This is a genomic window from Aliidiomarina maris (assembly GCF_003987335.1).
Taxonomy (GTDB): domain Bacteria; phylum Pseudomonadota; class Gammaproteobacteria; order Enterobacterales; family Alteromonadaceae; genus Aliidiomarina; species Aliidiomarina maris.
This window is the reverse complement of sequence record NZ_PIPK01000017.1, coordinates 1-53,848: the sequence shown is the minus strand read 5'-3', so window position 1 is coordinate 53,848 and position 53,848 is coordinate 1. Positions and strand designations below refer to the sequence as shown.

The 53,848-nt window shown below is 47.1% G+C and carries 45 protein-coding genes, 1 tRNA gene and 1 pseudogene; 35 read left to right on the top strand and 12 right to left on the bottom strand.

What is annotated here, in order from left to right:
• Positions 1-197: 197 nt before the first annotated feature.
• The 28 genes and pseudogenes from CWE07_RS13285 (at position 198) to CWE07_RS13150 (ending at position 33,707) form a co-directional block, all read left to right on the top strand.
• Positions 198-632 (top strand): hypothetical protein, encoded by a 435-nt coding sequence (locus CWE07_RS13285; RefSeq protein WP_111570390.1) that lies wholly within the window; start codon positions 198-200, stop codon positions 630-632.
• Positions 633-1,323: 691 nt separating this feature from the next.
• On the top strand, positions 1,324-2,304 hold the full coding sequence (locus CWE07_RS13280) for a Wzz/FepE/Etk N-terminal domain-containing protein (RefSeq protein ID WP_111570389.1): 981 nt from the start codon (positions 1,324-1,326) through the stop codon (positions 2,302-2,304).
• 3 nt (positions 2,305-2,307) lie between these two features.
• Positions 2,308-3,408, top strand: a complete 1,101-nt coding sequence (gene rfbB, locus CWE07_RS13275; protein ID WP_111570388.1) for a dTDP-glucose 4,6-dehydratase — start codon at positions 2,308-2,310, stop codon at positions 3,406-3,408.
• Positions 3,405-4,286: a glucose-1-phosphate thymidylyltransferase RfbA gene (gene rfbA, locus CWE07_RS13270; protein WP_111570387.1), complete on the top strand. Its 882-nt coding sequence runs from the start codon at positions 3,405-3,407 to the stop codon at positions 4,284-4,286. Before rfbB ends, rfbA begins: the two co-directional genes overlap by 4 nt.
• Before the next feature lie 11 nt (positions 4,287-4,297).
• Positions 4,298-5,347 (top strand): TDP-N-acetylfucosamine:lipid II N-acetylfucosaminyltransferase family protein, encoded by a 1,050-nt coding sequence (locus CWE07_RS13265; protein ID WP_157983278.1) that lies wholly within the window; start codon positions 4,298-4,300, stop codon positions 5,345-5,347.
• A gap of 1 nt (position 5,348) precedes the next feature.
• Positions 5,349-5,912, top strand: coding sequence for an acyltransferase (locus CWE07_RS13260; protein WP_111570385.1), 564 nt, complete (start codon positions 5,349-5,351; stop codon positions 5,910-5,912).
• The gene (gene rffA / locus CWE07_RS13255) at positions 5,909-7,039 is read left to right on the top strand and encodes a dTDP-4-amino-4,6-dideoxygalactose transaminase (RefSeq protein ID WP_111570384.1); all 1,131 of its coding nucleotides are present in this window, start codon (positions 5,909-5,911) and stop codon (positions 7,037-7,039) included. The genes CWE07_RS13260 and rffA overlap by 4 nt, the downstream gene beginning before the upstream one ends.
• Positions 7,036-8,445, top strand: coding sequence for an oligosaccharide flippase family protein (locus CWE07_RS13250; RefSeq protein ID WP_111570383.1), 1,410 nt, complete (start codon positions 7,036-7,038; stop codon positions 8,443-8,445). The genes rffA and CWE07_RS13250 overlap by 4 nt, the downstream gene beginning before the upstream one ends.
• Before the next feature lie 202 nt (positions 8,446-8,647).
• Positions 8,648-8,998 (top strand): hypothetical protein, encoded by a 351-nt coding sequence (locus CWE07_RS13245; RefSeq protein WP_111570382.1) that lies wholly within the window; start codon positions 8,648-8,650, stop codon positions 8,996-8,998.
• A 103-nt stretch (positions 8,999-9,101) separates the two neighbouring features.
• Positions 9,102-10,472 (top strand): annotated as a pseudogene (locus CWE07_RS13240) (transposase).
• Between the two features lie 236 nt (positions 10,473-10,708).
• Positions 10,709-12,004 carry a nucleotide sugar dehydrogenase gene (locus CWE07_RS13235; protein ID WP_241974148.1) on the top strand — a complete coding sequence of 432 codons (1,296 nt, stop codon included), beginning with the start codon at positions 10,709-10,711 and terminating at the stop codon, positions 12,002-12,004.
• Positions 11,979-12,950: a glycosyltransferase family 2 protein gene (locus CWE07_RS13230; protein ID WP_126819018.1), complete on the top strand. Its 972-nt coding sequence runs from the start codon at positions 11,979-11,981 to the stop codon at positions 12,948-12,950. Before CWE07_RS13235 ends, CWE07_RS13230 begins: the two co-directional genes overlap by 26 nt.
• A gap of 1 nt (position 12,951) precedes the next feature.
• Complete coding sequence (locus tag CWE07_RS13225) at positions 12,952-14,196, top strand: O-antigen ligase family protein (protein ID WP_111570380.1); 1,245 nt, start codon at positions 12,952-12,954, stop codon at positions 14,194-14,196.
• Positions 14,180-15,274 carry a glycosyltransferase family 4 protein gene (locus CWE07_RS13220; protein ID WP_111570379.1) on the top strand — a complete coding sequence of 365 codons (1,095 nt, stop codon included), beginning with the start codon at positions 14,180-14,182 and terminating at the stop codon, positions 15,272-15,274. Before CWE07_RS13225 ends, CWE07_RS13220 begins: the two co-directional genes overlap by 17 nt.
• Positions 15,268-16,323 (top strand): Gfo/Idh/MocA family protein, encoded by a 1,056-nt coding sequence (locus CWE07_RS13215; protein ID WP_111570378.1) that lies wholly within the window; start codon positions 15,268-15,270, stop codon positions 16,321-16,323. Before CWE07_RS13220 ends, CWE07_RS13215 begins: the two co-directional genes overlap by 7 nt.
• 3 nt (positions 16,324-16,326) lie before the next feature.
• Complete coding sequence (locus CWE07_RS13210; RefSeq protein WP_111570377.1) at positions 16,327-16,788, top strand: acyltransferase; 462 nt, start codon at positions 16,327-16,329, stop codon at positions 16,786-16,788.
• A 3-nt stretch (positions 16,789-16,791) separates the two neighbouring features.
• Positions 16,792-17,895 (top strand): DegT/DnrJ/EryC1/StrS family aminotransferase, encoded by a 1,104-nt coding sequence (locus CWE07_RS13205; protein WP_111570376.1) that lies wholly within the window; start codon positions 16,792-16,794, stop codon positions 17,893-17,895.
• On the top strand, positions 17,892-19,025 hold the full coding sequence (locus CWE07_RS13200) for a glycosyltransferase (protein WP_111570375.1): 1,134 nt from the start codon (positions 17,892-17,894) through the stop codon (positions 19,023-19,025). Before CWE07_RS13205 ends, CWE07_RS13200 begins: the two co-directional genes overlap by 4 nt.
• A gap of 3 nt (positions 19,026-19,028) precedes the next feature.
• Entirely contained in the window at positions 19,029-19,976 is a 948-nt protein-coding gene (locus CWE07_RS13195; RefSeq protein ID WP_111570374.1) for an NAD-dependent epimerase/dehydratase family protein, read from the top strand.
• Positions 19,976-20,524 (top strand): sugar transferase, encoded by a 549-nt coding sequence (locus tag CWE07_RS13190; protein ID WP_111570373.1) that lies wholly within the window; start codon positions 19,976-19,978, stop codon positions 20,522-20,524. Before CWE07_RS13195 ends, CWE07_RS13190 begins: the two co-directional genes overlap by 1 nt.
• The gene (locus CWE07_RS13185) at positions 20,508-22,481 is read left to right on the top strand and encodes a polysaccharide biosynthesis protein (RefSeq protein WP_241974147.1); all 1,974 of its coding nucleotides are present in this window, start codon (positions 20,508-20,510) and stop codon (positions 22,479-22,481) included. Before CWE07_RS13190 ends, CWE07_RS13185 begins: the two co-directional genes overlap by 17 nt.
• An 86-nt stretch (positions 22,482-22,567) precedes the next feature.
• Positions 22,568-24,055 carry a Fic family protein gene (locus CWE07_RS13180; protein ID WP_111570372.1) on the top strand — a complete coding sequence of 496 codons (1,488 nt, stop codon included), beginning with the start codon at positions 22,568-22,570 and terminating at the stop codon, positions 24,053-24,055.
• 24 nt (positions 24,056-24,079) lie between these two features.
• The gene (locus tag CWE07_RS13175) at positions 24,080-25,252 is read left to right on the top strand and encodes a nucleotide sugar dehydrogenase (protein ID WP_111570371.1); all 1,173 of its coding nucleotides are present in this window, start codon (positions 24,080-24,082) and stop codon (positions 25,250-25,252) included.
• 57 nt (positions 25,253-25,309) lie between these two features.
• A complete protein-coding gene (locus tag CWE07_RS13170; protein ID WP_241974146.1) occupies positions 25,310-28,075 on the top strand; it encodes an SLBB domain-containing protein in 2,766 nt (921 codons plus the stop codon).
• Positions 28,075-29,490, top strand: a complete 1,416-nt coding sequence (locus tag CWE07_RS13165; RefSeq protein ID WP_111570369.1) for a capsule assembly Wzi family protein — start codon at positions 28,075-28,077, stop codon at positions 29,488-29,490. Before CWE07_RS13170 ends, CWE07_RS13165 begins: the two co-directional genes overlap by 1 nt.
• Before the next feature lie 149 nt (positions 29,491-29,639).
• On the top strand, positions 29,640-29,945 hold the full coding sequence (locus CWE07_RS13160) for a hypothetical protein (RefSeq protein ID WP_181452303.1): 306 nt from the start codon (positions 29,640-29,642) through the stop codon (positions 29,943-29,945).
• A gap of 119 nt (positions 29,946-30,064) precedes the next feature.
• Positions 30,065-30,784, top strand: a complete 720-nt coding sequence (locus tag CWE07_RS13155; RefSeq protein WP_111570368.1) for a YjbF family lipoprotein — start codon at positions 30,065-30,067, stop codon at positions 30,782-30,784.
• Position 30,785: 1 nt separating this feature from the next.
• Positions 30,786-33,707 carry a YjbH domain-containing protein gene (locus tag CWE07_RS13150; protein WP_181452302.1) on the top strand — a complete coding sequence of 974 codons (2,922 nt, stop codon included), beginning with the start codon at positions 30,786-30,788 and terminating at the stop codon, positions 33,705-33,707.
• A gap of 26 nt (positions 33,708-33,733) precedes the next feature.
• On the opposite strand, the gene CWE07_RS13145 is transcribed toward CWE07_RS13150, so the two are convergent.
• Complete coding sequence (locus CWE07_RS13145) at positions 33,734-34,390, bottom strand: hypothetical protein (RefSeq protein WP_111570366.1); 657 nt, start codon at positions 34,388-34,390, stop codon at positions 33,734-33,736.
• Positions 34,391-34,695: 305 nt separating this feature from the next.
• Here CWE07_RS13145 and CWE07_RS13140 point away from each other — a divergent pair, with 305 nt between their 5' ends.
• Both CWE07_RS13140 and CWE07_RS13135 read left to right on the top strand, forming a co-directional pair.
• Complete coding sequence (locus CWE07_RS13140) at positions 34,696-36,984, top strand: S8 family serine peptidase (RefSeq protein ID WP_111570365.1); 2,289 nt, start codon at positions 34,696-34,698, stop codon at positions 36,982-36,984.
• Positions 36,985-37,001: 17 nt separating this feature from the next.
• Entirely contained in the window at positions 37,002-37,505 is a 504-nt protein-coding gene (locus CWE07_RS13135) for a hypothetical protein (protein WP_111570364.1), read from the top strand.
• Between the two features lie 62 nt (positions 37,506-37,567).
• Here CWE07_RS13135 and CWE07_RS13130 read toward each other — a convergent pair whose 3' ends face one another.
• The 9 genes from CWE07_RS13130 to abiEi form a co-directional block, all read right to left on the bottom strand.
• Positions 37,568-39,319: a hypothetical protein gene (locus tag CWE07_RS13130; RefSeq protein WP_126819016.1), complete on the bottom strand. Its 1,752-nt coding sequence runs from the start codon at positions 39,317-39,319 to the stop codon at positions 37,568-37,570.
• A gap of 207 nt (positions 39,320-39,526) precedes the next feature.
• Positions 39,527-40,015 carry a ribosomal protein S18-alanine N-acetyltransferase gene (gene rimI / locus CWE07_RS13125; protein ID WP_111570363.1) on the bottom strand — a complete coding sequence of 163 codons (489 nt, stop codon included), beginning with the start codon at positions 40,013-40,015 and terminating at the stop codon, positions 39,527-39,529.
• On the bottom strand, positions 39,996-41,267 hold the full coding sequence (locus tag CWE07_RS13120) for an EAL and HDOD domain-containing protein (RefSeq protein WP_111570362.1): 1,272 nt from the start codon (positions 41,265-41,267) through the stop codon (positions 39,996-39,998). Before CWE07_RS13120 ends, rimI begins: the two co-directional genes overlap by 20 nt.
• Before the next feature lie 102 nt (positions 41,268-41,369).
• Positions 41,370-41,753: a hypothetical protein gene (locus tag CWE07_RS13115; protein WP_111570361.1), complete on the bottom strand. Its 384-nt coding sequence runs from the start codon at positions 41,751-41,753 to the stop codon at positions 41,370-41,372.
• A 114-nt stretch (positions 41,754-41,867) separates the two neighbouring features.
• Positions 41,868-41,944: transfer RNA gene (locus CWE07_RS13110), tRNA-Trp, on the bottom strand.
• A gap of 143 nt (positions 41,945-42,087) precedes the next feature.
• Entirely contained in the window at positions 42,088-42,843 is a 756-nt protein-coding gene (locus CWE07_RS13105; protein ID WP_157983277.1) for a 3',5'-cyclic-nucleotide phosphodiesterase, read from the bottom strand.
• A 74-nt stretch (positions 42,844-42,917) separates the two neighbouring features.
• Positions 42,918-43,754 (bottom strand): thiol:disulfide interchange protein DsbG, encoded by an 837-nt coding sequence (dsbG, locus tag CWE07_RS13100; protein ID WP_111570359.1) that lies wholly within the window; start codon positions 43,752-43,754, stop codon positions 42,918-42,920.
• 179 nt (positions 43,755-43,933) lie between these two features.
• Positions 43,934-44,854: a nucleotidyl transferase AbiEii/AbiGii toxin family protein gene (locus tag CWE07_RS13095; protein WP_111570358.1), complete on the bottom strand. Its 921-nt coding sequence runs from the start codon at positions 44,852-44,854 to the stop codon at positions 43,934-43,936.
• Positions 44,844-45,380 (bottom strand): type IV toxin-antitoxin system AbiEi family antitoxin, encoded by a 537-nt coding sequence (gene abiEi, locus CWE07_RS13090; RefSeq protein WP_111570357.1) that lies wholly within the window; start codon positions 45,378-45,380, stop codon positions 44,844-44,846. Before abiEi ends, CWE07_RS13095 begins: the two co-directional genes overlap by 11 nt.
• 538 nt (positions 45,381-45,918) lie before the next feature.
• Here abiEi and CWE07_RS13085 point away from each other — a divergent pair.
• The 4 genes from CWE07_RS13085 (at position 45,919) to tnpB (ending at position 48,360) form a co-directional block, all read left to right on the top strand.
• Positions 45,919-46,239, top strand: a complete 321-nt coding sequence (locus tag CWE07_RS13085) for a helix-turn-helix domain-containing protein (RefSeq protein WP_000122829.1) — start codon at positions 45,919-45,921, stop codon at positions 46,237-46,239.
• The gene (locus CWE07_RS13080) at positions 46,232-47,446 is read left to right on the top strand and encodes a type II toxin-antitoxin system HipA family toxin (RefSeq protein ID WP_111570356.1); all 1,215 of its coding nucleotides are present in this window, start codon (positions 46,232-46,234) and stop codon (positions 47,444-47,446) included. Before CWE07_RS13085 ends, CWE07_RS13080 begins: the two co-directional genes overlap by 8 nt.
• Before the next feature lie 258 nt (positions 47,447-47,704).
• Positions 47,705-48,007, top strand: coding sequence for an IS66 family insertion sequence element accessory protein TnpA (gene tnpA / locus CWE07_RS13075; RefSeq protein WP_111570355.1), 303 nt, complete (start codon positions 47,705-47,707; stop codon positions 48,005-48,007).
• Positions 48,004-48,360 carry an IS66 family insertion sequence element accessory protein TnpB gene (tnpB, locus tag CWE07_RS13070; protein ID WP_111570354.1) on the top strand — a complete coding sequence of 119 codons (357 nt, stop codon included), beginning with the start codon at positions 48,004-48,006 and terminating at the stop codon, positions 48,358-48,360. Before tnpA ends, tnpB begins: the two co-directional genes overlap by 4 nt.
• Before the next feature lie 419 nt (positions 48,361-48,779).
• On the opposite strand, the gene CWE07_RS13065 is transcribed toward tnpB, so the two are convergent.
• Positions 48,780-49,625 carry an oxidoreductase gene (locus CWE07_RS13065; protein WP_111570353.1) on the bottom strand — a complete coding sequence of 282 codons (846 nt, stop codon included), beginning with the start codon at positions 49,623-49,625 and terminating at the stop codon, positions 48,780-48,782.
• A gap of 361 nt (positions 49,626-49,986) precedes the next feature.
• On the opposite strand from CWE07_RS13065, the gene CWE07_RS13060 reads away from it, so the two are divergent.
• Positions 49,987-52,689 carry a M14 family metallopeptidase gene (locus CWE07_RS13060; RefSeq protein WP_111570352.1) on the top strand — a complete coding sequence of 901 codons (2,703 nt, stop codon included), beginning with the start codon at positions 49,987-49,989 and terminating at the stop codon, positions 52,687-52,689.
• Between the two features lie 85 nt (positions 52,690-52,774).
• Here the strand turns inward: CWE07_RS13060 and CWE07_RS14650 are convergent, their stop codons facing one another.
• Complete coding sequence (locus tag CWE07_RS14650; protein WP_111570351.1) at positions 52,775-53,005, bottom strand: TonB-dependent receptor; 231 nt, start codon at positions 53,003-53,005, stop codon at positions 52,775-52,777.
• Positions 53,006-53,848: the final 843 nt, after the last annotated feature.

Genomic DNA, 53,848 nt, shown 5'->3' with positions numbered 1-53,848 from the left:
GGTTATGTACGGGTCGCCGTACTTAATAAATTAACACGCCTTGGGATGCCTGTGAGCGAAATGGTGCGCTAACCCCAGGTGGGAAAGGGGCAATTTTACCCTCGGTACGGATTTGATCAACAAGGCCGGTTTTAATTGTTTTTATATTTTCTGTGAATGAGCTGACGCGTAAAGAGCAAGCTTCCTCCGGTAAACTAATGAAAGAAGCATTATTTCAGCTTTCAAGACCGATAAAAACAATACAGTTCCCAGTGCTGATTTTATTAATAGTCACACTCTTCAAATTTGACGTGCTTACGCTGAGGTTCTTCGCCGAGCGTACTCTCATAGCAACAGGTTTCGCCACAGAGCGAATGGATTCAGAGAGGTATAGGCAGGGGGTGTGGACTGAGGAGCGACTTGGCAGTGCATTACATCAGCTAAGCTATGAAGAGCAAAGGCTGTATGAATCTGAAAAGTGGCGGATCTTTTTCAAAGGCACCAATCAAACCTTAGTTCGGGTAAAGAAAGGCAAAGTTATCCAAACCTTCGAACTACCAACTAGCTCGCCCTTGCTCAGGTATTACTACGCAGCAGAAATTGCTGAAGACAACAACGAAAACACGCAAAATGAGGACAAAAGCGGTAGCTAAACCGCTCGTTAAACAACTTTAGTTGTTTTGCTGAGCTCGATACCTCAGCAGGTGCCCCGTCTTTATTTGTGCTTACAACAAAGATGAAGCGCCAGTGTGTCAGCAAAGCTAGCGGAGCAACTGGGAGTTTTGATGACAGCGCTTCAGCATCGTTTGCTGGAAGCTAAGCACGAGCGCGAAAGCGATAAAATACACCAAGCGTCAAGCAACGTCACTTAACGTCAATAGCGCAAGCTGCGTAACCAATGAGCGAAAAGCCAGCAACAACGTTAAGTTTTCATAAAACCGCATTGTCTGATTACAGGCTATAGGTGTAGAATAGGTCGCTTGGTTAAGGTAGGGGTAGGCCAAGTGCCAGCCTTTACCCAAGTGGTCACTGTAAAGCCAGGTGCTTTGCTAACAATATGATAAGCCGCAGATAACGCACAGCGAATAGTGCGGGGCAAATAAGTCAACCACGCACCAAAGAATTATTAATTACGCAAAATCTATTCGAAAGAGGCAGGAGTGCCGCTCTATGCCATTTTTGTCACGCCTGGAGCTTTGGGACCCAACAACCCAAGGGCGGTAGCGTACCTAAAGCCCAGCAACGGCGTCGCAAAAAACGTAGGGCATGCTAAGCATGCCGAAACAATAAACTTAAATTCAACGCCATTACAAACCCAAACAAAACCCAAAAGCGAAACCACCCATGACCGACCCGAATACACCCCAGCAACGCCAAGTCGCAGACGACGAAATAGACCTGCGCGAGCTCTTCAGCATTCTGTGGAAAGGCAAATGGATTATCATTGCCGTGACGTTTGTGTTTGCTGTCGGCTCGGTTATTTATGCCTTAAGCCTACCCAATATTTACGCCGCAGAAGCCAAACTAGCACCCACCAAAGAAGCGCAGGGAAGTGGCTTGGGTAATATGGGCGGACAATTGGGCGGTTTAGCATCCTTAGCAGGCATTAACATGCCCCAAGGGCAGGTCGACAATGCCCGTTTGGCGCAGGAGATTTTGCGTTCACGAGCTTTCATTACTAACTTCGTGCAAGAGCGCGAGGTTTTACCAGATTTAATGGCCGTGGAGAGCTGGCATCCGATAAGTGGTGAAGTGACCTACGACTATGAAATTTATAATCCAGAAACGCAAACTTGGGTACGAGAAGTAGAGCCGCCAAAACAGCCAAAGCCAACTGCGTGGGAATTCGTTGACGAGTTTCGCGATATCATGAACCTGACAGAAGACACCACAACCGGTGTACTCACTTTAAGAATCGAGCACTTGTCGCCAGTTATTGCAAAGCAGTGGGTAGACTGGCTAATTGAAGACATCAATAACGAAATGCGCCGTCGCGACATCGAAGAGGCACAACGCAGCATAAGTTACATAGAGCGTGAGTTGGAAAATGCCCGCTTAGCGAATACCCAACAAGTCTATTCGTCGTTACTCGAGCAGCAAACCCAAACTATTATGCTTGCCAATGTGCGCCCTGAATACGTCTACCGAGTTATTGACCCCGCGGTAGTGCCAGAGCAAAGAGCTAAGCCGTCACGGGCATTAATCGCCATTGTGGGGACCTTCTTGGGTGGGTTCCTGTCACTATTTATCGTGCTACTGCTGAATGTCATACGCAAAGGCAATGAAGATTCTCCGGCTAAGCTAACAGCAAAGGAGAGCAACTAAAGGATGAAGATTTTAGTAACAGGCGGAGCTGGGTTCATCGGTTCAGCCGTTATCCGCCACTTAATAAACGATACAAAGCATGCGGTAGTTAACGTTGATAAGCTCACGTATGCAGGCAATTTAGAGTCGTTATCTGCTATCAGCGATAGCGAGCGCTACGCCTTCGAACAGGTTGATATCTGTAACGCGCACGAGCTTAAGCGTGTATTCAATCAGCATCAGCCCGACATCGTGATGCACCTAGCGGCGGAATCTCATGTTGACCGCTCAATTGATGGCCCCGGCGAATTTATTCAAACGAATATAGTAGGTACCTATACACTGCTTGAGCAAGCTCGCGCTTATTGGCAGCAGTTAGATAGTAAGCGGCACGCAAGTTTTCGTTTTCATCATATTTCTACTGACGAGGTGTATGGCGATTTACCGCACCCTGACGATGTGCAGAGCGAAAGTGAAGCTGAGGCACTGCCATTATTCACAGAAACAACAGCCTACGCGCCCAGTTCACCCTACAGTGCGTCGAAAGCCAGTAGCGACCACTTGGTACGAGCTTGGCAGCGTACCTATGGCTTCCCCACTATTATCACCAACTGCTCAAACAACTACGGCCCTTACCACTTTCCTGAAAAGCTCATTCCGCTAATGATTTTAAACGCTTTAGAAGGGAAGCCCTTGCCAGTATATGGCACAGGCAACCAGATTCGTGATTGGCTTTATGTAGAGGACCATGCGCGCGCTTTAGTGAAGGTAGCCACTGAAGGCAAGATTGGTGAAACCTACAACATTGGTGGCCATAACGAAAAGCAAAACATCGATGTGGTGAGAACCATCTGCAATGTACTGGATGAGTTAAAGCCTGCATCGAACACCATTGATAAAGAAACCTACGCGGATTTAATTACCCATGTGCAAGATAGGCCAGGTCACGATATGCGCTATGCCATAGATGCCAGCAAAATTAAAAATGATCTCGGCTGGGTGCCACAAGAAACATTTGAATCCGGCATTCGAAAAACCGTTCAGTGGTACCTAGATAATCAAGACTGGTGCACACGAGTGCAAGACGGCAGCTATAAACGTGAACGACTAGGACATAAATCATGAAAGGTATTGTATTAGCGGGTGGCTCAGGTACAAGGTTGTACCCCATAACACTCGGCACCTCCAAACAACTCCTGCCGGTGTATGATAAACCCATGATCTACTACCCGCTCTCTGTACTCATGCTGGCGGGCATCCGGGACATCCTCATCATCACCACCCCAGAAGATCAGGCTGGCTTCAAGCGAGCGCTTGGCACGGGTGAACAATTCGGCATTAACCTCAGCTACGAAATCCAGCCAAGCCCGGACGGCCTCGCTCAGGCCTTTATCATCGGCGAAGAATTCATCGGTGACGACAGCGTGTGCCTGGTACTGGGCGACAACATCTTTTACGGCCAGGGTTTCGTTCCCAAACTCCGCGAAGCCGTGAAGCAGGTTGATGAAAAGGGCGGGGCAACAGTTTTCGGGTACCAGGTAAAAGACCCGGAGCGTTTCGGCGTAGTGGAATTCGATAATGCGCAAAAGGTTATTTCAATCGAGGAAAAGCCAGTTCAGCCAAAATCACATTTTGCGGTAACCGGTCTCTACTTCTACGACAACAAAGTCGTTGATGTAGCCAAAGCGGTTCAGCCATCCAGCCGTGGCGAACTGGAAATTACCGATGTGAACCGGGCATATCTGGAAAAAGGCGATTTAAACGTAAACCTGCTGGGTCGAGGCTTTGCATGGCTGGACACCGGCACCCACGAAAGTTTGTTGGAAGCCGCGCAGTTTGTAGAAACCATCGAAAAGCGTCAGGGTTATAAGATCGCTTGCCTTGAGGAAATTGGTTACAACCAGGGTTGGTTGAGTAAGCAAAGGGTAGAACAGCAAGCGCAGGAATTACGCAAAAACAGCTATGGCGAGTACCTCAGCGCTTTAGTCCGTGGTGAGCTCTGAAAGGTAATGTTGTGATATTACATGTAGCGGGGCTCGATAAGTTTATCCCACCGTTCGTCAAGCTCATAAAAGAAGAGTTTGAGGAAGAAAAACACCAGTTCTGGTTGACGGGGTCGGTCGAAAAATACCCGGTAGAGCAGAGTGAAAGCGTGCATGTGTGTGGAGGTGCCATTTGGCGTAAGCTTGCGGGCTACGCAGAGCTGGTTAAGCAACTCCACAGTGCCCGAAAAGTGATGCTTCACGGGCTCTTCAATATCCGGGTTGTTCTTGTTCTGGCGCTGTGTCCATGGGTACTGCCGAAGTGTTACTGGGTCATCTGGGGGGGCGACCTTTACCAGTTCAGAAAAGCCGACAATACGTGGCAGTCTCATATAAAGGAGGCGTTGCGCCGATTTGTCATCCGCAGAGTGGGCCATTTGGTTACATACATTGAAGGGGACGTTGAGTTGGCCCGCCAATGGTACGGAGCCAAGGGTATTTACCACGAATGCATCATGTATCTGAGCAATGTGGTCGATCCCAAAATGACCGCAGAGTCAGCCCCTGCCTCTGATCACGATGGCTTGAACATACTCCTCGGCAACTCTGCAGACCCAAGCAATAACCACATCGAAGCGCTCGAACGCCTGCTACCGTTCAAAGATCAAGCCATAAAAATATACGCGCCTTTGTCTTATGGCGACCAGAACCACGCCAAGAAAGTAATCAGTCAGGGCAGAGCGTGGTTCGGAGATAAATTTGTACCCATGACGGATTTCATGCCGTTTGAGCAGTACCTGGAGTTTTTGAAAAGTCTTGATATCGCGATCTTTAATCATCAACGACAACAGGCCATGGGCAACACCATTACGCTTTTAGGTATGGGGAAAACGGTGTTTATGCGGAGTGACGTGAGCCAATGGCGTTTTCTGAAAGGCTTAGGAATTAAACTGAACGACGTTGAAAAACTAGAGCCCTGTCGGATAGCGCGTGATGAGGCCGACGAAAATGCTCGTGTGGTTCAGTCATATTTTTCAAAGGCAACGCTGATTAAGCAACTTGCGGATATTTTCGAGGGATAGGATGGCTTATCTGACCAAAGAGCAGCTTCAAACGATGGGGTTCAAATCTGTCGGTGAGAACGTAAAAGTCAGCGATAGAGCGAGCATCTACAGCCCCGAATCTATTGTGTTGGGGGACCATTCTCGGATTGATGACTTCTGTGTTGTATCGGGAAAGGTCTCAATCGGTAAATATTGTCACATTACCCCAATGTGTTTGGTGGCCGGCGGGACCCCAGGCATAACATTGTCTGACTTCTGCACTTTAGCCTACGGCGTTAAAGTTTTTGCTCAGTCTGATGATTACAGCGGCAGCACAATGGTGAATTCTTTAGTGCCAAAGAAATTCAAAGACGAATATCTGGCTGAAGTAATCCTTGAAAGACAAGTGATTGTCGGCGCAGGGGCGATCATCTTTCCCGGAGTAAAAATTCGAGAAGGATGCTCCGTCGGTGCCATGACTCTAGTGAACAAAAGCACCCACCCCTGGGGCATCTATGCAGGCAACCCCGCCCGAAGAATAAAAGACCGAAAGAAGGATTTGTTAGAACTTGAAGCGCAATTTTTGAAAGAGCAGCAAGAATGATCCCGTTTAATAAACCGCCTGTTACTGGTGCTGAAGAGCAATACATCAAACAGGCGCTGCAGAGTAACAAACTCTCCGGCGACGGCCCTTTCGGCAAAAAATGCCAGAACTGGTTTGAAGCCAATCTGCCAGCCAAGAAAACACTGCTGACGCCTTCCTGCACCGCTGCGCTGGAATTGGCTGCCGTCTTGATCGATATACAGCCCGGCGATGAGGTCATCATGCCGAGCTACACCTTCGTGAGCACGGCAAATGCCTTTGTACTCCGTGGCGCAAAGATCGTCTTCGTGGATATCCGGCCCGATACCATGAATATCGATGAACGACTGATCGAGGCAGTAATCACTCCCAAAACCCGAGCCATTGTGCCGGTGCACTACGCCGGCGTTGCCTGCGAAATGGACACCATCATGGACATTGCCGAGCGCCATAACCTTTACGTAGTTGAAGATGCAGCTCAAGGCATGATGAGCAGCTATAAAGGACGTGCGCTGGGAACCATCGGCCATCTGGGGGCGTTCAGTTTCCACGAAACCAAGAACTACACCAGCGGCGGTGAAGGTGGCCTGCTGATCATAAACGATGAAAAGTTTAGGCAACGGGCCGAGATAATTAGAGAGAAAGGCACTAACCGTAGCCAATTTTTTAGAGGCATGGTTGATAAATATCAATGGGTTGATATTGGAAGTAGTTTTCTTCCTAGTGAACTACAGGCGGCTTATTTATGGGCGCAATTAGAAGGCGCCGAGTTAATTAACGATGCACGTTTAGCCGCGTGGAAATACTATGCAGAGAAGCTTCAACCACTTGCGGATATGGGACACATTGAACTAGGTGTGGTGCCAACGGACCGTATACATAATGCTCACATGTTCTACTTTAAGGCGGCAAATCTTGAGGAGAGAACATCACTAATCGACTACTTGAAAAACCACGATATTCAAGCAGTTTTTCACTATATACCTTTACATACAGCTAAAGCTGGGCGTGAATTTGGTCGTTTTTCTGGTGATGATCGATTTACGACAGCAGAGAGTGAAAGGCTAATTCGATTGCCAATGTGGTATGGGCTTGATGAGGCGATGCAACAGCAAGTGGTTGATGCGATTATTGAGTTCTATCGGTGACACCTAAGCAAATAGCCGCCTTCGCCATAGGCCCCATTGGCGGTGCGGTGCTCGGCCTAATCTCTCTGCCAATCATTACCTGGTTCTTCTCCCAGGAAGATGTAGGCCGGCTGGCGATGCTTCAAGTTACTCTTGGCTTCAGCATTCTGCTATTCAGCTTGGGGCTGGATCAGTCTTACGTGCGGGAGTTTCACGAGGCAGAGGATAAGCCCGCACTGCTTAAGCGCGCAATGCTGCCGGGACTGCTGTTGTTGTTGATTACCCTTTTGGTGCTGCTGTCGCTTGGCGGGAAACTGGCCGGTTGGCTGTTTGATGTGCCCGCATGGCACTTAAGTGTATTGGTGGCGGTGGCTTTGGTGGCGAGTTATCTTTCCCGGTTTTTGTCGCTCGTGCTGCGCATGAACGAGCGTGGCCTGGCCTTTTCAATGAGTCAGCTGCTCCCGAAGCTGCTTATGCTGGCCATTATCGGGGGATACGTTGCCGTTGGTGCCGATAAGGACTTGACCAACCTGGTGCTTGCGAATACTGCTGCCATTGCCTTCGTGTGTGTAATATACGGTTGGAACACCCGAGCAGAATGGCTAGCCGGGATTCGCACTAAGCTGGATGTTGATCAGCTAAAAAGCATGCTCCGTTTCGGGCTGCCACTGATTATGGGTGGTCTGGCGTTCTGGGGCCTTACAGCCATAGACAAGGTATTTCTACGGACGCTCGCCAGCTTTGAAGAGCTGGGTGTTTATTCGGTCGCTGTCAGCTTCGCTGCTGCAGCCAGCATACTGCAAAGCGTTTTCTCAACCGTTTGGGCGCCCACCGTCTACAAATGGGCCAGCGCAGGAGCCGGGCTGGAGAACGTGCACAAAGTGAGTCGTTACATACTGGCATTGGTTGTCCTCGGCTTTGCTTTAGCCGGGTTGCTCTCCTGGGTCGTTACCTTTTTTCTGCCCGCCAACTACGCGGCTGTGCAGTGGATTGTGGTGTCCTGCATTGGCTACCCCTTGCTGTACACACTCTCTGAAACTACCGTAGTAGGCATCGGCATCTCCCGGCGCAGCTCCTTCTCCATGTTGGCAGCGATTAGCGCATTCGCGGTCAACCTGCTTGGCAACTGGTGGCTAATACCTCACTTCGGCGCAGCCGGAGCAGCCGTTAGCACCTGTGTATCGTTCTGGGTGTTCTTCTTTCTTAGAACCGAATTCTCGATTTATCTGTGGAATCCCATGCCTCGGCTTGCGCTGTATGCCTTCACGCTGATTGCTGTAGCTGGCGCTGTAGTGTTTACCCTTTGGGGTGGGGCTTTGAAGGGCTGGATGGTAGGGTATTGGTTGGTGGTGCTGACGGCCTGGGCGGTGTTTTTTCGGGGAGAGGTCGTGGAGGTGGTTGGGTTTGTGCGGCGCAGGATAGCCTGATTAATGCTCGATTACTTTACACCCGATAGCCGCAAGCCGGACGGAACCATAGATATGTTCTCTGGCCCTGATGAGCACAACAGAAAAAGCCTGTATCTCACAAACGTGCACGGCGACAAAACTTCTTAAACTCGCGATTAAGGAGTAACCCAGTAACCAAAAAAGGCACGTTGTTTGTACCGATAATCCTGAAAGTGTTCGTGTGGATTTTTACCTGGTGAGTTCCGGAACGGATATCGATGCCTTTATGAACTCGATGTACTTCTTCAGTTTCTTGTTTACACAAGACTACTTGGCATCAGCAAAGAGGCACCCCTTAGTCGGTGGGAAAATTATCGCGCCCGTAAAGATTTTTCGAATGGGGAGCTACCTACTTTTTGTACGTCGTTCAATCTCTGCATACCGAGGAAGGCCGCAGCTAAGCTTTTATAGCAACAAGAACTACTATCTGAAAATGATGGGTCGTAGTGTGGCTTGGAAGGATGAAAATGGGCGCGTGCAATGGTCGACGATGGCGGCCGAAGAACAACGTCTGCGTTTGGGCAGGGAATAGGTCTAATCGCCATGCTTGCTGAAAGGGGATTGATGAGGTCCCCCTCTGGCAGGATAGTTGTCACCCTTTATAATTTAACCAGTTGGGGCGTTAAGGCTTAATAGTGCCACGCTATTCGGAAGAACGTAAGCAGTCGATCTTAAGTAAAATGATGCCGCCGTTGAACATGACCATCGCAGAAATTGCACGAACGGAAGGCATTGGCGAGCAACCCCTTTATAATTGGCGTAACAAAGCCAGAGAACAGGGGCGTCCAGTGCCAGGAAATAAATCAACCCCCGAACAATGGTCTGCTGAAGCGAAGCTTGCGACCGTGATTGAAACCGGCTCCATGAGTGAAGCTGAGCTCAGTGAGTATTGCCGTGAGCGAGGGCTTTACGTTGAACAGGTGAAAGCCTGGAAAGCCGACTCGCTTAAAGGTTTTGCCAGCTCACGCGAGCAAGAGCTTGAGACCAAGCGTCAGCGCAAAACTGACCGCAAAGAAATCAAACAGCTTAAGCGCGAGCTGCGTGAAAAAGAAAAAGCTCTGGCTGAAACTGCAGCTTTATTGGTGCTTCGAAAAAAGCTGGATGCGCTCTGGGAGAACGACGACGAAGACGACTGACCTCGGTCTCACAGCGCATTCAATATGTGTCGTGGATACGAGAGGCGAATCAAGCGGGTGCTCGACTACGCCTTGCCTGCGATGAAGTTGGCATCAGCCTGCGCACGTACAAACGTTGGTATCGCGGTGGCAAGGTAACTGCCGACAAACGCCCTGAGGCAATACGCCCAGAGCCGATGAATAAGCTGAGCGAGTATGAACAACAAGTCATCCTGGATGTATGCAATGAAAGTCGCTTCGCCAGTTTACCGCCAACGCAGATTGTACCAGCGTTACTGGATGACGGCCTGTATTATGGCTCTGAATCCACGTATTACCGGTTACTGAAACAGCATGGTCAGTTGCAGCATCGAGGCCGCAGTCTTGCACCTCGGGTCGCCAAAGCACCTGAAACGTTCACGGCTAATGGTCCGAGACAGGTGTTCTGCTGGGACATTACGTATTTACCCAGCAATGTACGAAATCAGTTCTTTTACTTGTACATGCTGGAGGACTTATACAGCCGGCCACGGGTGAGTAACGACAACCCGTTCGCTGAGTCATTGTTCAGGACCTGCAAATACCGTCCTGAGTGGCCATCAGCGGGCTTTAAAAGCCTTGATGAAGCAAGAGAGTGGGTACTCAAGTTCACGCGCTGGTACAACTACGAGCACAAGCACAGCAAGCTGCGCTTCGTAACGCCAGAGCAGCGCCATACAGGCCAGGACAAAGCGATCCTGGCGAAACGCAAAGCAGTGATGGAAGCGGCGAAAGCACAACACTCAGTGCGCTGGGGTAAGCGTCAGGTTCGCAATTGCACGCCGGGTGGGGCCAACAACCCTTAACCCGGCAAAAGAGCAGATGAAACAGGAACAAAAACAGGCCGCTTAAATCGGCCGATGGTGACAACTAGCTTGAAAAACACCGTATCTCTTCACATGAGTGTTGCGGTTATTATCTGAATTAAGGGAATAATTTTAGTATATTTACATTAAGCTACTGATGCAGTTTCTATTGACTTCGCAAAAACGATAAACTCCTGAGACTATATCGTACTGATTTATTAAAAAATTTCGCACTGTATAAAAGTTAGCCCTTTGAGTTTAAATTGAATATAGGCGTGACTAATGTATGCAGCTAAAAGCAACAAAAAAGAGATATTTATAATGAAAATTTGTGTAGTTGGTCTTGGTTATGTTGGTCTGCCACTGGCAGCTTTATTATCTACTAAGTATAAAGTAATTGGTTATGATATAAGCGAATCTAGAGTATCACAACTTATTGACGGTGTTGACATAACTGGAGAGCTAGAAAGCGATTATCTACTTTCTTTAACATGCAATTTAAAGTTCTCAAATTCGGTCGAAGATGCACATGAAAGTGACGTTTTTATAATAACAGTTCCAACACCAATCGATGAATTTAATAAACCTGATTTGAGCCCATTAATATCCGCTAGTGAAATGGTGGGCTCTATAATTAAAAGAGATAATATTGTAATCTTCGAATCTACTGTGTATCCCGGTGTTACTGAGGAAATCTGTGCTAAAGTGATAGAAAATAAATCAGGGCTTGAGTATAATAAAGATTTTTTTTGCGGTTACTCTCCTGAAAGAATCAATCCGGGCGATAAAGAACGTTCGGTAGATAAGATAATAAAAGTAACATCAGGCTCTACTGCTTCAACCGCGAGAATAGTAGATGAGCTATACAAAAGCGTTATTACTGCAGGAACTTATATGGCGCCAAATATTAAAGTTGCTGAGGCCGCTAAAGTTATAGAAAACACACAGCGAGACGTGAATATTGCCCTTGTGAACGAGTTAGCAATGATATTTAACGAAATGGATATTGATACGACAGAAGTTCTGAAAGCGGCATCAACGAAATGGAATTTCATAAATATGCGACCGGGGCTTGTTGGTGGCCACTGCATTGGTGTTGACCCCTACTACCTGACTTATAGAGCGGAGCAGTTAGGCTATACGCCTAATTTAATATTGGCTTCGCGACAAATTAACAACGGAATGACTAAGTTTATTACTGAGAATATTATTCAGATCATGGTGAAGGAAAATATACTTATTAATAAATCATCAATTTTAATACTTGGTGCGACGTTTAAAGAAAACTGTTCTGACTTGCGGAACTCTAAAGTAGAAAATCTTGTAGATGATTTGGGTAAGTACGGTATCAAAGTAAGCGTATATGATCCACTTGTATGTGCGAGCTCAAAACCTCAGTGGCTTAAAAAATATGGTGTGGATTCGCTAAATGGTGATTTTGATATCATTATTGGTGCTGTAGCACATGACCAATTTAATAATATTGATTTAACGCCAATGCGCTCACCCAATAGAGGTGGCAGTCCGGTAGTTGTCGACTTAAAGAACATGTTTGTTGAAGCTGATTGGCGACTTTAAGATGAAACCAAAGTTCTCAGTAATTATACCGATTTATAATAAAAATAAACATTTGGACAGATCAATAGGCTCAGTTATTAATCAGAGTTATGGCAACTTTGAACTGATTTTAGTTTGCGACCCTTCCACCGATGGTAGCACTGAAAATGCGAAGACTTGGCAGACCAAAGATTCGAGAATAAAAATTATTACCCGTGAAAAGCCAGGGCCTGGTGGATATGCAGCTAGAAATCTAGGCATTTATAATTCATCGGGGCAATTCGTATGTTTCCTTGATGCTGATGATGAGTGGTGTGTCGACAATCTGTCTAATTTCTCAGCGAAAATTAATGAGTATAAATACATTGATATCTTTAGTTGTGCTTGGCGAAATGTCGATGGCGATATTAATGTTTTAGACGAATATTCGAAGTATAATGCAGGTAATTCAGATCAAATAATTTCGTTCTATGATTTTTTAAAGTTAGAAATTTCAGGTCGTAGACCTGTCTGTACTAACAGTATTGTTGTCAAACGGTCATTATTTGAGTTCTCGGGGACTTTTCCGGAGCATACTGCAACAGTTGGGGGCGATGTAGATACTTGGCTCAGGTGTATCTATAACGCCAAAAAACTTGTTTGGTGTGATTTTGTTGGTTCTCATTACTACAAAGATTCAACTAACATGGTTACCAAGGGTAAAAGCTTTGTTGATCCAAGAGTTCACCACGAAACACTAATTGAATTGCTAAAAGATTCAAACTTTAAGCAGCGTTATAATCTAAGGTTAAGAGCAAATAAGCTAATAGTTTATGCTTGGAAGTTGAATCATCTGAGAGGCGCAGAAAATTTTTGCCTAGTTAAAGAGCTGCACTGGAAATCAATAAACATTAAGATTGCCTTAAATATGATTTTGTCAATTCTACCTTCGAAAATTTTAAAGCCTTTGTTGAAGAACATATATTGAGATGTCTAAAATTCGTTCTATACTCAACTTACCGATATGGGTAATTTTGTTTGCGGGCTTTATCCCTATAGATATGCTGAACGGTGTTTTAATTCGTGGTGGAGGACCTTCTGTTTCCTTCGCTTTTAAGCTAATAGTACTTGGTATTGTTTGTATCCACCTTATTCGTTCTAGGTATCGCGTCTTAACAATATTTTGCATTGCAACCGTATTTTTTTATTTAGCATTACACACCCTGATATTAAAGGACATCAGGTCTGCAATGGTTGGTATAGACTTTTGGATTAAATTTACGAGTATCATACTTTTCTTTCTATTCTTTTCTCTAAAAGTTCAAAGCCATAAATGTGAATATATAATCACTATTGCAAAAGCAGCATTCTTCTTTTTATTTCTAAACACTATCATAGGACTGCTAGGTCTGGGTTTTCCAATGTATTCGTCGGGCGGGGTAGGCATCGGGACTAGAGGGCTTATTTTTGCAGGCAATGAGCTTGGTGGAGCACTTTTAGCGTCAAGCTTTATTTTGCTTGTTCATTACTTCTCCCAAGGAAAAATAAAGTATTTCACTATTATATCACTATGTTCTCTTATTATGTCCGCTTCGATGACCAGCAAGGTCTCGATCTTGGGAATCTTAATTCTGGTTTCTTTAATCCCATTGGTATATATGTTTAACACCTCTCGCGGACTCATTCTTGAAAAAAAGGCTTTTTATTTCAATTTCGCCGCATTTGGCTTTTTTCCTGTAGTGGTTTCTATATTTGCTTATATTGCACTATACAAATCAGGTTTATTTGACAGAATTGTTCATCTTAACGAGTCCGGTATTATGATGGCTCTGTTAAGCGCGAGAGATATCTGGGCTAGAGAGGCTATGCAAGCGTATTTAGAAGTTTTTTCATTTTATCAAATCTTGTTTGGAATGGGGTTTGAGTGGTTTGAGTACATAAGTCAGAATAAATCAGTTGAAATAGATCCAATCGATTTTCTACTTTCATACGGCATTTTTGGGCTTTTCCTTTCTTATTTTTTCTTCTTATGGGTAATTGTCTTTTCTATTCTTTTTAATTCAAACGGTTGGTCAAATTATGTTGGTTTTTTTTGTTTCTTACTAGTTTGCGTTAGCTTTACATCTGGCCATATTCTTTACTCAGGTACGGCCGGATTCTTGTTCGCAGCTGCGTTCTCTTTGGTATATTCAAGAAAGGAAGCCTCTTTTGAAAAAAATGCTACTCATATCTAACATTTTTCCCACTGAGGAAAATCCACACTCTGGTATTTTTGTTAAAAGATTTTTTGATGGGTTCTTAGAGCGTGGTTATGAAGTTGATGTTGTAACTAAATATAGTGGTTCAAGGATGAGCCTAGCAAAAAAAATCAGTTATTCAATATCTTATATTTATGACTGCTACAAAGCAATTCAAAACTTTGAAGGCGACATTATTTATGTGCATTACTTATCTTATAATTTGATACCATTTTATTTTTTAAGCCCTAAGTGTAAATTAGTATTGAATGCACATGGTGGAGATATTATCCCCATGTCTTTGTTTTCAAGACTAATTAAACGCATCGTAGCTCCAATACTTAGAAAGGCTGATTTAGTTGTTGTTCCTTCGCTTTTTTTGAAGACTAAAGTTCGTACGGAGTATCAAATCAATAATTGTAAATTGTTTATAAGCCCCTCTGGGGGTGTTGATATTGATCTATTTTCTCCAAAGCAGGAAAAGGAACTTGATTTTTCGCGTCCAATAGTACTTGGTTTTGTATCAAGACTCGAAGATGGCAAGGGTTGGGAAACCTTACTTTCTGCAGTTAAATATTACGAGCAGGAATCCCCTGGTAGGATTAAAGTTGAAGTTTATGGTGAAGGCAGAGATTTAAATACATTTCTTGAGAAAGTTGAGTCGCTTTCTCTAAAGAATGTAATCAGTTGGAAAGGTCGCGCTGACCCTAAAGATGTGCCTGCTATAATGCGTCGCTTTGATTGTTTTGTTTTCCCTACCCATCGTGAAGAAAGTTTGGGACTAGTTGGTTTGGAGGCGCTAGCGACTGGGCTTCCTATTTTAGCTTCGCGAATTGGCGCAGTACCGGAATATGTCCATGATTACTATAATGGATTCTTATTTGAGGCTGGAAATTCACAGCAATTAAAATTGGCTATTGCAGCTATTGTAAACTCAAGTCAAGAACAAATTTTATTCATGCAAAAAAATGCTCGGAATAAATCTGTTTATTATAACGCTCTTGATTGTGCTGAGCAGTTATCGTCCAGAATTGATTTACTTATTGAAGATTCAAGCAAGGAGAGGTTATGTTGAAGTTTGCCATTGTCGGGTGTGGTCGGATTGCAAAAAGGCATGCAGATATATTGTCCGGTGGAGATGTTAAAGATGCATGCTTGGTTGCGGTTTGTGATATAGACGAAAGTAAAGCAAGGCTTTTTTCGAAAAACTATGATGTGCCCTATTATACGGACATGGATGCGATGATGGCTAATGAAAATATAGACGCCGTTGTCGTACTAACTGAGAGTGGAAACCACGCACGTCATGTCCTTCGTCTGGCTCCTTATGCAAAGCACATAGTTGTTGAAAAGCCAATGGCACTTACTCTGTCTGATGCTGACAGTATGATTCAGGAATGTGATAAGTTTGGAATCAAGCTTTTTGTAGTTAAACAGAATAGATTTAATGTTCCAGTTCAGAAAGCTCGAGAAGCCCTTGAACGCGGGCGGTTTGGAAAGCTTATTCTCGGCACAGTCCGTGTACGTTGGTGCAGAGAGCAAGCCTATTACGATCAGGATTCTTGGCGTGGGACATGGAAGCTGGACGGCGGAGTGTTAACAAACCAAGCAAGTCATCATATAGACCTTCTTGAGTGGATGTTTGGTGAAGTTGAAAGTGTCCAAGCGATGAGTACTACCGCGTTAGCAAAGATAGAGGCTGAAGACACGGCCGTGGTTACATTGAAATTTAAGAATGGCGCTTTAGGAGCTATAGAAGCAACAACGGCAGTGAGACCGAAAGATCTGGAGGGCTCATTATCTATTCTTGGAGAGACAGGTACTGTCGAAATCGGCGGTTTTGCAGTCAATCAAATGAAAACTTGGAATTTTCAAACGCAAGAGCCGGATGACTCCAGCGTCCTTGAAAAATACTCTGTCAACCCCCCTAACGTCTACGGCTTTGGGCATCATGCCTATTACGAACATATTGTCGAATCACTTCTTTATGGCAAACAGCAATTGGTTGATGGTTTGGAAGGCAGAAAAAGCCTCGAATTGATTAATGCAATTTATGAGTCAATAGAGACAGGTAAAAGAGTATCTCTACGTTTCAATCCCAAGCATTGTAAGTTAGGCCTATAGGAGATGAGTAATTTACCAATTATCAAAAAAGTAGGCTTTGTGAACGTAGAATTCGGCAAAGTAGTTACGGTGGTTGAACCATGCAATCTGTATGGTTGCAAAATTGGCGACGCAAGTTTTATTGGCCCGTTTACAGAAATCCAAAAGGATGTCGAAATTGGTAAGCGCACTAAAGTCCAATCTCATACGTTTATTTGCGAGTTGGTTAGCATAGGGGATGACTGTTTTATTGGTCATGGAGTTGTATTTGTAAACGATCTTTTTAAGTTTGGCGGCCCCGCCAGAGGAGATAAATCACAATGGCTCCCGACACAAGTTGGGGATAGAGTATCTATAGGTAGTAACGTTACCGTGCTGCCAGTAAAAATATGTGATGATGTAGTCATTGGTGCCGGTGCTGTGGTGACGAAAGATATAATTGAGTCAGGTGTTTACGTAGGTAATCCCGCTAGGAAAATAGGATAAAAAATGATTAAGTTTTTAGATTTGGTTGGACAATATAAAAAAATAAAAACTGAAATTGATGAGGCGATTCATTCCGTTATTGCCGATGCCAGCTTCATTGGTGGTAATCATGTTTCTGAGTTTGAAACACGATTTGCTCGCTACGTAGGAGCTTCCAATTGTGTAGGAGTAAACAGTGGTACAGATGCACTGGAGATTTCACTTGCTGCACTCGATATACCGAAAGGCAGCGAAGTTATTGTTCCCGCAAACTCATTTATAGCGAGCTCGGAGGCTGTAACCCGCGAAGGTTTGCGGGTGGTATTTGCGGACGTAAATACAAAAGATTTTCTTCTAGATATCGATGATGTAATTAGAAAAATAACTCCTAATACGAAAGCAATAATAGCGGTCCATTTATATGGGCAACCCTGTGATATGAATCCGATTTTGCGTGTAGCTAGGGAGCATGGGCTTTATGTTATCGAGGATTGTGCTCAAGCTCACGGAGCCGAGTACGAAGGGGAAAAAGTGGGTACTCTGGGAGACGTAGGTTGCTTTAGTTTTTATCCAGGTAAAAACCTTGGTGCTTATGGTGACGCCGGAGCTATTACTACGAACAATCAGGAGCTTGCTATTAAAGCAAGGAAAATCGCTAATCACGGTAGAGTGGCGAAGTACGATCATGAATTTGAAGGAAGGAACTCAAGATTAGATGCACTTCAAGCGGCAGTTCTAAATGTTAAGCTCAATCATATCGAGGACTGGACTAGAAGAAGAATAGCAATCGCCGATCTTTATTTAAGTAAGCTCAGTGATGTTAATAAAATTGAGTTGCCATTTAGAAGTTCAAACGTAACTCAGGTATATCATCTTTTTGTTATAAAAACTGAGTATAGGGATGATTTAAAAGCTTATTTGCTTCAGAACGGTATAGAATCTGGCATCCACTACCCTATAGCTCTTCCGAAGCTCGAAGCATACCGATATATGGAATGTTCCACGTGCCCGGTTGCATGCTCCATTGATTCTACTTTACTAAGCTTACCTATTGGTGATCACATGACCATAGGAGATGCTGATAAAGTGGTAAATGCGGTAAAAGCTTTTTTTAAAGAAAAGCAATGAGTATGAATAAATGTAATAAGATATTGGTGCTAGCCTATTCCGATATAAATTATGATGCAAGGATATTGAAGCAGTGTCTAGCGTTAGTTGAACATGGTTATGAAGTTAACTTTTATGGTGTTAGATATTCTGATGTACAATACGAGCAGCCATTTAAAGTTAATTATCTAGCTGATAGGGCGGGCAACCGCCTGTTTCAATTTATTCAATATTTTATATTGATGCTTTATTTTTTCATGAAGACAATTGGTGAAGCGCGTTTTACTTCGGTAGTGATGGTTCATAACATGCCGAATTTCCTTGTGTTATCAACCTGGTACTTAAAGCTACGCGGCTGCCCTGTTGTTCTTGATATACATGATGATTCTGAGCTTGTGTTTTCGAGGAAATTCCAAAACACCTTATTTAAAAAGATTTTTCGTTTTCTTGAAAATAATGTGTCGCTGAAATCCCCTACTGCTTTGATGACAGTTAATAAGCAGTTGAAAGGTAAATTACAATGCTTAACAACAGGCAATATCCATGTAATACATAATTCTCCCGAGGTTGATCGATTTATTGACGGGCCAACCTATAAGGTCGGCTCGCCAATAAAACTAAAGTTTATTGGTAATTTAGGGGAGCACTATGGAGTAGAACGTCTAGTTGAGTGGGTGGCAGCATTACCTTCTAACCTTGATGTTTCTCTTGATATTCATGGGGATGGTTTGTTGAGAGCCACACTCGAGAAAAAGTCCAGAGAAATAGATGTGTTTCAGCGTGTCTTATTTCACGGCCGTTTTAACCCTAGTCAACTACAAAGCATTCTCAGCGATGGGCATATAGGTATTGCACCTTATGACCGTAACGAAATGACTGATATTTTGTTGCCGGTTAAGCTCTTGGAATATACTGCCTGTGGTCTTGCTTCTATGTGTACTAAGCTTAAAGCCACCAGTGATTACTTTCCTGATACATCGCTAATGTATGTTAATAACTACTCTGATTTTGAGTCTGCATTGCAGAATATTTATTCGGGCAAATTGTCTCTTGAAATTTTTAAAAGGGAGTCGAAAGCGGTTGTGGATAAAATTTCATGGCAGAATGAGAAACTGTCTTTTATTTTATTTATTTCAAGCATAGGGCGCTAATTAATGAAGGTTTTAGTAACAGGGGCTAAAGGTTTTATTGGACATAATTTGATTTCAGCCCTTAGACACATCAACTTGGATGTGTACGGAACTGAACGTGTAAAGTCGGACGAGATTAATTTTTTCTCCGTTGATCTAAAAAGCGCCGATTGGGATAAAGCTGTATCCGACAAAGATGTTGTGATCCATTGTGCAGGAATTTCCAGTGAAGATGGTTCAGTCTCTGATGACTTTGAGTTAATTAACGTCGAGGCAACGAAGAAGCTCGCCGAGTCTTGTCGTAAACATAATGTTAAAAAGCTCATATTTTTGAGTTCAGCTAAGGTTATGGGGGAGTCAACGGAGCCCGGGTTGCCCTTCTACAGTTACAGTGCCCTGAAGCCAATCGGACTTTACGCAGAATCAAAAGCAAGCGCAGAATTAAAGTTAAAAGAAGAGCTTTCAGGCTCTGATGTGGATTTGATAGTGATTCGTCCCCCTTTGGTTTACGGTAGGGGAGTGAAAGGAAATTTTAGAACATTATCTTCAGTTGCTAATTTAAACTTCCCTTTACCAATTAAAAGCGTGAGGAATAGTCGAAGTCTACTTGCCTTAGATAACTTGATCGACTTTATAGTTACTTGCATTATGCATCCTACTCCCCTAAACGGTGTATTTTTGGTAAGCGATGACTGCGACGTTTCAACGAAAGAACTTCTTGAGGCATTAACTCTTGCTTACGGTAAAAGTCCGAGGTTACTGCCATTTCCTGTTTCACTGATGCGCGCAGCGGCTGGTTTATTCAGCAAGCACGCAATATCTGACCGATTACTAGGTAACTTACAGCTGGACATTAGCCATACTAAACAAACTCTCAACTGGCAACCAAAAGTTTCTTTTGAGCAAGCCATTCAAGATTATGTTCGAGATGAGCTAAACAGTTCAGATTATACAAAAGGTAGTAAACCGTAATGACAAGAGCGCTTGATTTATTTTTCTCACTCATTGGGCTTATAGCCGGACTCCCAGTTCTACTTGTCTTGTTTATTATCGGATTGTTTGACACAGGTTCGCCTATTTTTCGACAGGAACGCGTAGGTCGAAATCAGCAACCTTTTACGCTTGTTAAATTTCGGACAATGAGCAAAGACACTGCCAGTGTCGCCAGTCACTTAGCTAGTACATCATCGATTACTAAGTTCGGTCATTTTTTAAGGCGCACCAAATTGGATGAACTTCCACAGCTTTGGAACGTCCTAATAGGTGAAATGAGTTTGGTAGGGCCAAGGCCGGGCTTGTTTAATCAACAGGAATTAACAGCAGCGCGCGAGAAACATGGTGTGTACAACTTGCGCCCCGGTATTACTGGTTTAGCGCAAGTTAATGAAATCGACATGTCTACGCCAGAAAAGCTAGCCGAAGTCGATGCTGAAATGATAAGAACCATGAGCCTGAAGAATTATTTCAAATACATTTTCATGACCGTTGCAGGTAAAGGTTCCGGTGATAGAGTTAAATAGACTGCTAAGTAAGCTTTTCGCGTTACCCCGCGAAGCCAAGCGCATTGTTTCCCTGGTAATTGATATCGGTGCGCTGTTATTCGCTTACCTTTTTGCACTGTCGGTGCGCTATGAAACTTGGTACACACTGGGCGATGGAAACACCGTACTGGCTATTATCGTCGCCATTCCGGTTTCGCTATTCCTTTTCGCCCGCTTTGGCTTGTACCGAGCCGTTGTCCGCTACATGGCGCTTTCTGCCTTACTTACTGTGTTGCTTGGGGTTGTCAGTTCTGCTGTGGTACTCGCCGTAGCCGTTTATTGGTTAGACGCCCCAGTGCCACCCAGTGTTATCGTCAACTACGCCCTCATGTCGCTAGTGCTGATTGGTGGCATGCGCTTAGTTATGCGCGCTGTATACGAGCAAGCGACCCGCAAAGAAAAAGAGCGCGTGATTATCTACGGGGCGGGCTCGGCCGGGCGCCAACTAGCTCAAGCCATTAATAACGGCAACGAATTTCACCCTGTGTGCTTTGTCGACGACGACGTTACCTTGCATAATTCCACTATGTTGGGTTTACGCGTGCGTTCCCCAGAAAGCATTGCGGAATGTGTCAAAGAATGCCACGCCAGCCGGGTACTGCTAGCACTGCCCAGTGCAAGCCGCAGTCGCCGTAAACAAATTCTTGATTTACTCGAACCACTTAAAGTTGTGGTGCAAACCGTGCCAGGCATGGCCGACATGGTTGACGGCCAAGTCGCGGTAGACGATCTACAAGAAGTGCGTATTGAAGACTTACTCGGTCGCGACCCTGTGGCACCCCGTCAGCGCTTAATGGACACTAATATTCGCGGTAAAGCGGTGTTAGTTACCGGTGCCGGTGGGTCGATTGGCTCGGAACTGTGCCGTCAGATTATTGCCAGCGAACCGAAAGTGTTGGTGCTGGTTGAAGTGTCGGAATATAACTTATACGCCATTGAACGCGAACTCACCCAGCTGTTGCAACGAGAGCAGTATGACGTCAGTTTAAAGCCCGTGCTGGCAAGTGTGCAAAACCAATCCCGTTTACAACGTTTAATGCAGGCGTTCGCCATAGACACGGTATACCATGCTGCCGCCTACAAGCATGTACCTATGGTGGAGTATAACGTGGTAGAGGGTATGCGTAATAACGTATTTGGCACCTTGCGTACCGCTGAAGCGGCCATCGCGGCAGGTGTTAAAGACTTTGTACTCATTTCAACCGATAAAGCCGTGCGCCCGACCAATGTGATGGGGGCCACCAAGCGCTTTGCCGAGTTGGTGCTGCAAGCCTTAGCCAAGCGTGAAGGCGTGCACACTCACTTTTCCATGGTACGTTTTGGCAATGTGCTCGGCTCGTCAGGTTCGGTAATACCGCTATTTCGCCAGCAGATCATTCAAGGTGGCCCGATTACGGTCACTGACCCTGAAATTACCCGTTATTTTATGACCATACCCGAAGCGGCACAGTTAGTGATTCAAGCTGGTGCTATGGGCTCCATTATGGCCAAAGAAGAGGCCAATAATGGCGGCCAGGTATTCGTGCTGGATATGGGCGAGCCAGTTAAAATTATTGACCTCGCCACTAAGCTAGTGCGCTTAATGGGGCTTGAAGTGAAAACTGAAGAGAACCCCCATGGCGATATCGAGATTATATTCAGTGGCTTGCGGCCGGGTGAAAAGCTTTATGAAGAGCTGTTAATTGGCGATAACGTTGAGTTGACCGCGCACCCACGTATTATGACCGCGCGTGAAATTGACCTGCCATGGCAGGAATTGGCTTACTTAATTGAAAGTTTCGATATTGAATGTAGTGAACACAATGTGGTGGCGATTCATCAGCGCCTGCAGCAGATGCCATTGGCATTTAGCCCAAGTAGTCAATTGTGTGATTTAATTATTGGGCTAAACTCTCAGTCAAACCGCCAGTCAAGCACTCAATCAAGCTCCCAGTGAAGCGCATAAATTTTATTTGCCCAGCTATCGTTTGCATAAAAAATATGTTAAAAGCATAAAAATAATAGTTTCAACAGGCTTCGCACATGAAAGTAGGCTATGCATGGTTGGCGAAATATGATGGCGTACAAGCGCCCGAGCCATCGCCATTTGCTGAGATACGCCCGGTGTCAAGGCTGGAAGTTATCGGCGATTGCCTTGCGGTGCCTGCCTCGGTGGCGCCCGACAATGACAATGTACTTAGCCACGTGCTATTTGCGCTAAAGCATGAGGGTATTAACCTGACCATTCTGGCACAGGCGCTGCAGCTGGTGCCTGAGCCTGAATTGCGCAGCGCCTACGATGCCGCCCCAGGCAGCCAGTTTTTGCGTAAGGCATGTTATTTGTGGGAGCATTATACAGGGCAACGTGTGCAGCGTGAATCTGAAGGCTTACGCCATAATTATGTCGGTTTGTTCAACCCTGAGCGCTATTATACCTCAGCGGGGGAGCGTAACCGCCGTTGGCGCGTAGTTTTCAACGGGATAGGCTCGTTGCGCTATTGTGCTGTGGTGCGCAAAACGCCGATTTTAGACAAGTTTTTGCACAAGAACTTATTACAACAAGTTCAGGACTTTGTGCAAGCGTTGCCTGCTGACCTACTAACCAGAACCTTGGCCTGGGCGTACTTAGACGAAACCCGTAGCTCTTACGCTATTGAAAGGGAACTACCGGGGGGAGACAAAGCCAACCGGTTTATTGACCTGTTAAAGCAGGCTCATAAACCCCGAGATTTAACCGAAGATTACCTGGTCAGCTTACAAAACGCGACAGTCAGCAATGTTTTTGTGCAGGCCGCTTCGTTTCGCCACGAGCAAAACTATTTAAGCAATGGCTTGCGCGGCGCCCTTGGCGTCACTTATCTACCCCCAGCACCGCAGTTAGCCCGGGAATTGATGTCCGAACTGATGGCATTGGCTAACCATGATGGTGGTAAAAACCTTCATGAGGATGGTGGTTTGGACCCTATTATGCTGGCGGCGATAGTGTCGTTCGGCTTTGTATTTGTTCACCCATTTATGGATGGTAACGGGCGTTTGTCACGGTTCCTGTTTCATCAGGTATTGTGCCAGCAAGGCGCCTTGGACGACGGTTTACTGTTGCCTGTGTCGGCGGTATTAAAGCAAGATGAAGCGGGCTACAAAGCGGTATTAGAAAGCTGGTCTGCAGGTACAAGGCCATTTTGGCAAGTCGAGTGGATTGATGGTGAACGCTACCACTTTGACTTTCAAGGACATGACGCATTGTACCGTTACTGGGACGCCACCCACTGTGTCGAGTTTATGTTTGCGGCGGTAGAGCAGGCGCTGACAACAAAACTGATTCAGGAAAGTGACTACCTGAAGCAGTATGACGCTATTTATCAGCAAATTGATAAACAGTTTGACGTGGCAGCGAAGGATTTAGCCAGCCTTGTCATGCATTGCATGCAACACCATGGGCGTATTTCCGAAAACCGACGCAAGCAATTTCGCTACTCGGTTCCGCCAGAGGTGTTTGATGCGATTGAGACTGCATATCAGGCACTCAAATAATTTAAAATGACGAAAGGATTGAAGATGAAAATTGCCGTTGCTGGCACAGGCTATGTGGGCCTGTCGAACGCCGTATTGTTAGCACAGCATAACGAGGTTGTCGCCGTTGATTTGGTGCAGCGTAAAGTTGATTTAATTAATGCCAAGCGCTCACCGATTGAAGATGCTGAAATTAGCGATTTTCTGGCGAATAAGCCGCTGCAATTAACCGCTACGTTAAGCCCTGAACAAGCTTATGCGGACGCTGAGTTTGTGATTATTGCCACCCCCACTGACTACGACCCGAAAACCAATTATTTTAATACCAGTAGCGTTGAAGCGGTCATCGCCCAGGTCAAGCAGATTAACCCCGAAGCGGTGATGGTGATTAAGTCGACCATACCGGTGGGTTATACCCAAATGTTGAAAGACAAGATGGGCACTGACAACATTATATTTTCACCGGAATTTTTACGTGAAGGTCGTGCGTTATACGACAATTTGCACCCTTCGCGGGTGATTGTGGGTGAGCGGTCAGCGCGCGCTGAACGCTTCGCCGCGCTGTTAGTACAAGGCGCCATGAAACCTGCTGCGGATATTCCGGTGCTATTTACCGACAGCACCGAAGCGGAAGCGGTAAAACTATTTTCGAACACCTATTTAGCCATGCGCGTGGCGTATTTTAATGAGCTTGACACCTACGCTGAAGTTCACGGCCTCGACACCCGGCAAATTATTGAAGGGGTGAGCTTAGACCCACGCATTGGTGGCCACTACAATAACCCAAGCTTTGGCTATGGTGGTTACTGCTTACCGAAAGACACCAAGCAGTTACTGGCCAACTATGAAGACGTGCCGCAAAACATGATGCGTGCCATTGTCGATGCGAACCGCACCCGTAAAGACTTTGTTGCCGACGCTGTGATTGCCAAGAACCCCAAAGTGGTGGGTATTTTCCGCTTGGTGATGAAGTCTGGCTCGGATAATTTCCGTGCCTCGGCGATTCAAGGGGTGATGAAGCGCATTAAAGCCAAAGGGATAGAGGTGGTGGTGTACGAGCCAGTGTTAGAAGATAGCCACTTCTTTAATTCGCGGGTGGTAAACGACTTAGCGGCGTTCAAACGTGAAGCTTGTGTAATAGTTTCAAACCGTATGGACAAGGCATTAGAAGATGTCGCCGATAAAGTGTACACTCGCGACTTATTCAATGCTGACTAGTCAGTAGCTGCGCACATAATAATTTTTAATTTTAGTTCGACCTTTAGGAGCACCCCGGTGAGTACAGGATTTTTTCGCAACCTTGTTGTCGCGAGCGCTATGCTTGCGACCACGCTGACAGCGACGCTAAGTTACACTGCTGCGAATGCAGTGTATGCGCAAAACATGCCGAGCCAGGCACAAATTGAGCAGTTGCGCAGCTTGCCGCGGGCGCAGCAAGAACAGCTGGCACGCCAGTTTGGTGTAGATATTCAAATGCTGGACCAAATGGAGCGTCGTGACAGTACGCGCAGCCCACAGCAACAGCAGCAGGAAGAAGACGTGGTGTTTCCGCGCGGCACTGAGTTCGACCAGTATGGCGACCCCATTATTCCGACTGATTTAGAGCGTCAGTTCAGAACCGACGCAGACGAACTGAAGGCGTTCGGTTATGACGTATTTGCCGGCCAGCCACGTACCTTTGCTCCTACCACTCATGCGCCAGTGCCCTCTAATTATCTGGTCGGTATTGGCGACCAGATTACTGTGCAGCTGTTTGGTCAGGAAGACCGCACCTTTCAACTTGAAGTTGACCGTGAAGGCAAAATTCATATTCCGCGTTTGGGCGAAATTACGGTTGCGGGTATTACCTATTCTGCGATGCAGGAGCTGATTCAGCATCGTACCCGCGAGCGCTTAATTGGTTACCAAGCTTCAATTAGTATGGGGCAATTGCGTTCTATTCAAATTTTCATTGTCGGTGAAGCTTATCAACCGGGCGCTTATACGGTCAGTTCATTGTCAACGCTTAGCCAGGCTTTGTATGTGGCTGGTGGTGTATCGGATATCGCCTCATTGCGTACTATACGCTTAATGCGTGGCGGCGAAGTCGAGTCAGAATTTGATGTATATGATCTGCTCATGCGTGGTGATTCGTCGGCGGATCGCTTGTTACGCAGTGGTGATGTTATTTTTATCCCACCACGCGGTGACATGATAGCGGTACAAGGCGAAGTGAATCGCCCGGCATTGTATGAATTAAAAGGCAATGAAACCTTAGCTGATGCCATTGCCTTTGCAGGCGGTGCGAAACCTGAAGCCTACATGGGTGCGGTGCAAGTGCGCCGTGTACGTGACGGCCGCCGTGTCATGACCACCCGCGATTTAAACCTCAGCAGTGAGCTGAATGCGCAAGTCCAAGGTGGTGATGAAATTACCATTGGTAAAGTGGCTGACAGCTTAGACGATAGCGTGTTGTTGGTGGGTGCGGTCACGCGGCCTGGTAATTACCAATGGCGCGAAGGCATGCGTATTAATGACGTAATTAAAAGCGCACGCCACGATTTACTTGAACAGGCAGATTTAAGTTACGGCTTAGTAGTGCGTGAACACGGCCCACGCCGCCAAATTAAAGTACTGCAGTTTGACGTTGCGCTCGCAGTTGAAGGGGATGAAGCGGAGAACTTAGGTTTGCAGGAACGCGACCAAGTGCTTGTTTTCAGCCGCTATCAAACCCGGGTAGAAGAGCAGCAGAACCTTTCGCGCCTGACCTTGACCCAGCAAGAACGCGAGCGCGAATATCGCAGGGAATTGCTGGACAACTATCGCATGGCGTTTTTAGAGGACATTGTGCGTGAGGCTGAGTTAGACCCTCAAGCGCGTGAGCGTGAGCAACGTTTACGCGAGAGCCAAAGTGTACCTATACGCGAATTATTTGGTAATTCTGATCCAGATGCTAACAACGTCGACGAGCAAGACCTAGCCGATTATTCACGTCAGCGCATGCTAGAGCCCGTGATGCAACGTTTACAGCGTCAGCGTACGCAACGCGGCCAGACGCCGTTTGTTTATGTTGCTGGTGAAGTGAACCACCCAGGTATTTATCCGCTGGTAGAAAACGCTACGGCAAGTCGGTTACTTGCAGCGGCTGGCGGTTTGCAAGAATCGGCTTACTTGCAGCGGGCTGAAATTACCCGTTTGAATGTGAGCCGCGATAATGCAGAAACTGAATACTTGACTGTGAACTTGCTTGACGTGATGCTGGGTAATGATGACGTTGAACTGCAGGGGCGTGATCGCTTGAATGTGTTAAGCATTCCTGAATGGCAAACCACTTATGAAGTCACGCTGCGAGGTGAGGTTCGCTTCCCCGGTACTTACGCTATTCGTCGTGGTGAAAGCTTACGCGCGCTGATTGAACGTGCTGGTGGGTTTACCAGCCATGCGTTCATTGAAGGTGCGGTATTTACCCGTGAGGAGCTGCGTCGGCAGGAGCGTCAGCGCATGAATATGCTAGCTGAAGAGCTGCAGCGGGAAATAGCCGGCAATGCAATTACTGGCACTGGGTCTACGCAGCCTTATGGGCAGATGCGAACCTTGTTGGCGGACTTAATGGCCGTTGAGCCAGTGGGCCGTTTAATTGTTGATTTACCGCGTGTGCTTGACGGTACCAGTGGTGCTGGCGATATAGAACTCAAGCACGGCGATACCCTGCATATACCTTCACGTATGGATTCAGTCAGTATTATCGGTGAAGTACAAATGGCGATGTCGTACCGCTATGACCGTGAACTGAGTGTGCGTGAGTATATTAATATGAGTGGTGGCACTAAGCAGAAAGCTGACACCCGTCGCATTTATGTGGTACGTGCCAACGGTTCAATTGAGCCTCACCGTCAGCGTACTGGCTGGTTCAGCTCGACGGGCTCTGCCGATGTGCGCCCTGGCGACACTATCGTGGTGCCGCTCAATACGGGGTACACTGACAATTTACAGTTATGGTCGCAGATAACCAACATTATTTATAATTCGGCCGTCGCGTTAGCTGCGATTAACAGCATCTGATGCTAAGTCGTTATTACTTTCGGGCACTGCTGGTTGCCTGCGCGCTGGTGAGTGCGCTCGGTGACAAAGCGCAGGCTTCACCGTGGATCGAAGCCAATGATGCGTACTTGCGCGCAAGCATTGAACAACTTGCCGATGCAGGCTATCTGCGTGGGCATGTAAATACCTATCCACTGATGTGGTCGGGTATTGCCAGGGATTTGCGGCGCATAGATCCAGCTTGGCTAAATGACGATGAGCTACATGCTTATTATCGTGTGTCGGCAGCGCTTGATTTTGCGCAAATGGAGCGTGTGAATGGCGTTCGCACCACTTTAAATAGCGAACGCGCTCGTCAGAATGGTTACGCTGACATGTATAGAGAGCATGCTAGCTTAGTCGTATCGCGTACTTTCACCAACGAGCATACGGCAGCGCGTATTCAAACGAATGTGCGCGGTGGTAGCGTTGAGCACAAGTCGTATACCTTTGAGGGTAGTTACTTAGCCACCACTTTGGGCAACTGGGCATTCAGTGTTGATCAAATGCCGGTGTGGTGGGGCCCAGGCCAGGATAACGCGTTAGTGATGTCCACCAACGCACGCCCATTACAGGGTTTTCGTTTGAACCGCTTAGAAGACAACCCCTCGAACCTACCTGTATTGCGCTGGGCAGGGCGATGGCATGCTACGGCATTCGCAGGGCGAACCCAAAGTGCCGGGCCTTTGGGCGATCAGGAAATTGCGGGGGCGCGGTTAGGTATTCGTCCGTTGCCCGCGTTGAGCATTGGGGCTAGCACCACCTTGCAAGCCGGTGACAATTTAGGGCGGCGTAATCATATAGTGGGTGCGGACGTACGACTGGCCTTGCCGTTAGCGGTGACGCTTTACGCTGAAGCTGCGCAGCGTTCGGGCAGTACAGACGTAGTGGCCTTTGAAGGTGCCAGCAGGGATAGCAGGTATGCGCTAACGATTGGTGTTAGCCACAGTATAATGTTAGGTCAGAATTTGCAGCAATTCTTCGCAGAGCACACGGATGTGCCTGCATTTTTTTATGACGATAATACCGACCCTGCAGGGTATCGGCGTTGGGGCTTGAATATGGGCGCTGCGATTGATCAGGATGTTGAGTCGTTGACCTTAGGCTATAGATTTCAAACGGCGCACGGAACAGGCTGGCAAATGCGCTTGCGTGATCAACGCATGGGTGCGAGTAACCGCTTGGTTGCGATGCAGCATGATATAGAAGGTCGAGACTTTGATATAAAGCGGCGTATGGTCGACGTGAATTATCAACGCCCATTTGCGGAAACTTTACTCACCATTGGCGTCACTTATAGTTACGATGTGGTTCGAGAAAACTTTTTAAATTCAATGAGTAGCGAGAGTTCTGAACACGATTTGGCCGTGCGTGCCAGTTGGGAGTTCAGATTTTAATTTCGTTGATTTTTAGTAAGTTAACGCCTAACATGTACGTTAGTTGTTTCTGAAATCAAATTGGCTTGGCTCATTGGATGATGTTCAAGTTGAGAAGGCACTAAGAACAGCGATACATGTATCCGCAATACTCGAACGAGGTATTTATTATGAAGAAGTTATCAATTGCTGTTGCAGCTGCATTGGGTTTAGCTATTAGCCCAGTAATGGCGCAAACGGCTGGTGATCAAGCTGGTCAGGTAGGTGCTGGTGGTTTAACTACACCTGGTATGGTTGCGATTGGTGCTGCAGTTGTTGCTGCCGTTGCCGTTGCAGCGGACAGTTCGTCTGATGAGACTGACCCAACGGATCCAACAGAACCAACGGATCCAACAGACCCAACAGATCCGACTAGCCCAACTGCACCGACTGCGCCAACCGCACCTACAGCTCCGACTGCACCAACTGCAGTGTAAGCAGCTAGTAAAAGTTAGTTTTAAACGAACGTTAAAGCACACTTTTCGTAAAATACCGCCCTCGGGCGGTATTTTTTGTTGTAGCATGTGCACAATAACAACGACGACGAGTTACCCCAATGACCGCAAAACTTTTCCGTTTCGCAGCTGGCGCACTTTGCGCCCCCCTGCTGTTGACCGCTTGTACGTCTGTATTTGGCGATGTGAAAGAAACTTGGCAGTATGCAACTGCACCCAAAGTCGATGCAGAGTTGAGCCCTGAGCGCATAGCCAACCTGCCGTACACTGGCATTTATGTCCGCCGTGGTGACCTGCCACGCGCTTTCGTAGTACTGGGCTTCATTGACGGAGAGGTGCCAGCAGAGCGCTGGCAGTGGGTGACTGCGAATAGAGAAGTATTAGAAACCCAGAACGGGCGTGTTGTGCGTACCTTTGATATTGCCCCAGAACTCACTGGGGTGAGTAATTTGAGCGAGGATCCACTGTGGTGTTTGCAGCAGCAGATGCAACAGCAGCGAAGCACAGCGTCTTGCCAACAGCCTTGGCTGCACCAAATTGATATGCGTGACGATGATGCTCGCTATACCTTGCAATTAACCAGCACTTTTCGCCAAGGCGAAGCTGAGTCGATTGAGTTGCCAACGCGCTTCGCCCAAACCGTGCGTTGGGTTGAGCATGTCGAAGTTGTTTCTGCACGGCGCGGTATGCCACGTGAGTATATCAACGAATACTGGCTGGAAGATGACGGTCATATAGTTAAAAGTATTCAGCACTTTGTACCCGGACAAGCCCCAATCGAGTGGCTGGAAGTCAAATGGATAGGCCGCGATGATGCATAAAATGAGCAAGCAACCAACGAAATTAGCCATTATTGCCAGCGCGGTGATGTGGGCACTGCATGCGCCTCATGCCATGGCGCAGGGCGCCCAGGTCGCAAGTAGTGCTGCCGAGCAAAACCAGAGCGTGCTAGTGCAGGTAAATGAAGCCTACACCCTGACTTTTGACGGCCCAGTGCGCTTGCGACAGGTTCTAGAGCAAGCGGTTGCGCAGCAAGGTGCTGATATATATTGGCCGAATGCACGTTTAATTGACCGTGCCGGCACAGCCGACCTTCAACAGCGCCAACGTGAACTGGTGGCTGGATTGAACTTGCTGCGGGCGTATTGGTTAAGCCGTGATAATCAAACCCGCGCGGATGCGGTGCAGGGCTTGGCCGAGCAAGTGGCACAATGGCAATTGGCGTATCAGCCCTATTTAGCGATTGATTTAGCCGCTGCACGCCAACAGCTTGGGGCCAACCCATTGTTAGCCCCAGGGCAGTATGTGTTACTCACCCCTGAGCGTCAGGACTATGTGCCTGTGATGGGCGCAATGAGCCCAAGCCGGGTGCGGATTAACCCTGGTTACAGTGTGCGCCAATATATGACGCAGCTAGTGAATACTGCCAGTAGTACACCTGCGTTGAACCGCGAACATGTCACTGTGGTGCGCCCCGGTGGTGAGTTTGAGCAAGTGCCTTGGGGCATGCATAACGCCCGTGACAGCGAGTTAACCCCAGGCGATATACTGTGGGTGGAACCTGCTGATAGTTTATTTCCACGCCGTTTTAGTGCGTTGCATCAAGAAATACCTGAACTGCTGCGCCATTGGGTGGGCTATGGTGAGACCTTGCCGCCGCTCGACTTCAATAGCCGTATGGCAGCCGTGCCTTACTGGCAGGGTTTTGATACCAGCCCGCGACGCAACCATTATGGCGGCGTGGGCTTGATGCAAACCCCGACTGCGCGCATGGCCGATGAAGGCGAAACCGTATTAATGTATGCCGACACCGACGAGTACCGGCGCTACACGGTGAGCATGCAAGTATTGCCTTGGCTGCAGGCGAGTGCGTTTTACACCCGGATACCAAACCGCTTGTATAGCAACCGCCCGGAATTCAGTGGCACCAATATTCTTACTGACAAAGGTTTTGATGTAAAACTGCGGTTGTGGCAAGAGCGCCAGTGGTTGCCTGAAGTGTCGGTAGGTTTTCAGGATTTTGCGGGTACTGGCTTGTTTGACGGGGAGTATATTGTCGCGTCTAAGCGCTACGGTGCGTTCGATTTTACTGCCGGTATTGGCTTTGGCCGCAATGGTTCACGTGACACCGTGTCGAACCCGTTTTGTGATTTAGCTGACCGGTTTTGTGACCGTTCGACTCAAACTGTAGGCACTGGTAGTCAGCTCGATTTTGACCGCTATTTTGCTGGCCCCGCAGCCCTATTCGGGGGCGTAGAGTACCAGACCCCTTGGGAACCATTGCGTTTAATGCTTGAGTACGATGGCAACGATTATTCGCGTGATCGCGCCGGGGTGCCAATTGACGCCAGCACGCCGTGGAACTTCGGTGCCAGCTATCGGGTATTTGATTGGCTGGATGCGTCGGTAAGCTACGAGCGGGGCGACACCTTGATGTTTAACGTGGCCCTGCGTACCAACTTAAACACCTTGAGCCAGGTGCGGGTTGACCGCCCGCGCGTTGAACCGCAAACCCCAAGCGCACAATCGGTGGATGACGTTGATTGGAACCGTTTAGCCCATAGCATTTCAAATGCCCGCACGGTGTCGGCACCACGCTTTAATATGCCGGACGATACCACAGTGCGCGTGCAGGGGCATGCCTGGCGCTACCGCGATAACAACGAAGCGATTGACCGCAGTGCACGGATATTGGCTAACGCTTTACCAGAAAGCATTGAAACTTATGAGTTCGAGCAGCTTTCTGCCTACATGCCAGTGAGTTTAACGCGGGTCGATGCAGAAGCGTTTAAACGCAGAATTCGTAACGAGGACGCTGGCAAACGCATTGATGAAACTGCGGAGTTGTTTGAGCGCGAGTCACCAGCCCATGACTATGAGCCTGCGGCGTGGTTATATGACTACCCGCGCAGTAACCGTATAGGGTATGGCTTAAAGCCATTCTTTAACCAAGACTTTGGTAGCCCGGAAACTTTCCATTTTTACCAACTGGGTGTGAAAGCGTTCGCATCGGGTTGGGTGGCGCGCGATTTACACCTGTTTGGTGAACTCGGGGTGAACTTAAAGAATAACTATGACCGCTTTAACTTTACCCGTGACCCGTTTGACTTTGACTTACCACGGGTGCGGTCAGACTTCCGTTTACATGCAACCAATGACGTTTGGGTCGACAGCCTGCAAGCGACGTATTACAAACGTTTATCGGAAAATGTATACGGCATGGCTTACGGTGGTTATTTAGAGCGCTTCTTTGCCGGTGTCGGTGGTGAAGTGTTGTACCGTCAAATTGATTCGCCATGGGCGTTCGGGGTGAATATTAACCGCGTGCGTCAACGTAATTACGAAGGTTGGTTTGGGTTTGAAGACTACGAAACCACCATGGGCCATGCCAGCGTGTATTACCAAATGCCATGGCTTAAAGACTCGCTATTGCGGTTAGACGTAGGGCGCTTCTTAGCCGGTGATGATGGCGTTGGGGTGACGTTCTCGCGGCGCTTTGATTCAGGTGTGACGGTACTTGCCTACGCGAGCTTTACCAATGTCAGCAGTGAGCAATATGGTGAGGGTAGCTTCACCCACGGCTTTAGCGTGTCGATACCGTTCGATTTGATCGGCATACGACCGACCCGCCAACGTGTGTCGATGAGCTGGTCGCCGATGTCGCGTGATGGTGGTCAACCATTATGGCGCCGAATTGATTTATATGGTGTAACCGATGAAAGGCACCCATTCTGGGGACGTTAATGTTTAGGGCGTAAATGTTTAGGGCGTTATAAACGCCCTTGGCTCGCGACGCAACGCCCGTTTTCGAAACGGATTTCAGGCTCTGGGGTTACCTGGCAGTTGCTCATGACACCACGGGTGGTTTTGATAAAGGCGTCAAGTTGGTTGTAGCGCGCGACGCGCTGCTCTAGCTGCTCAATGTCGCTGTCGCTCATGTCTTTTTGCGAATATACCATGTAGGTTTCAGGCCCGCCACAAGGCTTGTGACCGTAGGGTAGCATCGCGCATTGGTTTTCGTTGTCGGCACGGGTGCGCTGTAAGTACTCGCGCAGAGTTTGCTGTAATTCTGCATGTTCCTGCTCGTGAGTGCGCACTGTTTGCGGGTCGCTGGCATCGCCAAGTTCTGAAATATCACCTGCCATTAAATCTTCGCGGTACTCCTTGTTGCGATATTCGCCCATAGCTGGCGCTGGCTGATTGCTAGGGTCGCGGGCCGCGTCCCAAAGGTCATCGTCGTCGGTTTCAGCAGTGGGGTTACGTTCGTCGCGCACCTCCTGCTGCCGAGCTTCACGCTCAGCAGCAGAGGTTTCTTGCGCCGGGTCCATTGGATCGCCGCGTTGATCGTCCGGGTCGCTGCATGCAGCTAAACCAAGTGACAGCGAAAAAATGGCCGCAAGGGCTAAAGATAAACGTGTTTTTTTCATGCTAGCTCCCTCCTAGGGGCATATTGCTTACACAATTCCATCTACGAAACAGGCGCGTTGGCTTAACGTTGGGTTAAACGAGCCACGCGACACTTTTAAACGTAGCAATGTATTTTCACTTTGTAACAACTTTACACAATTTTCTCGCAATCATACGACTTTTTTGGGTTGTATATTTTTTGTTGTGTGGCATGGTTGGTAATCGATAAGTTAATACAAAGTTACTAAGTATAAAGTAATGTGGTCCTGATCCCTGATAAAACACAGTGTCAGGTTAGTAAGAAGTAAAACAATAAGGGAAGTAGATGATGAAGCGTTCATTTCAGCTGTCCGCGTTGGCGGTTTTAGTCGCCAGCCTGTCGGCTTGCGGCGGTAGCAGCAATTCAAGCCCGGTGGCCCAAGACGTTGCGCTCGGCGACCAACGTCAGTGGGTTGGTGTTCAAGGTGTGTTGCCCGCTTCCGACCCTGATGGTGACGACCTAACCATTACCTTTTTAGAAAACGGCAGTGCGGTGTCGCGTAACAGCGACGGTTACTTCGAATTTTCTCATGGTTTGTTAGATTTTAATGCCAGCACACTTGCATATAGCTACGTGCCGCTTATGACAGGCAGCAGTGCTTCTTTTGAATATCGTGTCAGCGATGGTGACTTAAGTGACACCGGTACTGTGACGATTGGGAATGTAGCGGGTGACCCACTAGCCTTCGAGCAGTGGCACCTGAACAACACCGGCCAAACCGGATTTGCTGGTCAGGAGCAGACTTTTGAGGCTTGGCGCGAGCTGCGCATTGCACAAGGCTTTACTGAAGAACAAGCGATTGCAGCATTTTCCCCGATACCCAATTTTTTAGTTCCCGGTGAAGATTTAAATGTGATCGGTGCTTACAAATTAGGCATTACTGGCGAAGGCTCAATTTCAGTGGTCGTAGATGAGGGTATGTCGACTACCCATGAAGACTTAGTGGCTAACGTGCTACCTGGGCGCTCAATTAACTTCTTAAACGTGGCAGATCGCACCGATACCACTAAGAGCGGCAATGCAGGCGACCATGGTACGTCGGTGGCAGGGCTTATCGCTGCCGCGGGCTGGAACGGTTTGGGTGGGCGCGGTGTAGCACCTGACAGTAGCTTGATTGGGATGAACTTTCTTGCCTCTCAAAGCCAGCGTAACGAAATGATGTCTTACGGCATGGCTGGCTCGGGCATTACTGCTAGTGATAATTTAGTGTCGTTTAACCGCAGTTATGGCCGCAGTGCACCGTTATTCTTTGTCACTGATGAAATTGACGAAGTGATGTATGCGTTCCCAACTGAAAACCTACGTGATGGCTTAGGCGCGCTGAATATTAAATCATCTGGTAATTCGTTTGCAACGGCAGCAAGTTGGCCCGAAGGTAACGAGCTATGCACATTAGCTCAGAGCGGAATTATACCGCCATTTACACGCGTACTCGGTTGTTATGACGGTAACTGGGACCCTGCGAATGCTAGCTTTTACACTGTATCCGTTGGTGCTTTGAACCCAAATGGAGGGCGCACGAGCTATTCAACGACTGGCTCTAACCTTTGGATATCAGCGCCTGCAGGTGAATTTGGTGACACTGAACCTGCGATGATAACGACTGACCAAACTACCTGTACGCGCGGCTATTCAGGCTTCCCAGCGTATGACGCTTTCCAAAATGCCAACGGCGCGTTTTTGGCGAGTTTAGGTATTACCGATTTCCATGAGCGTATTTATCCGTTTAATAACCCGTTGGGTGATACCAATGCAGAGTTCAACGCGGCTTGTAACTACACCAATACGTTTAATGGTACGTCTTCGGCTGCGCCAAATGCAGCTGGTGTTGCAGCCTTGATTGCGCAGGCAAACCCAGACTTAAGCTGGCGTGAAATTCGCTATATTCTTGCGGCGACAGCAACTCAGGTTGCGCCGAATGATGGCCCAATTGTTCTTAATGTCGGTGGTGGTGAGTTTGTCGCCCACCAAGGTTGGGTAGAGAACGCGGCGGGTTACAGTTTTAATAATCAGTACGGCTTTGGTCGTCCGAACGCCGGTGCTGCGGTTGAGCTTGCCATGTCGGGCGGTGTCTCACTACCTGATTTAATTGTTACAGATTGGGCAGCCGCACCAATTTCGGAGCCAGTAGCGATTCCAGATAACGATGCCAACGGTGTGAGCTTAACTATCACCGTAGAGGATGATGTGATAGTCGAAGGCGTTCAATTTGCCTTTGACATTTTCTCTCAAGACTTAGTGGATGTGTTCCTGGAAGAAAGCACTGGTACGACGGCAGCATCGGATATCGGTATTGAAGTGACGTCGCCTTCAGGCACGACTTCAGTCATTGCGACCTCGCGTACATCGCTTGGTGCCTATATTGGCTTAGGCAATGCTGATTTTGATAACGGTATTGGCTTTGCTTACTTAGCAAGTGCGCCTATTTTAACCAACGCATTTTTGGGTGAGTCTGCAGCCGGTGACTGGACCGTGCGCTTTGTTGATACCAATGGCGCCGACTTAGACGATTTCTTAAACAATGTAACTGACAGCTTGGTTGTTGGCGCGCAAGTGCGTGTATTTGGCCACTAATCGTTGGAGGAAAAATGATGAAAAAGTTAGTAGTAACCGCAGCGGTTGGTAGTGTATTGATGATGGGGGCTGCCCACGCCAATAATGATGTGACGCCACAACCGGTGGATCAACGCCTGGGCAATGTTGAACAGAGCGTTGAGCAAACCCAGCAACGTGGCGTGCAAGTTGACCGTAGCCGCCTGTCTACAGAGCGTGTTGTCGGCCATTATCGTGGTGTTGACCTTGATGGTGGCTTGCGTGCTGGCGCTATGGTGTACAACGACATTACGCGCTTGACTGGCGAAGTGACGGGTAACATTACCGTGTTGATGAACAATGCGGACATTCATGCCTTAGCTAATGAGTTTAATCTTAGTGTGGTATATCAGGACAATACCACTGGCATCGGCCAACTAAATGCCGCAGGGCACAGCGACTTAGCTGCGCTGTTAAGCGACATTCAAGCGTCTGATTTAGTGCGTAGCGCACGTCTTGATATTCTCGAGGCACGTTATAGCACTGACATTATTCGTCGTTAACCCGACGTGTGTGTGATGACAAAGGCCCTTCGGGGCCTTTTTTTAATGAGCAAATTCACTGTTTATGGAATTACGCATAACGGACAATTCGGGTGCGTTGGTAAAGTCGGTGGAGGTGAGGGAGGTGGCGGTGGGGTAACTGCCCCTGGCGGAGGAGGTGATGTCCCTCCAGTTGACTGTATATGAATATTATGTGTAGTAGCGCTCCCATTTTCGTGTCTGACGGTTACACTATATTGCCCTACTCGATTAAAGGTTCTATTAATGTGATGTGTTCCAGACAAACGCGAGATAGTTGATGGCAGTTGGCCGTCAGACCACGTAACCGAGAAGTTCTGATGGTTCCTATGCAGAGCCGTTCGAGCGCAAGGTCGAAGCTCCACTGCTAATGCGACATTTCCCCCATTTACATTTGAACGTACAATCGGAGAAAGACTGGTACTCGGGTTTAAAAAGTCTGCGTAAATTAATGGTGTGCTATGAATCGTTCTATAGTTTCTTGGAGTAGTTGCTGAGAATGCTCTTCCAAACCAAGTGACACCTGCTAAAAAGTCGCCTCTTAATATTGCGCTGTTTACCAATTCATTAGAACCGTTCCCGTTGCCATCGCCACATTGATTCCCGGAGTAGCCGCTTAAATTAACTGCGATCGACGGTTGCAAACCCACTTCTGCTGCGATATTCCGATAAAGCCTACCTCTAATGGCTACATTTAAATAAGGATTTATCGATGCAGTTGCTAAAACTGAGCCTGACAGGTTCCTTGCTCTAATTGTATCGCTAATATTATTATGTGATTGAGATAGATTTGTACAATTGCTGTCACTGCATAAATAGTGAAATGCACCATTAACAAAAAGCGGCCTTTCTAGACCAATGGTTCCACCAGCTGACAAATTTAAGTCGCCGGTTCCAACTTTGACATATGTTACAGCATCAACCAAAACAGGTATTAAACCAACCATAAAGACGCGTTCATATACAACCTGTCTATGCAGCTGTTTTTCGAGCCCTTTAATAGATCTCGATGCATTCCCTGTTAATCTGATGTCTCCATTAAAGTCGTAACTAAGCTTCGCTTCCGTATAATCAACCCTCACTTTGTAGGGTATTCTAAATCTCCGTTTATAACGATAATGTACATCTAAGGAGGCATTAGATTGGCCGCCGCCTGAAACATCTAAGTTAACGTTTACGTGTTGATTGTTTCTAAGTGCAATAGTATCACTTACATTAAAATTAAATAACTGCCCGCTAGGGTTAAAAGTTCTGCATCTCCATCGGCTAGGGCAATTTATGCTATTAGAAGACACACCATCAACAGCGAGGTCGGTCTCGAAAAAACTATCAGTAATTGGGAGCTGTCTTGCCCTCAGGTAACGGTCAGCTTCACCTTGCGACGTGATTTGCATAACCTCTTTATCGAGAATGTAAAGAAGTGGATGGGTAACTCTTTGTCGTATCATCTCACTTAGATTAGACGACATTGTGACAAATTGACTTGATAAAAAATCCAGCCTCATTTCAGCGTAGTCCTCTTGAGGGATAGCAAATCTTTGATTTGCAGCATTTAGCCCTGAAAGAGAATTAATAAAAATTAACTCACGAATTTGTCGTGAACCGTCAATTGCTTGATAATCATAAAGCCTAACTTCAAAACCTTCGTTTTGAAGATTACCATCCAGAGCTGTTTCTCGCATACTCGTTGGAACCGTTGGTCTTAATTGATCTAAAGAAATGCTTTGAGAAAACCCTTCGCTTGAAAACATAACAAGCGCAATAAAAATTATATATTTAAACGATTTTTTAATCATAACCCTCTCCTTGTTAATGACGATATTTCTCAAGAATACCGCTATAAAAATCATCCCTGAAAATATCTACTTTGAGTTATACTTTGAATCTTTAAAGCTGTACAGAGTATTTTGGTATCATTTAACGTAATGCGTCGTTAACCCGGCGTGTGTGTGATGACAAAGGCCCTTCGGGGCCTTTTTTTATTTGGCGCTTGTGCCTTCTGCTTAAGCGTGGCCTTGCCCTAAGCGCATGACCACGGCAGTTTCATTGGCTGTGGCGGGGGGAATGGGTGGGTAGTAGCCAGGGCGGCGGCCAATGTCGCTTAAGCCAAAGCGCTGATAGAGCGCAATAGCAGCGTGGTTGCTTTCGCGCACCTCTAAAAATAGGGTGCGCTGGCGCTGGCCGTGCTGGTCGCTGATAAAATCGATGATGTCCTGAAACAATACGCGGCCGTAGCCGTTGCCTTGATGCTTGGGGTGTACGGCGATATTCATTAAAGTGACTTCGTCGGCGACGAGATAGCAAATGCTAAAACCTACCAATTGGCCTGCGGCGTACAGCGCGCGGGTACGATACAAGCGCCCGCTACACTGGATAAACATGGCGCGTGACCAAGGTGCGCCGTGGGCGGCGCACTCAAGTAAGTAAAACTCAGGCTCGGTGGGGTCGAAGTGGACCAGTGCAAGGTCGGGTTTAAGACATACTGCTGACAAATTTCTGATTCTCGATCGCTTGTTCGCGGTAAATACCAATGATTTTAAGGCCTGTTGGCCCAAGTTTTGGCGTCACTGGCTGGGCTAAGTTATCTCGGTTATTACTTTGCCACTGGTATTGCGCAGTTTCAACTTGCCCGACCATGCGAATTAACGCGCCCATGGCACCGCGCTGGCGTATAGCGGCGTCTTTGATTTCATTCGATAAGTCTAAGCTGCTGACAAAGGTCTGCTTGTCAACGTTGAGCAAAATGTCGCTGCCTGAGAGTAGGCCGGCTAAGAATGCTTTGTCCGGGTCGATGCTGGTTTCCATAAAGCGGCGGGCCACCTCGGCGCAGGTACTGGCGCGCGTCAGCACGAGTTGCGCTGCGGCACAGTTACTCATTTCTAACGCGCTAATCAGCATCACCCATTTGCGTACTTGCTCAATACCTAAGCGCATTAACGCCTGTTGTAAGTTTTCCAGTGGCTTCGACGTGCGATAAAACGCGCTGTTGGCAACTTTTAACAGTTTCACGGACAGCCCAGGTTCATTTTTCAACGCGGCGGTGAGTCTGGCAACATTCACTTCCGGGTCGTATAGCTCATTGATAATACGCGCTAAATTAGTTGCACTTGGCGGTATTTTGACGCCGTTCAAATTGATTGGACGCGCAAAAAAGTAGCCTTGAAAGTAATCAAAGCCAAGGGCCTTGTACATTTGGAAATCGACCTGGGTTTCTACACGCTCAGCAAGCCAAATCATACCTGGGCGGTTCACTTTAGCTTTGAGTTCACGGGCTTGGGCTATGGTGACTTGGCTGATATCGACTTTGATAATGTCGCAGTATTTAAGCAATGGCTCCCACGCATAGCTGTACTCGAAATCGTCAAAGGCGAAGCGAAAACCTTGCTTGGCCCAGCGTTTCACATTTTCGACCACGGCATCGTCCGGGGTGATGCGTTCGACTAGCTCAACGATGACGCGGCTTGGCTCGATGGGTAAAAACGTATCGGAGGCCAGAAAGTCTGCTGACACATTAATAAACAACGGGTGATTAAAACCGTCGAATTGCTCGCTAATGCCAGTAAACAAGTTGTAGATGACGTTGCTTGTGGCGGACATTTCGCCAATTTCAAGGGCGCTAATGCCATCGTCGCTGCGATACAAAAGCTCGCCACCGACGACATTCAGGTCGCGGTCAAAAATAGGTTGGTAAGCAAGCAAAGTGCTTTGAATTGGCTTTTGCTCGCTAAGTGCTGCGGAGTCCATGTGTTGCTCTGATTTTAATTATTACTATATTGTGGATGCATTGTGGCGTGTTTTACGCCAAAGGATTAGTGCAAAAATTGCACATGACCTACGGCCAATGTATCACTTCATTACGTTTTCTTGAAGTAATGCCCACAGTTGTTTTTTCTCTGTAGCGGTCAGCGAGTCACGCAGGTACGCGCTAATATCGACGGCACGGTCTTGTTGTTTAACCTGAGACAATGGGGTGCCAACATGCGCAGCTAAGTCGTTGAGCCAGGGCAGACCTTGCACGGGCAAAGGGCCTTGCGTGCGCAGCAGCCAAGGACCAAGGCGATAGTAATGCTCAGGCGCGTTAGCTACTTGCTCGTCAGCGTCCGGTACGGCAGGTGCTTGCTTGGATGGCGCAGGCATTCGTTCTGCAGCAGAAGGCGGTGCTTTAAAGTCGTACACCGGTACATTCAGAATCGCAAGGCATTCAAGTTGTTGGGGAGTCCATACTGCCATGTGCCGCTTGCTACCTTGTATCGCTGAATTAAAATTGGCAACAATATAGCATGCGCATAAGGGCGAGCTAAGCTGGAATAGTTGTTTAGAAAAGGAAGTTTTAATCGAATAATTTGGCAGGGGTGGAGGGATTCGAACCCCCAACCGTCGGTTTTGGAGACCGCTGTTCTACCAATTGGAACTACACCCCTGCCGATTGGTGACACGCATTATACGCAGCTGATCATGCCAAGCAAGCGAAAAGTGCGCCATTCGATGCGTTTGCTGATTTGTTGAGCGATTCAGCGAGTGTGGGTCGCGCTTCCAGTGACTGCTGCGCTTAGGACTGCCATGCTTAGGGCAACACCCGCCAGTGGTGAAATTCGCCTTTGCTGCGCAGATCATGGCGTAGCTGTTTTTCGTACGCTGGTTTGATATGGGTTATCCAGATTTTCTTGGGTTGCTCTTCTAAATCGTCCAGCATCATTTGGATAAGGCTTGGGGTCATGTGTTTCGACGTCTGTGCGATATCGAGTTTGCTGTCGGGAAAAGCGCACTCAACGATTAGGGTGTCGATATGGCCTAAGCGATTAAGCGAATCCGACAACGCCTGGCTGTAGGTGGTGTCGGCGCTGAACACCAAGTGGCTGTGGGCGTCTTTGATTGCATAGCCGGTGGTGGGCACGGAGTGTTCCACAAAAAAAGGTGTGATGTCATAGTTATAGAGCTTGAAGCTCTGCCAGGGCTCGACCACGACGAACTCAAGTAGTGGCTTCTCCGGGCTTGGTACCTGGGTGAAGTCAGGCCAAATTTGGTAATTAAAAATGCAGTCTTTGAGCACTTCAATGGTTTCATTTAGTGCATGCACGCGCACCGGGGCTTGAATGTGGTCAAATAAGTTGGCTAAGAAACCGGGTAGGTCGCTGATATGGTCCATGTGCGCATGGCTTAGCAACACATCGGTGATTTTGCGCTGTTCGCCGAGGTCTAATTTACTGAGCCCTGAGCCTGCGTCGAGTAGGATATGTTCGCCAAGGCGAAAGCAGGTGGTGCCGGTATTGCGAGGGTTACCACTGACCCCGCCGCTGCAACCAAGAATGTCGATGTCCATTGCTAGCCCTCCCGAAACATGCTGCATATAGTATGGTCTGTTCGGTGCTGACTAGCAATGGCTGCGACTGGCAACTAGTTCGCGAGCATTTGCTCGATGGTCGCTGCGTCTTGCGGAGCACCTTGAATTAACTGTACCACGCCGTTGGCGTCTTTAAAGAAGGTGGCAGGTGTCGCGCTTAAGTTCAACTCGCGCATAATCGCTTGGTTTTGACGCAAGTCAGCTTGGCCTGCGCGCATCGCGACGCCGTCCATAATAATGCCACCGTCATCGTAGGTGCGCATATGCTCTAAGAACTTATCAATTGGCTGATCTGCGCCTAAGATGCTGGCGGCAATGGTTGGGCTGGCTTCACGAATAATACCCACCATAATATGGCGCACCTGCAAACGACCTTCGGCGACATAAGGTTTTAGCGCTTCATGCATGCGGCGGCAGAATGGGCAGAATGGGTCGGTAAAGGTGTACACCACGTTGGGGGCGTTCTCATCGCCTTCAATAAACCATGCCGATTGTTCAAGCAATTCCCAAGCTTCCCCATAACGCGGTTCATCGACTAAGCGACGCACGTGCTGGGCGCCGATATCTGCCCCTTGGGCGTTGATCATATTGCCGACGACGGCATGTTCACCGTCTTCAGTGACATATACCGCAAGGCCCTGGCCTTGGTATTCACCGACATAGCCGGTTAAATTGCCGGGCGCTTCAAAGGTGCCGATAAAGTTCACGCCTTGGCTGGCAATGGGGCGTAGCGCGGCGGGTAAATCGCCTTGAATGCCGCGGCTGGCTTGTGCGAAGGCGAAGCTGGCGCTGTGGGCTGCCATAGGTGTGGTTGCTGCCGCAGCTTGAGCGCTGACGGTGATGCCGCCCGCTAAGGCAACCAGGCAAAGTAGGTGTCGGTTTAAGGCCATGTAAGGCACTCCTTTATTGGTATTAAATGTGGCCTGAAGCCGCTTGAGTATACAGAGTGACGCTGCGGGATGAAACCAGGATTAACTGGCGCAATTCTATCTTTGATGTGAGTAAAGATTAAACAGATCTTTGCGAAGTGAAATACTTTCATCTGACATCCGGTTACCTCATCCATTGCTTACATTCTAAACTCAGAATTAGTGGCCCTGCCTAGTAATTCGTTACGCACGGCTTTAAATAGTTTATCCAAGGTATTTCCCAAGTAAAATTGAAACTTATCCTGAGCGAGGGTTCTGTCAAAAACGTCTGCGGGTAAGAAACGTTTCATTTCTGCAATAAAATTTTTACTAGACACAATATCAGGAAGTCGTCCGAGAAAATCTTCCAGCATTCTGTCGAAGTGCTCAATTTTATAATCTGATATTTTGCTTTTAACTAATTCCATTTTGAGTGTCGCGCCTTGTTGCTGCAACCACGCTAAATCCCATATGTCTCTATGGCGGATATACTTTGTAGTGGCAGTTAAAGAAATGATTTTATCTGCCATGACTTCATCCAAGCTTTCTGTCAAAATCAGCATGTCACTGTATCCATCAGGTAAGAAATCATAGTTTATTCGTAGAGGTTGGGGCTCTCTTGTATAGGCTGGAATGTTTGCCACTTCTATTTTGATTTTTTGTTTTGGCAGATCTTTTCTCTCAGGCGAAGTCACTACCGCTATTTGCCACTTATCAATGCTCAATTCAGAGTACTTATGGTCTAGCTTTAGAGTCTTTGGCTCTTTTACTGTCACTTCAAGCCCATATCGTTGACCAATGTATTTTTCTATACAAAATGCCATGTCTGCCAACATCGCCGAGCTGAAGTCCTTCCCGCCAGCAAAATTAAGATCTTCGCTTAAACGGTTGCCGCCATAACAAAGTCGTAATGAAGTGCCACCTTGAAAAGTCAACTTGTCTAGAAAGCCTCCTTTTTCTAGCGCAAATAAAATATCATAGTGTAAGAGTTCTTTCTCTATCACTGATCGCATATGAGACATATTTGCAACTTGCATTGCTTTATTTACCAATAGCGCGAAGTTATCTTGATTAATTTTCATTTAGGCCCTCTTTGCTTACTAAATGTGTGTTTCGGCCAACTCGCTTTAAGTCTCTGTAAGCAGTTAGTTTTGTCGCTAACCTAAGTGGTCTTTCGACTAACATGGTATTTTTTAAAATGTCTATTGGGTCCCGTTTCGTATGTATAAACTCAATGGTACCTAACGGTGTTTTGAATTCACCGGAACGTCCCGTTGTCATAACAGTTAACCTATCTACTGGAATTTGCGAAATAACACCATAATCAGAAAGTGCAGATTCCAGGCTAATGTAGTTATATTCCCCACGTCGAATAGTTTTAGCAATTTGCTCCAACGTATCGCTGCCTTTCGACTGCGCTAAATTGTATAAGTACACACCATTGATGATTCGAGTGAGTAAGCCATCGTCTTGCAAACGTTTAATTCCCGCACGCAATGCGCGTTCATTATCTTGATGAAAGATTTTGGCCAAGTCTGAATTAGTAAAAACACAGCGACCACGCTTGTCATACTCTAAGAGCTTTTTAATTGCTTCAGCCTTTTTCACAATACGCCTCTAGTTGTCAAAAATGACACTTAAATGTGTCGTAATTGTAGACTTAATTCCGATCTGACGCAAGTGTACAAAAATGACATTAAAAAGCGCTTAATCTGTTGACTTACTTCCTTAGGTATCCGGTGATTGTTTATAAGGTCAAGATCAGCGAAAATAGTGGCCAATTACATTTAATACGATGGATTTGAGAAGCGAAGAACTGACAAGAGAGGACTTCCAATAATGTCTACAAATTCGCCTATAAACTAAAAGAATTCATACATGGCAAACCAAGATTTTCTTAATGAAATCAATAAGCGTCGAACTTTCGCGATTATCTCGCACCCTGATGCCACCCAGCCTTTCAACGCTTAAAACCACCAAGTATCGCTCTTTTGTCGATGACAAAAATCTCCTTCTACTTATATGTAATTATGTATCAGCTCATGGCTTTTGATATGTAATGGCTAATCGGATTTGTGTTATTTGAGTTACTGTGATATGTTTTTGTATATAATTATTCTTAAGTGATGTATTAAGGCGTATCGAAATGAGCTATGTAACAGAGCAGATACTAGAAAGTCTTCGAGAAGCTCGGGTACGAAAGGGGTTTAGCCAGAGAGAGTTAAGTGCTCGTTCGGGTGTGCCTCAAAGCCATATTTCGAAAATCGAGTCTGGCAGTGTTGATTTAAGAATATCCAGTTTGATTGCACTTGCCCGTGTACTAGACCTAGAGCTATTGGTTGCGCCTAAAAAATCTGTACCTGCCATCAAGTCGATCATTCGAAGTGGCCAAGGTATTAACGGCATCAGCGATGAGGGTGAGCCAATGTCGCCCGCGTATCAGTTAGAGGAAGACGACGATGACTAACCATGTCTCTACGCTCAACGTGTTGCTCTACGGTGAACCGATCGCAACGATCACCAACGTGGGTAATGACAGAACACTTTTTGCCTTTATGGATTCCTACATTAATGACGAATCGCGGCCTGTGTTAGGGCTTGGCTTTAAAGATTCGCTCGGTGGCCTGCTGACTAGCTTCAAACCTACCCAAACTAAGTTAACCCCGTTTTTCTCCAACCTTTTACCAGAAGAAACCATGCGTAATTACCTGGCTGAGCGTGCTGGTGTGAACCCAGTACGGGAATTTTTTCTATTGTGGGTACTGGGGCAGGATTTAGCTGGCGCGATCACGGTTGAGCCTGCGGATGATGAAGCCTTACCACCTAATGTGCATCAAGACATAGAAGGTGAAACGAAGACAGATGGGCCAATGCGTTTTTCATTAGCGGGAGTGCAATTGAAGTTTTCAGCTGTGCAGCAGGCAAATGGCGGTTTGACTATCCCCGCAACCGGTCAAGGTGGCTCTTGGATTATAAAATTACCGTCGTCTCGATTTGAAGCTGTGCCAGAAAATGAATATTCAATGATGGAACTGGCTCGAATGTTGGGAATGGACGTGCCAGAAACGCAGCTACTCCCTATTAATCGGATTGCTAATATCCCAAATGGCATTGGTAAATTTGGTGATAGCGCTTTTGTGATCAAGCGTTTTGACCGTGCAGATGGTCAAGCTGTTCACATTGAGGACTTTGCGCAAGTGTTTGGCGTTTATCCTCAAGATAAGTACAAAAAAGCCAGTATGCGAAATATTGCTCAGGTTATCGGTATTGAAGGCCAAGACGAAGACATTGCAGAATTTACTCGCCGATTGGTGTTCAATACTCTAATTGGTAATGCTGATATGCATTTGAAGAATTGGTCTGTGATCTACAAAGATAAGCGCACCGCATCGATTGCGCCTGCTTATGACTTTGTTTCAACCATTCCTTATATCCCCGATGATAGTGCATCGCTGAAGGTGAGCCGTAGCAAGAGATTCAGCGATTTCACGCTGGATGAGCTATCACACTTAGCGGCTAAAGCCATGTTGCCAGAAAAATTGGTGTTAGATACTGCAAAGCAAACTGTAGCAGGCTTCCATGAGGTATGGGCGAAAGAAAAAGCGCATTTACCCCTCACTAAGTCAGTGATTGAAGCCATCGAAACGCACTTGCGAAGCATACCGCTACGCTGAATTTCTATTAGGTAGAGCGTGCATATTGATAAAGATGGTTTAACTTCACGCGATTTTACGGCGGTTTCCGCCGTAAACTGGAAATTTGGTAAACTGCACAATGATACTGGTGTCGTGATAAGGCTGATCTTCTGAACAAATCATGCATCTTTCTGATCATCAACAAGTGATGAGTAAACGTCACCGAAACCACACCTATTCAGCCATAGTTTGAAGCCATAGGCTACCACCAGGTTTAATTAAAAAAGTGGTAGCAACATGAGCCGAGCATATAGAACCCGCGAGCAATGGCGAGCGCTGATTGCCGAATTTGAACAAAGCGCTCTCAGCCAGAAAGATTTCTGCGAGCCGCATGGCATTAACCCAGCGTATTTTAGTCAGCGTCGATTAGAGTTGCAGCGCGAAGCTGAAGATAACGACACGGGCTTTGCTCTGGCGGTGCCGCAGTCGGCAACTTCGCAACAGACATTGCAGCTTCGTGTTGGCCGAACCGAATTGATGCTGCCTTTGTCGGTCTCACCGCGCTGGGTCGCGCAACTGGTCAAAGAGCTCAGCGCATGAAAATGTTCATTGAGCCACCGGCGATATACCTACACAAAGCGCCGGTCGACTTCCGTAAAAGCATCAATGGTTTCAGTGCCATTGTCGAAAGTGAGATGGCGCTCTCACCGTTCAGTGGGGCGTTGTTTATCTTTTGCAACCGCCAGCGTGACAAACTGAAAGTTCTGTACTGGGACAAAACCGGCTTTTGTCTGTGGTACAAGCGCCTTGAAAAGGCCAAATTCAAATGGCCGCGCAAGATGCCAGGCAGCACCATCACGCTCACTGAGCAGCAGTGGGCATGGCTCTTAGATGGCCTTGATATCACCCTGATGAAAGGCCACCAGCCCCTGCATTTTAGTGCGATAACCTGATCGTTTTTGGCCATATAGGGATCAAGCATAACAGCGATTTATCGATCACCAATCGGTCTAAGAAAGCCCTTATCTGTGGCGGTTTAGCGCTGATTTATGCGGTATAATAGCCGCATGAAAAAGACCAATGCAAACACACTTCCAGACGATGTCGAGTAATTTACAATTGCAGAATTACGCTGTGACTAATTACCTGGTACTTCTAAATGTTGAACCACGTCGACTCGAAAACCTGCCGGGTCTTCCAGGATAAAATGTACCTGTCCCCAAACTTCTTCTTTGAGATACTTTGCATCTGTTATCTCCTTGTCTGTTGTTTCCTCTCCGGGTAGCCTGTGAGAAGTTAGCTGATGGTTAGCCAGCTAACTCTGAACACGGGATAGCTTAGCGTATTTAGCTTATGTTTTAATTAATATCGGTTACTCAATATCAGTTGTAGTTGAAAGATGCGCCCAGTCGTTGAGATCTTTCAGGTGGGCATTATAAGCAGTGCGAATATTTTCTACTGCATCCGAACCGGCTGCAAAGTGCAGAGGGGGATTATCTTCATTCGCTAAGGTTAATATGGCCTGGCCGAATTTTACCGGATCACCTGCCTGTTGGTGGTTATGGCTTTGATATGAATCATTCACTGCTGCTGAGTATTCCTTGTAATCATCCAGTTGAATGTCGCCATAACTGACTGAGCTGTCATCCAGAAAGTCAGTGCGGAAAAAGCCCGGTTCTACAATTATGTCACTAATGCCGAATTGCTTTACCTCCAGCGCCAGGCTTTCAGAGAAGCCTTCAACTGCGAATTTGGTTGCACAGTAAACAGAAGCGCCATCGTAACCAGCCGTTCCAGCAATGGATGAAATATTAAAAATCTGCCCTGCGCGTTGCTCACGCATATAGGGTAAAACAGCGCGGGTAACTGCCATCAGACCAAACACATTGGTATTGAATTGTGATTCAATTTTTTGCCGGGCGATCTCTTCAAAGATACCAAGTTGACCATAACCTGCATTATTGACTAGCACATCAATACGGCCAAAGTGCTCGATGGCTTGTTTTACACAGGTGTTGATTTGTTTGTCGTTACAAACGTCAAGCTCAAGTGTCAGGACATTACTACCATGAGATGAATAGGCCGTTTGTAGTTTTTCAAGGTTACGCCCGGTTACTACAACGTTGTCGCCGGCAGCCGCAGCGGCACTGGCAATTTCGAAGCCAAGGCCACGTGCTGCACCGGTAATAAACCAGGTTTTTGTTTGTGCGTTTGCCATATTGTGTTCCTCGTTACTAAGTTAGCGTTTGTTGTGTGTGCTTTGGTAGCAACGATATAGTGGCAGTTGCGGAGGTAGAAAGGTTAGAACAATGCTGCCTGCTTATTGCACAATAATACGGATACTCTTTATTTAGTCAGGTGTTTTCTTCGAACTGTATTCGTTAACGCCTCTTGCCAGAAGATGATTAGCTGTTGCAGGCAAAACAAGTGCTTGCGAACAATTTTAATCCATGCAATAAATACGTCTAGATGTTTAGATGTCTAAATGAGTCTAGCTTTGATATTGACTCAGGGTGAGTTCACGGACTGAATGAACTAACCGAATAAATTAACCGAATAAATTAAGAAGTGGATTTCGTATGCAATGCACAGGTTTATGTAGCGCCATTCTGGCGGGTTCAATGATGTTGTTTAGTGGCGCTGTTGTTGCTGCACAATCGGTTCCGCAGTGGCCGGTTACGGATTATGATACAACACCGGATATTGAAGAAATACTGGGTTACCCGGCAGGCAGCCGGATAAGTTCCCCGGAGCAAATTGCTGAGTATTTTGAAGCTCTGGCAGAGGCACACTCGGACAGGATTCAGCTTTTTGACTATGGGGAAACCTGGCAGGGGCGGCGTTTGTTTTATGCGGTTATTTCTTCACCTCAGAATCTGGCTAACCTGAGTGAGCATCAATCTGCGATGGCTGCTTTGGCAGACCCAAGGCAAACCAGCGCAAGCGAAGCTGAAAGTTTAATAGATGGCTTACCAGGGGCTATCTGGATAGGTGCCAGTGTACATGGCAATGAGATATCGCCTGCGGAAGCAACGCTGGTGACAGCCTGGCACTTATTAGCCAGCCAGGCAGAGGAAACCAGCCAGTTACTGGATAATACGCTGATTTATATTGATCCGTTACAGAACCCGGACGGGCGTGCTCGTTTTGTCAGTCGTTACTATGCAACAGTTGGTCTGGAACCTTCGGCTGACAGGCTGGCTGCGGAACTGAACGAACCCTGGCCGAACGGGCGCACGAACCATTATTTGTTTGATATGAACCGGGACTGGTTTGCTCTGACTCAGCCTGAGTCACGCGGCAGGGTTGCGGCTTTTCTTAAGGCAAGGCCTTTATATTATGTTGACTCGCACGAGATGGGCGGTGATTCGAGCTATTTCTTTGCGCCCTCTGCGGAGCCTTTAAACCCATTGGTAACCGAGTCTCAGCGGGAAAGCTTAGTTGACTTAGGCAAAAATAATGGTCGCTGGTTTGACGAATTTGGTTACGATTATTTTACCGCTGAAATATTTGATTTATTTTATCCGGGTTACGGTGGTAACTGGCCAAATTACTCCGGTAGTTTAGCCACCACGTATGAAATGGCTTCGGCTCGAGGCCATCACTTTAAACAAAGTGACGGCCAGATACTGACGTTCGCGGATGGTGTGCAGCGTAATTTTGTTGCTTTTATGGCGAGTATCGAAACCGTAGCGAATAACCGTCGTCAGTTGTTAGAGAATTTTTATGCGTACCGGCAAAGTGGTATTGAAAAGGGCTCGCAGCGAGGTGCTGTTGGTAGCTATATTCTGCCTAATCAACGTGATACTGCTGGCCATCAACGGTTGGTGGCAATTCTGGCAGAACAGGGTGTGGAAGTGACCCGCACTACCGGTAATTTCAGAGCATGTGGTGAAACCTATGAGGCAGGGGCTTATGTAGTTAATTTAGCGCAGCCCAGCCATCATCTGGCCCGTGTTTTACTGGATCCGGAAGTACCTTTGGCAGAGGATTTTTTGCAGGAGCAGGAACGCCTGCGTGCGAATAACCTGCCTGACCAGATTTATGATGTTACAGCCTGGTCGTTACCGCATTTATTTAACCTGGATTTAGTAACCTGTAGCCAGTCGCTGAATGTTGCGGGAGAACTGGTAGACAGCACTCGTATTGAGCCAGGGTATATTGTAGAAGGAACTACAGAAACGGATGCGAGTTATGGTTATGTTGTTCGTTGGGGTGATATGAACAGTGGCCGTTTATTGACGGCTGCACTTCGCGAAGGCCTGCGTATACGCAGTGCAGACAGTAGCTTTACGCATGCGGACGGGCGTGAGTTTGAAGCGGGTTCATTCGTACTGCCCCGGGCTGGTAACCCTGACAATCTGACCGAAGTTTTAACTGAACTGACCCGGCAGACCGGAGCAATTGCGGAGCCGCTGGCCAGTAGCTGGATAACAAGTGGCCCAAGTATAGGTTCAGGTAACTTTAAACCTTTACCAACACCCAGCATTGCCTTGTTGTGGGATGAACCTGCCAGTGTCTTAAGTGCAGGCAGTACCCGATATATTATTGAGCAGGAATTTAATTACCCGGTTACGGCTATTCGGCCTGCACAGTTACGAAGTGCGGACTTATCTGCTTATCAGGTGCTGATTTTACCAGCCAGTGGGCGTGCCGGAGCTTACCAGCAGGCTCTTGGTGAACAGGGGCGTGAGAATTTGAGTAACTGGGTTGCCCGGGGTGGAGTTCTGATTACTTTAGGAAATGCGACCGGGTTTGTAGTTGAAGGTGAAGAACCGCTTCTGGCCAGTGCTCTTGAGCGCAAAGCAAGTGAACAGGCGGTTGCAGACGAATATAAAGGAACCAGTGTGGAAGGCCGGCTGATTACGGATACTGAGGATTATCAGTCGTATCTGGTCAGCCCTGAAGCACAACCTGACTGGGTGCCGGGTATTATAGCTCGCACCGAAGTTGACCAGGAACACTGGCTGACAGCTGGTGTGCATGAGCAACTTTATACAACCTATATTGGTAATGAAATATACACACCTTTGCGTATTTCAAACGGGCGTAATGTGGTGAATTTTGCAGGCTCGGACGAGTTACTTGCCAGTGGTTATCTATGGGAAGACAATCGCCATCAAATTGCCTATAAACCGTATTTGATGGTGCAGCCTGAAGGGCGGGGCCTGGTTATCAGTTTTACTCAGGAACCAAATTTGCGCGGTTATCAGCATGGTCAGTTCACCCTGTTATTAAATGCTATATTCCGTGGTGCAGCCCATGCGACACCGTTAAGATAGTTGCACAGAGAATCGTGTCACAGAGAAAAATGACAGAGAAACCGCGCTAAGAAAACTTAGCGCGGTTTGGTTTTCAGCTTACGGATCAGAATTGGTAACTTAACCGCAGCGAAGCATGACGGCCGGGTTGAGTATATTGGTCTAACGATGTGCCTTGTGGTTGGCCGGAGACTAACTCGTGTGGTACATAACGTTTGTCCAGCAGGTTTTGCAAAGACACATTAAACTGCCAGTTACCCCACTCGTACCCGGACAGAATATCTACTGTAGCCCAGCCTGATGTGGTAATACTGGCATCATCAGGCACCCGGTTCATACTGGATGCTGCACGAATAATACCCGCCGCATACCAGTTAATTCCTTCATAGTGATGTTGCAGGTTACCTCGCCAGGGGCTTAACGATGTCAGGTAAGTATCGGTAGTGTCGTCCTTACCTGTCGACCATGTGGCTGCGGCATTGATACGCCAGGACTCATTTAACCAGTACTGGGTAGAGAATTCTGCACCGTAAATATAGGCAGATTCGGTATTCTGAAATTGAAATAGTTGTAACTGTACTGTTTTTTATGTATGGTTATCGGGTTCTTTCTTGGGGCCTTTCAATGCGACTTTGGATTCTGTTCGTGACAATGTGTTCGCTGCTGAGCTTACCGTTCTCTGGTACGCTTGCGGCTACTGATGTCATGCATGACCATAGAATGCAAGTAACCTCAGTCTCAGCTCAGCATGAGCATAGGGCAGAAAGCTCAACGAAGAATTTAGTGAAGCACTCAGTTGAGATGAGCGAGCACATGGCTTCATCCTCTCAACAACCAACGGCATCTGCTGACGACAGCGAACATTGCCCTAGCATGGCAGGCAATCCACCAAATAGCACGCACTCGACAGGCATTGTGTTAGATCAAGGCACTGCTGATTATTGTGAGGATATGGATTGTACTGATTGTCCTCCAGATTGCGGTCATTGTGTTGCGTCGGGTCACGGCTCATGCGCGACTTTGACCTGGCAGCAGGTGGCAACTCATGCGGTTATGTTATCGCCCGTGGTGGCCCATACCTCTTTTTACCAACTCCTTTCTGGGCAACCTTCGCCTCCACCTATTATTTCCTGATTTCAACAGTTTGGCTCCGGTTTATGCCTCATCGCATGCCGGTCGT

What these genes read in the sequence shown, in the direction of transcription:
- CWE07_RS13285 (WP_111570390.1), top strand. Translation starts at nt 198, where the DNA reads ATGAAAGAAGCATTATTTCAGCTTTCAAGACCGATAAAAACAATACAG.
- CWE07_RS13280 (WP_111570389.1), top strand. Translation starts at nt 1,324, where the DNA reads ATGACCGACCCGAATACACCCCAGCAACGCCAAGTCGCAGACGACGAA.
- rfbB (WP_111570388.1), top strand. Translation starts at nt 2,308, where the DNA reads ATGAAGATTTTAGTAACAGGCGGAGCTGGGTTCATCGGTTCAGCCGTT.
- rfbA (WP_111570387.1), top strand. Translation starts at nt 3,405, where the DNA reads ATGAAAGGTATTGTATTAGCGGGTGGCTCAGGTACAAGGTTGTACCCC.
- CWE07_RS13260 (WP_111570385.1), top strand. Translation starts at nt 5,349, where the DNA reads ATGGCTTATCTGACCAAAGAGCAGCTTCAAACGATGGGGTTCAAATCT.
- rffA (WP_111570384.1), top strand. Translation starts at nt 5,909, where the DNA reads ATGATCCCGTTTAATAAACCGCCTGTTACTGGTGCTGAAGAGCAATAC.
- CWE07_RS13235 (WP_241974148.1), top strand. Translation starts at nt 10,709, where the DNA reads ATGTATGCAGCTAAAAGCAACAAAAAAGAGATATTTATAATGAAAATT.
- CWE07_RS13225 (WP_111570380.1), top strand. Translation starts at nt 12,952, where the DNA reads ATGTCTAAAATTCGTTCTATACTCAACTTACCGATATGGGTAATTTTG.
- CWE07_RS13220 (WP_111570379.1), top strand. Translation starts at nt 14,180, where the DNA reads ATGCTACTCATATCTAACATTTTTCCCACTGAGGAAAATCCACACTCT.
- CWE07_RS13215 (WP_111570378.1), top strand. Translation starts at nt 15,268, where the DNA reads ATGTTGAAGTTTGCCATTGTCGGGTGTGGTCGGATTGCAAAAAGGCAT.
- CWE07_RS13210 (WP_111570377.1), top strand. Translation starts at nt 16,327, where the DNA reads ATGAGTAATTTACCAATTATCAAAAAAGTAGGCTTTGTGAACGTAGAA.
- CWE07_RS13205 (WP_111570376.1), top strand. Translation starts at nt 16,792, where the DNA reads ATGATTAAGTTTTTAGATTTGGTTGGACAATATAAAAAAATAAAAACT.
- CWE07_RS13200 (WP_111570375.1), top strand. Translation starts at nt 17,892, where the DNA reads ATGAGTATGAATAAATGTAATAAGATATTGGTGCTAGCCTATTCCGAT.
- CWE07_RS13195 (WP_111570374.1), top strand. Translation starts at nt 19,029, where the DNA reads ATGAAGGTTTTAGTAACAGGGGCTAAAGGTTTTATTGGACATAATTTG.
- CWE07_RS13190 (WP_111570373.1), top strand. Translation starts at nt 19,976, where the DNA reads ATGACAAGAGCGCTTGATTTATTTTTCTCACTCATTGGGCTTATAGCC.
- CWE07_RS13180 (WP_111570372.1), top strand. Translation starts at nt 22,568, where the DNA reads ATGAAAGTAGGCTATGCATGGTTGGCGAAATATGATGGCGTACAAGCG.
- CWE07_RS13175 (WP_111570371.1), top strand. Translation starts at nt 24,080, where the DNA reads ATGAAAATTGCCGTTGCTGGCACAGGCTATGTGGGCCTGTCGAACGCC.
- CWE07_RS13165 (WP_111570369.1), top strand. Translation starts at nt 28,075, where the DNA reads ATGCTAAGTCGTTATTACTTTCGGGCACTGCTGGTTGCCTGCGCGCTG.
- CWE07_RS13160 (WP_181452303.1), top strand. Translation starts at nt 29,640, where the DNA reads ATGAAGAAGTTATCAATTGCTGTTGCAGCTGCATTGGGTTTAGCTATT.
- CWE07_RS13155 (WP_111570368.1), top strand. Translation starts at nt 30,065, where the DNA reads ATGACCGCAAAACTTTTCCGTTTCGCAGCTGGCGCACTTTGCGCCCCC.
- CWE07_RS13150 (WP_181452302.1), top strand. Translation starts at nt 30,786, where the DNA reads ATGAGCAAGCAACCAACGAAATTAGCCATTATTGCCAGCGCGGTGATG.
- CWE07_RS13145 (WP_111570366.1), bottom strand. Translation starts at nt 34,390, where the DNA reads ATGAAAAAAACACGTTTATCTTTAGCCCTTGCGGCCATTTTTTCGCTG.
- CWE07_RS13140 (WP_111570365.1), top strand. Translation starts at nt 34,696, where the DNA reads ATGATGAAGCGTTCATTTCAGCTGTCCGCGTTGGCGGTTTTAGTCGCC.
- CWE07_RS13135 (WP_111570364.1), top strand. Translation starts at nt 37,002, where the DNA reads ATGAAAAAGTTAGTAGTAACCGCAGCGGTTGGTAGTGTATTGATGATG.
- CWE07_RS13130 (WP_126819016.1), bottom strand. Translation starts at nt 39,319, where the DNA reads ATGATTAAAAAATCGTTTAAATATATAATTTTTATTGCGCTTGTTATG.
- CWE07_RS13120 (WP_111570362.1), bottom strand. Translation starts at nt 41,267, where the DNA reads ATGGACTCCGCAGCACTTAGCGAGCAAAAGCCAATTCAAAGCACTTTG.
- CWE07_RS13115 (WP_111570361.1), bottom strand. Translation starts at nt 41,753, where the DNA reads ATGGCAGTATGGACTCCCCAACAACTTGAATGCCTTGCGATTCTGAAT.
- CWE07_RS13105 (WP_157983277.1), bottom strand. Translation starts at nt 42,843, where the DNA reads ATGGACATCGACATTCTTGGTTGCAGCGGCGGGGTCAGTGGTAACCCT.
- dsbG (WP_111570359.1), bottom strand. Translation starts at nt 43,754, where the DNA reads ATGGCCTTAAACCGACACCTACTTTGCCTGGTTGCCTTAGCGGGCGGC.
- CWE07_RS13095 (WP_111570358.1), bottom strand. Translation starts at nt 44,854, where the DNA reads ATGAAAATTAATCAAGATAACTTCGCGCTATTGGTAAATAAAGCAATG.
- CWE07_RS13085 (WP_000122829.1), top strand. Translation starts at nt 45,919, where the DNA reads ATGAGCTATGTAACAGAGCAGATACTAGAAAGTCTTCGAGAAGCTCGG.
- CWE07_RS13080 (WP_111570356.1), top strand. Translation starts at nt 46,232, where the DNA reads ATGACTAACCATGTCTCTACGCTCAACGTGTTGCTCTACGGTGAACCG.
- tnpA (WP_111570355.1), top strand. Translation starts at nt 47,705, where the DNA reads ATGAGCCGAGCATATAGAACCCGCGAGCAATGGCGAGCGCTGATTGCC.
- tnpB (WP_111570354.1), top strand. Translation starts at nt 48,004, where the DNA reads ATGAAAATGTTCATTGAGCCACCGGCGATATACCTACACAAAGCGCCG.
- CWE07_RS13065 (WP_111570353.1), bottom strand. Translation starts at nt 49,625, where the DNA reads ATGGCAAACGCACAAACAAAAACCTGGTTTATTACCGGTGCAGCACGT.
- CWE07_RS13060 (WP_111570352.1), top strand. Translation starts at nt 49,987, where the DNA reads ATGCAATGCACAGGTTTATGTAGCGCCATTCTGGCGGGTTCAATGATG.
- CWE07_RS14650 (WP_111570351.1), bottom strand. Translation starts at nt 53,005, where the DNA reads ATGAACCGGGTGCCTGATGATGCCAGTATTACCACATCAGGCTGGGCT.